This is a genomic window from Dermacoccus sp. BD5, assembly GCF_044878485.1.
GTDB lineage: Bacteria > Actinomycetota > Actinomycetes > Actinomycetales > Dermatophilaceae > Dermacoccus > Dermacoccus nishinomiyaensis.
On record NZ_JANJER010000008.1, the window covers coordinates 57672 to 115342 of the forward strand.

Genomic DNA, 57671 nt, shown 5'->3' on the forward strand with positions numbered 1-57671 from the left:
CCTCTACGCCAAGGGCGGCGCGGATGCCGACCTGCGTACTCGCGACCTCGACTGGACCATCGTCCGCCCCGGAATGCTCACCGATGACGCGCCCACGGGCCAGGTGACGATCAACCCCGACCAGCAGCGTCAGCCCATCACGCGCGGCGACGTCGCCCACACGCTCGCGCAGGTGCTGACGAGCGGACATGCCATCCGAGAGACGTTCGTCGTCGTCAACGGCGCGACGCCCGTCGACGAGGCGGTCGCGTCGCTCTGACCCACCGCTGACGACGATGGGCCGGTGTTTCACGTGAAACACCGGCCCATCGTCGTCAGCCCAGCATGGACTAGGTTGGAGCCATGGCTCAGCGCACCACCTACCTCCTCATCGACGGCGAGAACATCGATGCCACGCTCGGCACCTCGATCCTCGGCCGCCGCCCCCACCCTGACGAGCGCCCGCGCTGGGACAGGCTACTCAAGTTCGCCCAGCGCCAGTGGCACCAGGACGCCAAGGGGCTGTTCTTCCTCGCGGCCAACGGCCCCGAGCTGCCGATGGCGTTCATCCAGGCCCTGACGGCGCTCGGCTACCAGCCAATCCCTCTCTCCGGCGCGGAGGGCGAGAAGGTGGTCGACATGGCCATCCAGAAGACGCTGGACGCGCTCGTGACGCTGCAGGCCGACGTCATGCTCGTCAGCCACGACGGCGACTTCCTTCCGCAGCTCGAACCGCTGCTCGGCGGCTCCCGCAAGGTCGGGCTGATCGGCTTCAAGGAGTTCCGCAACGCCGGCTTCTCGCCCCTGGAGGCACAGGGCCTCGAGTTCTTCGACCTCGAGCACGACGTCAAGGCGTTCAACGCGACGCTGCCGCGCCTGCGCGTCATCCCGATCGACGAGTTCGACCCGCTGGCCTTCCTCTGAGTACTGTCCGCGCCGTCGCGGGCACCGGACGGCGAAGAGCCCCTCACGAATCCGTGAGGGGCTCTTCGTTCTCGGTGGAGGTAAGGGGACTCGAACCCCTAACCCCCTGCTTGCAAAGCAGGTGCGCTACCAATTGCGCCATACCCCCGAGGGTTTTTCAGCCAGGTTGTTCGGCGGCCGCCTGCGTGGCGGGCTCCTGCGTGGCCTTCGCCCACAGCTCCTTGCCCAGCTTCTGCTTCTGGTATTCGCTGTTCGCATACAGAGCGGCAGCGGCCGCAGCAGATGCGAGAAGTGCCTTGAACATGCGACTCCCTGGCGAAATCAAGGGGCAGTGGTGGTGGGCCTAACTGGACTTGAACCAGTGACCTCTGTCTTATCAGGACAGCGCTCTAACCGACTGAGCTATAGGCCCCTGCACCGCGTGCGTGCCGTTCACCTGCGTGATCAGCACGAGACGTAAGATTACCCACCACAGGCGTGGCCCGCAAATCGCGGGCGGCGCCTTATCCCACCGCATCGCCACGGGCCAGCTGCGACCCGCACCCACCAGCCTGGACAGACGACGACGGGCCCGCCCCACCGTCGTGGAGGGCAGGCCCGTCGCGCGCTTGCTCAGGCTGCGATCACTCGTCGCTCAACGTCAGCTGCACGCCGCCGACGAGGGAGGCGCAGATGTTGTAGAGGAACGCGCTCAGGGTCGCGATCGCCGTCATGAGGATGATGTTGAGCACGCCGATGACGATGCTGAACGAGATCGAGCGGCCGAACCCGAGGTAGTCGAGGATGTCGAACTTCGAGCCCTGACGATCCAGCGTCCGCAGCAGGTCGTTGATCGCGCTGAAGGTGCCCATGCCCGCGAGCACCGTCCACAACGTCGCCACGAGGACGACGGACGCGATGGCGACGGCCACCGACAACAGGAAGGCGATCTTGAGCACCGACCACGTGTCGACGCGCGACAGCGTCAGGCGCACTCGGCGCGGCGTGGAGCGACGTGGGGCGCCGCCGCGGCCCGACGACGCCGGCGCGCGGCCGGCCTGCGTGCTCACGCGCTGCTGCTGGGGTCGTGTGGCTGGCGCCGCTGCACTACTGCCCTTGACCGCTCGGGGGGCGCCCCCGGCAGATTTCGGCAGCTTCGCGCGCGCGTCTCGCGAGTCACTCACTCACTGTCTCCCGACTCGTTGTTCTCCGTGGAGGCCGACTCGTCGTCCGGAGCGTGCGTTGCGTCCTGAGTTGACTCCGCGGCCTCGTTCGTCTCCGAAACTACCGCGTCATCGTCGATTTCCTCAGAATCCTTCTCGGCGTTGCGCGCAACGGCGACGATCGAGTCGCCCTTGCCGGGCGTCGCGAACTGCACGCCCTGCGTGTTGCGGCCCGTCTCACGCACCTCGGCGACGGCCGAGCGGACGATCTTGCCCTTCTCCATGACGACCATCACTTCGTCACGGTTCTCGACGACGAGCGCGCCGACGAGGTCACCGCCTCGCTCTGAGATCGTCGCGACCTTGACGCCGAGCGTCGCGCGCCCCTTCGTCGGGTACTCCTCCACGGGCGTGCGCTTGGCGAGCCCGTTCTCGAAGACGACGAAAACGCACAGCTTCTCGTCGGCCCCGCGCTCGACCTCGTTCGCGCCCTTCGGCACGACGTTCATCGACAGCAGTTCGTCGCCTTCGCGGAACTTCATGCCGGTGACACCCGACGTCGATCGGCCCATCGGACGCAGTGAGTCGTCCGTCGCAGCGAAACGCACGGCCTGGCCCTTGCGGCTGACGAGCAGGACGTCGTCGTCGTGCGTCGCGAGGCCGGCACCGACGAGCTCGTCGCCGTCACGCAAATTGACGGCGATGAGGCCGCCCGAACGCGGCGAGTCATACTCCGACAGGCGCGTCTTCTTGACGAGGCCGTTGCGGGTCGCGAGCAGAAGGTACTCCGAGTCGGCATAGGTGCGCAGCGCCATGACCTGAGCGATCTGCTCGCCCGGCTGGAACGCGAGCAGGTTCGCGACGTGCTGGCCCTTGCTGTCGCGCGAGCCCTCCGGCAGCTCGTAGCCCTTCGTCCGGTAGACGCGGCCGGCGTTCGTGAAGAACAACAGCCAGTCGTGCGTCGAGGTCGTGAAGAAGTGCCCGACGACGTCGTCACCGCGCAGCGTCGCGCCGCGCACACCCTTGCCACCGCGACGCTGGCTGCGGTACTCGCTCACCTTCGTGCGCTTGACGTAGCCGCCGCGCGTGATGGTGACGACCACGTCCTCTTCGGGGATGAGGTCTTCCATGTTCATGTCACCGTCGAACGGCACGATCTGGCTGCGACGGTCGTCGCCGTACTTCTCGACGATCTCGGCGAGCTCGTCGCTGACGATCTGACGCTGACGCTCCGGCTTGGCCAGGATGTCCTTGTAGTCGTCGATCTTCGCCTGCAGCTCGTCGTGCTGCTCGATGATGCGCTGACGCTCGAGCGCCGCGAGGCGACGCAGCTGCATCTCGAGGATGGCGTTGGCCTGGATCTCGTCGATGTCGAGCAGCTCGATGAGGCCCGTGCGGGCATCGTCGACCGTCGGGCTGCGACGGATGAGGGCGATGACCTCGTCGAGCATGTCGAGGGCCTTCAACAGACCGCGCAGGATGTGGATGCGCTTCTCGGCCTCGTCGAGACGGAACTGCGTGCGACGCACGATGACGTCGATCTGGTGCTCGACCCAGTACCGGATGAACGCACTGATCGGCAGTGTGCGCGGCACACCGTCGACGAGGGCGAGCATGTTCGCGCCGAAGTTCTGCTGCAGCTGCGTGTGCTTGTAGAGGTTGTTGAGCACGACCTTGGCGATCGCGTCACGCTTGAGCACGATGACGAGGCGCTGACCGGTGCGCCCCGACGTCTCGTCGCGGATGTCGGCGATGCCGGCCATCTTGCCGTCCTTGACGAGCATCGCGATCTTCTCGGCGAGCGCGTCCGGGTTGACCTGGTACGGCAGCTCCGTGACGACGAGGCACTGACGGCCCTGGATCTCCTCGACGTTGACGACGGCGCGCATCGTGATGCTGCCGCGGCCGGTGCGGTAGGCGTCCTCGACGCCGCGCTTGCCCATAATGAGCGCGCCGGTCGGGAAGTCCGGGCCGGGGATGCGACGCAGGCACTCTTCGAGCAGTGCCTCACGCGAGGCCTCGGGGTTCGCGAGCAGCCACTGCGCGGCGTCGGCGACCTCGCGCAGGTTGTGCGGCGGGATCTGCGTCGCCATGCCGACAGCGATGCCGGCGCTGCCGTTGACGAGCAGGTTCGGGAAACGGCTCGGCAGGACGCTGGGCTGCAGCGTCTTGCCGTCGTAGTTGGGCTCGAAGTCGACGGTGTTCTCGTGGATGTCGCGCACGAGCTCCATCGCGAGGGGCGCCATGCGGCACTCGGTGTATCGCGGGGCGGCTGCGCCGTCGTTGCCGGGCGAACCGAAGTTGCCCTGGCCGTCGACGAGCGGGTAGCGCATCGACCACGGCTGCACGAGACGCACGAGAGCGTCGTAGATCGCCGAGTCACCGTGCGGGTGGTACTGACCCATGACGTCACCGACCACGCGGCTGCACTTGTTGTACCCGCGGTCGGGGCGGTAACCGCCGTCGTACATGGCGTAGACGATGCGACGGTGCACGGGCTTGAGGCCGTCACGCACGTCTGGCAGAGCGCGCGAGACGATGACGCTCATCGCGTACTCGATGTAGCTGCGCTGCATCTCGGCGTTGAGGTCGATCGGGTCGACGCGGTGCGCAACAGGAGCGGCGACGGCGGCCTGCGCCTCCGGCGTGTTCGGCACCTTCATCGTCGGCGGCTCGGGGCGCGTGGGGTCGATGCCGGCCGCGGCTGCTGCGGCGTCGCTGGCGGGAGCGTCGGCGTCGCCCTGGGGGACCTCGGGGAGATCGTCCGGCAGGTCGGACGCGTCGTCGCCCGGCAGGTTCGTGTCGTCAGACATGTGTCATTCCTTCGATGAAGGGTTGTCGAGTTGTCGCGATGTTTCACGTGAAACGGAGCGGCTCGTCGCTCACGTTTCACGTGAAACGCAGATCAGATGTCGAGGAACCTGACGTCCTTCGCGTTGCGTTGGATGAAGCTGCGTCGCGATTCGACGTCCTCACCCATGAGCACGGCGAAGATCTCGTCGGCGGCCGCGGCATCCTCGAGCGTGACCTGGAGCAACGTGCGCGACTCCGGGTCCATCGTGGTCTCCCACAGTTCCTGGTAGTTCATCTCGCCGAGACCCTTGTAGCGCTGGACGCCGTTCTCCTTCGGCAGGCGCCAGCCCTTCGACTGGCCTGCGTCGATCATCGCGTCGCGCTCGCGGTCGGTGAAGGCGAACTCGTGCTCGTGGTTGCTCCACTTGATGCGGTAAAGCGGCGGCTGGGCGAGGTAGACGTATCCGGCCTCGATGAGCGGGCGCATGAAGCGGAACAGCAGAGTGAGCAGCAACGTGCGGATGTGCATGCCGTCGACGTCGGCGTCGGCCATGAGGACGATCTTGTGGTAGCGCGCCTTCTCGATCGTGAAGTCCTCGCCAATGCCCGTGCCGAAGCCCGAGATCAGGCCCTGCACCTCATTGTTCGCGAGCACCTTGTCGAGGCGTGCCTTCTCGACGTTGAGGATCTTGCCGCGGATCGGCAGGATCGCCTGGTTGAACGGGTTGCGCCCCTGCACCGCCGAGCCGCCGGCCGAGTCACCCTCGACGATGAACACCTCGGAGATCGACGGATCCTTGCTCTGGCAGTCGCGCAGCTTGCCCGGCAGTCCACCCGATTCGAGCAGGCCCTTGCGTCGCGCGGTCTCGCGCGCCTTGCGGGCCGCCATCCGCGCCGACGCGGCGGCGATGGCCTTGCTGACGATCGCCTTGCCCTCGCGCGGGTGCATCTGCAGCCAGTGGTCGAACTCGTCGCGCACCGCGGTCTGGACGAAGCCCTTGACCTCGGAGTTGCCGAGCTTCGTCTTCGTCTGGCCCTCGAACTGTGGTTCGGCAAGCTTGACGCTGATGACGGCCGTCAGCCCCTCGCGGATGTCGTCACCGGTGAGGTTGTCGTCCTTCTCCTTGAGCAGCTTCTCGCGGCGCGCGAAGTCGTTGACGAGCTTCGTCATCGCCGCGCGGAAACCCTCTTCGTGCGTGCCGCCCTCGTGCGTGTTGATCGTGTTGGCGTACGTGTGGACGGACTCGCTGTATGCCGTCGTCCACTGCATCGCGACCTCGACCGAGAGGTAGCGCTCGGCGTCCTCGTGCTCGAAGGCGATGATGTCCTCGTTGACGACCTCGGCGCGCTTGGAGGAGTTGAGGTGCTTGACGTAGTCGAGCAGACCGTCCGCGTAGCAGTACGTGACGCTCTTGCCCTTCTTCGCCTGCGCGGCGGCCTCGTCAGCCTGTGCGGCGTCGGCACCCTCGGCTGCAGCGTCGGCCGCAGCTTCCTCTGCAGCACCCTCGTCGACGGCGTCGGGACGCTCATCGGTGAGGGAGATCGTCAGGCCCTTGTTGAGGAAGGCCATCTGCTGGAAGCGCGCACGGATCGTCTCGAAGTCGTAGACGGTCGTCTCGAAGATCTCCGGGCTCGCCCAGAACGTGATCGTCGTGCCGGTCTCGTCGCTCTCCTCTTCCTCACGCAGCTCGCCGAGCGGCACGCCGCCCGCGAACTCCATTCGGTAGACGTGGCCCTTCTGCCGCACCTCGGCCTCGAGGCGCGTCGACAGGGCGTTGACGACCGAGCTGCCGACGCCGTGCAGACCACCGGAGACCTTGTAGCCGCCGCCACCGAACTTGCCTCCGGCGTGCAGCTGGGTGAGGACGAGCTCGACGGTCGACATGTCGTACGCCTCGTTGCGGCCCGTCGGGATGCCGCGGCCGTTGTCGGAGACGCGGATGCCGTTGTCGGGCAGGATCGTCACGTCGACGCGCGTCGCGTGACCGGCGAGGGCCTCGTCGACCGAGTTGTCGACGATCTCCCACACGAGGTGATGCAGGCCGCGCTCACCCGTGGAGCCGATGTACATGCCGGGCCGCTTGCGGACGGCCTCGAGGCCCTCGAGGACCTGGATGGCGTCGGCGTCGTACTCCGTGTCGATCTGGGACCGGACGTGCTGCTCGACCTGCTCTGACGCGCCGTCGGCTGCGTCTACGAGCGAGGGATCCTGCCTCGTCGGGTCGATCGAGTCGTCGCTGGGCTTGTCGGCCACTGTGCTCCTTCACCGTGCGTGGCACCGTTGCAGAGCGCCGGCTCTCGGAGCGGGAAACCCGAGGCGTGACTCCCGCAACGACGTGCGTGCGGGCTCGTGACGCGATACAACGTGCGAATCATGTCCATCTTACTGGTAGCACGGCTCAGAACATAGCCACGAAACGCTCCAGAGGGCCTCGTGCACGCGGGAACGAGGCCTCGACGTGCCGGGGATCGTCGACCGGGGCCTCGAGGGCACTCATCGGCCTCTGGCTCGGCCGGCCTCCCTCGGGCTCCTCTCTCAGCGTCGACGGGGTGACGCGGACATGCTGCGGGGTTTCGCTGGAGGCGCTCTGCACACGAAACCGGGAAGGTTCCACGTGAAACAGGCGCGGCCGTCAGCCGTAGGTGTCGCGTGGTCCGCGTCCTGCGACACGACGCGGGCCGCGCACCCAGCTCGGGGCGCTCGGGCCGACAACCCGCAGTTCGTTGACGACGCCCTCACCCACACCGTCAGCGATGGAGGCCAGCAGGGATGTGGTGAGCAGCTGCAGCTGCGTGGCCCAGGCCGTCGATTCCGCGCGCACGATGAGCACGCCGTCCTCGAACGTGAGAGGCCGAGCGTGCTCAGCCACGCCCGCACCGACGAGATCGGCCCACCGCGACATGACGGCGCCGGCTGCCACGTCGACGTTCCACCCCCGCTCGAGCAGGAGGCGTTTCATCGTCGAGTCGATGAGTTGGGGGTCGCGTCCATCGCGATTCGACGACGGCGTGAAGCTCTGCGTCGAGCGGGAACGCCGGGGCGCAGGACGCGAGCCCGGACGAAAACCCCGCTCGGCGGCATTGCGCTGAGCCCGAGCGAGCGCCAACCGCGCGGCGACGGTGCGCTCGTCCTCAGCGTTCGACTCGACCGGCGCCTCGGCACTATCGGTGCCAGTGCCAGTGCCCGGGGCCTGATCGTCCGGTGCCCCCGCATCGATGCCGCTGGTCTCACTCATCAGCCGCGTCACCGTCATCACGGTCGTCCGCATCACGGGCGGGCCCATCCGGGGCGTCCTCGGCCTCGGGCACACCGGGGTGAGCCGCGGTCTGGACGCCGCCAGGCGCCTCCTCGAGGGAGCCATCGCCTCGAGGCGCGACGTGGCCCTTCGTCACGTGGAAGACCTGGCCGGAAAGCCGCGCGGGAACGTCCTCCTCAACGGCGGCGGTGATGAGCACCTGCTCGGCGTCGCTCACCATGTCGGCCAGCCGTTCGCGGCGCCCCGCGTCGAGTTCGGCGAAGACGTCGTCGAGGACGAGGACGGGGTCGGTGCCGAGGTCATGACGCAGCAGGTGGAAGGCCGCGAGGCGCAGGGCGAGCGCAAACGACCACGACTCACCGTGACTCGCGTAGCCCTTGGCGGGCAGGTCTCCGAGCGTCAGGGTGACGTCGTCCCGGTGCGGCCCCACGAGGGTGACACCACGTTCGATCTCGCGGGTCCGCTGGAGCTCGAACGCCTCATGAAAGGCTTTCTCGAGCTCGTCGCGCTCCGGAACCTCGCCCGAGGCGATGCGCGCCGCGGTCGACTCCGGCAGTGACGACACATACGCGAGGCGCGCATCAGAACGCCCGGCACTCACCTCGTCGTACGCCTGGGCCACGTAGGGGGCCAGATCTTTCAGCAACCGTAGACGGGCGTAGACGAGGGCAGAACCGACTGACGCGAGGTGCGTGTTCCACTCGACCAGCGTGTCGAGCGCTGTTTCACGTGAAACCTCTTCATCCGCCGAGAGGCGAGCGCCTCGAGCGGCCTTCTTGAGCGCCGATTGGGCGGAGCGCAACAGGGCGTTGCGCTGCTTGAGAATCTTGTCGTAGTCCGAACGAGCACCGGCCCAGCGCGGTTGACGCGCGACGAGGAGGTCGTCGAGAAATCGGCGACGTTCCCCGGGGTCGCCCTTGACGAGCGCGAGATCCTCCGGCGCGAAGAGCACGGTTCGCAGCGACCCGAGGATGTCACGGGGACGCCCCGCGGCCGCGCGTCCGATGCGTGCCCGGTTGGCCCTACCCGGAATGATCTCGAGCTCGAGCACTGTTTCACGTGAATCACGGACGACGGCCGCGCGCACGAAGGCCCGCTCGGCTCCGAAGCGGACGAGGGGAGCGTCCGTCGAGACACGATGCGACCCCAGGGTCGCGAGGTAACCGGCGGCTTCGACCAGGTTGGTCTTGCCCTGGCCGTTGAGGCCCACGAATGTGGTCACTCCGTCAGCGAGCTCGACTTCCGCCTCCGTGTAGGAGCGGAAGTCACGCAGCGACAGATGGCGGAGTCTCACAGCGCTTTCGGTCGGTGGCTCGGATGCCCTGGGGTCGAATCGTCAGATCAGCGAACGCCGATCAGTGCTCGTTGGGGGCAGCGCCTGGGCGCGCGGCGCCCGCGTCCTTCTTCGGCTCGGCGGCGCCGGAGACCTCGGCCTGGCCTTCCTTCGCGGCGCGCCACGGCTCGCGACCGAACTGCATGACCTCGTGCCCGCCGAACTGACCGCGCAGTGCGGCGACCGCCTGCATCTGCGGGCTGTTCTCCTGGCGCGAGGCGAAACGGCCGAACAGCGCGGCGGCGAGCACCGGCATCGGGACGGCGTTCGCGATGGCCTCCTCGAGCGTCCAGCGACCCTCACCGGAGTCGGTCGAGTACTCGGAGACGCCCTCGAGGTGCGGCGTCTCCTCGAGCGCCTTCACCATGAGGTCGAGCAGCCAGGAACGCACGACGGTGCCGCGCGTCCAGGCCTTGAAGCAGCCGTGGACGTCGGTGACGATGTCCTTCGCCTCGAGCAGCTCCCAGCCCTCGGCGTAGGCGTGCATGAGGCCGTACTCGATGCCGTTGTGGACCATCTTGGCGTAGTGACCGGCGCCGACCTCACCGGCGTGGACGAAACCCTCCTCGCGGGGGCCCTCCGGGCGCAGTGCGTCGAAGACCGGCATCATGCGCTCGACGTCGGCGTCGTCACCGCCGCACATGAGGCCGTAGCCGTTCTCCTTGCCCCAGATGCCGCCGGAGACACCGCAGTCCATGAAGTGCACGCCCGTCTTGGCGAACTGCTCGGCGTGGCCCTGGTCGTCGGACCACTTGCTGTTGCCACCGTCGATGACGAGGTCGCCCTCGGCGAGCAGGCCCTGCAGCTCGGACATGACGGAGTCGGTGATCTTGCCGGCCGGCACCATGACCCAGATGTTGCGCGGTGCGTCGAGCTTCTCGACGAGTTCGGCGAGGTCCGCGACGTCGCTGATCTCGCGATTCGTGTCGTAGCCGATGACCTCGATGCCCGCAGCCTTCATGCGATCGCGCATGTTGCCGCCCATCTTGCCGAGACCGATCAAACCAAGCTGCATGGGTCTTCTCCTTCGTGACGTTGCATGTCCGACACGCACGTCTGGAACGCGCGCATCACGAAAACTCAGGGTTCACGCTACGCCCGTCCGGGCAGGGGCGCGAACGCTGTCCGAACGGCCGTCAGTTCGCGAAACGCACCGGCATGATGAGGTAGCGATAGCTATCGTCGGCGTCACCGTCGATCTCGTCCTGACCGGACAGGACAGCCGGACGCGTCGGCTGGGTGAAGCCGAGGCGGACGTACTTCGTGCCGACGACGCCGAGCCCGTCGAGCAGGAACTGGGGGCTGAACGCGATCTCGAGCTCGGGGCCGTCGATCTTCGCTTCGAACGTCTCCGAGGCCTGCGCGTCCTCGCCCGTGCCGGCCTCGATGCGCACCGAATCCTCGGCGAACCGCAGACGGACGGGCATGTTCCGCTCAGCGACGAGGGAGACGCGCTTGCACGCCTCGGCGAGCTGCGCCGTCTCGACGATCGCCGTCGTGTCGACGCTCGTCGGGAACAGGCTCGTCACCTTGGGGTAGTCGCCGTCGAGCAGACGCGTCGTCATGCGACGCTGGCCGGCCTCGAAACCGGCGAGACCAGAGCCCGTCGACGCGCCGCTCAGGGAGAGCGAGACGTTGCCGGCGGCACCGAGGGACTTGGCAAGCGAGTCTAGGGTGCGCGCGGGCACGAGCGCCGCGTACTCGGCGCCATCGTCTCCGGCGTTCCACATGACCTCGCGCATCGCGAGGCGGTAGCGGTCCGTCGCGAGCAGCGTCAGCTTGTTGCCGGAGACCTCGACGCGCACGCCGGTGAGGATGGGCAGGGTGTCGCCGCGGTCGGCCGCGACGCTGACCTGCGCGACGGCTTGCGTGAAGACGTCCCCGGCGATGACGCCCGTCGGATCGGGGTTGGCGGGCAACGTCGGGTACTCGCCCGTCGGCATGCTCTGGAGGCTGAACTTCGCGCTGCCGCACGTGACCTGCACCTTCGAGCCCTCGCTGATCAGTTCGATCGGCTTGTGCGGAAGGCTCTTCGTGATGTCGGCGAGCAGGCGGCCGAGGACGAGGACGGTGCCCGCCTCCTCGACGTCGGCGTCGACCGTCACCTTCGCGGAGACCTCGTAGTCGAACGCGGACAGCGTCAGACCCTCGGGGCTCGCCTCGAGCAGGACACCCGCGAGCACGGGGACGGGCGGGCGCTGCGACAGACCGCGCACTGCCCAGGCCACCGCTTCGGCCAACACATCGCGTTCAACCCGGAGCTTCACGTCCACCGTCCCTCATCGTTCGTCGTCGCAGGCGAGCTGTGACCCTCGTGCGATGTCTCGTCACGTGCGGGGTGGCTTCTGCTGCGAACGAACTCCGCGTCGATGCCACAGGCACAGCTGTGCGCTCGTGAGCCTAGCTCAGGTCGTCGGCCTCGCCCAAGAGACGACGAGGGGTGCTGACGGGGGACGTCGCCGGCTCGTCGACAGTGGGGTGCGGTGTGGATACGTGGGGCGCTTTCTCGCCATGGTGAAGATGTTGGTCGTCGTCATAGGGGGTGTGGATGGTGGGGAAAACCCCTGTTCGTCCTCGTCAGCACTGGGATCTCGGGTGTGGGTGACGTGGGGATCGGTGCTGTGGATGGTGACAGCCGGTTGTGGAGAGAAAATCTTCATCCACAGCCGGCTGTCGTTGCAGGGTGGGTTTTCCCCTGATCGGACGGGTTTTCCACTGCTTCATCCCCAGAAACTGTGGATAACCCCGTGGATGAGGGATGGATCACTCGATGACGGCTGGGTGGTCGCCGCGAACCAGGAGGGAATCACATTGGTGTCGTCCACATTTCCACAGTGTTGTCCACAGGTGTGGATGAGCGCCATTCCGGGGCTCGGGGACCTTCGGATGTTCGCGGGCCGTCAGCGGCCCACACCTTACCCACATGGTTGTCCCCAGATTCTGTGGACAACCATGTGGGTGGCCACCTGCGAGCTGCCGAGCGGCAGTTTGGCAGCCGTCGGGCGTTGGCTCGCCGTTCACTCACGCACTCATGGACGCGCCGCCACGTGGGCGGCCCAGAGCAACGCGCCCGATGCGACGCAGCAGAAGGCGGCGAGCGCCATCGTCACGAGGTCCGTGGCCACCAACGGTCCGATCACCCCGGCGAGAGCAGCGGCGAAGACGAGGTTGACGAAGGTGCCGGCGGAAGCCGCCGTGCCACGCGCCTGGGGAAACTCGTCGAGCTGCGCGAGCTGGAGCACCGGCAGAGCGACCGCAACCCCGAAGGCCGTCAGGGAAGGCGCGACGAGCGCCCACGGGACGTCGCTGCCCCACGGCTGCAGTGCGATGACGACGCCGACCGTGGCTGAGGCGAGGGCGAACAGCAGGCCGTACGACGCCTGCCGGGCGGCGCTGAGGTGCCCGTCGGCCCGCGCGCTCAGCCAGGAGCCCGCGATCATGCACACCACCATCGGCACGAAGAACATCCAGTACTCGTTCTCGCCGAGCCCGAGCAGCCTGCCGAGGAAGAGAGGCGCGTTCGAGATGAACAAGAACTGTCCTGCGAACGCGAGCGACGCGGCCAGCGCGATGCGTAGGAACCGACCGCTGCGCCGTGCCGCCAGGAGAGCGCTCACGATGGGCCCGAGTGCGAGGGACGAGCGTTGTTCCACGGGAAGTGTCGGGCAGGAACCTGCTCACGCAGATGGTCATGACCACACCGAACGCGGTGAGGAACCAGAAGATCGAGCGCCAGTCGCCCACCGTCAGCAAGGCACCGCCCAGGATCGGCGCGAAGGCCGGCGCGAGTCCGAAGATCATCGACACCTGGCTCATCAGGCGTTGTGCCTCGGGGCCGGAGAAGAGGTCGCGGATCACCGCACGCGCGATGATCTGACCTGCCCCGGCCGCGAACCCCTGGAACGCGCGGAACACGAGCAGCAGTGGCAGAGACGGCGCCAGGGCGCAGCCGACGGAGGCGAGGACATAGACACCGATCCCCACCGTCATGACGGGTTTGCGACCCACCGCGTCCGACACCGGCCCGTGGAACAGGCTCATGACGGCGAACGACAACAGGTAGACGCTGACCACCTGCTGCATCGCGGCCGGTTCCACGTGAAACTCGGCGCCCATTCGGGCGAACGCGGGCAGGGGCGCGTCGACGTTGAAGGGGCCGAACATCGACAGCCCGGCCAGCACGAGCGTGAGGACGGCGCCGGCACGACGCGTCCCTGATGTGGCTGCGTCAAGGGGAGCAGCATGCGGGGCGCGGTGCGTCGTCATCCGCGCATTGTCTCAGCGTCAGGCGCTCGCAGGGACGTCGATCATGGCGACGTGCCGTGGAGTCAGTGACTGCGACGGCGGATCTGCGTCGTCAGCTCCGTGATCTGGTCGTACACGGGGCGACGCTCACCGATGAGCTGGCGGATCTTCTTCTCCGCGTGCATGACGGTCGTGTGGTCGCGCCCACCGAAGTGCTGTCCGAGCTGTGGGAATGAGTGCTCCGTCAGCTCCCGCGACAGGTACATGGCGATCTGACGCGCCATCGTCAGGTTGCGTGAGCGCGACGGGCCCTTGATGTCGTCGACCGTCACCCCGAAGTAGACGGCCGTCTCGGCGATGATGTGGCCGACGGTGATCTGCCCCGTCTCGCTCGGCACGACGTCCTTGAGGACGAACGCGGCCTTCGCCCGGTCGACCGGTTCCTTCTGCAGCGACGCATAAGCGGCGACACGGATGAGCGCGCCCTCGAGCTCACGGATGTTCGTCGAGATCTTCGAGGCGATGAGCTCGAGCACGTCATCACCGATGTCCATGCGCTCGGCGTTGGCCTTCTTGCGCAGGATCGCGATGCGCGTCTCCAGCTCGGGCGGGTGGACGTCCGTCGTCAGCCCCGACTTGAAGCGGCTGCGCATGCGGTCGGCGAACGTCGTCAGCTTCTCCGGCGGCTGATCCGAGGTCAGCACGATCTGCTTGCCGGTGGAGTGCAGCGCGTTGAAGGTGTGGAAGAACTCCTCCTGCGTCTGCTCCTTGCCCTGCAGGAACTGGATGTCGTCGATGAGCAGGACGTCGACGTCGTCGCGGTAGCGGCGCTGGAACGTCGCGGCGCGGTCGTCACGGATCGAGTTGACGAAGTCGTTCGTGAACTCCTCGGAGCTGACGTATCGCACCCGCAGCTTCGGGTGGTAGTCGTGCACGTAGTGACCGATCGCGTGCAGCAGGTGGGTCTTGCCGAGCCCCGAGTCGCCGTGGATGAACAGGGGGTTGTAGGCCTGGCCCGGCTCCTCGGCGATGGCGATGGCGGCGGCGTGCGCGAACCGGTTGCTCTCACCGATGACGAACGTGTCGAACGTGTACTTGGGGTTGAGGCGCGGGGCCTCGGTGTCGCTCGGAGCGGCAGCGGCATCGCGCTGATAGCCCGTCGAGCGGGGCGGCAGGACGACGCCCGGGTCGGCCTTCGTCGGCCGTGGTGCGCCCTGGCCGGGCATGGTGAACCCGAGCGTTCCATCATCGGATTCGGTTGCTGCAGAGGTGTTCTCGTCGGACGCGTCACCGTCGTCGTCGAGGTCTCGCACCGCTGCCTGGAGACTCTCATCGACGCTGATGGCGACGCGCACCTGTTGGCCGAGCTGATCCGACAGTGCCTTCGCCACGGGTTCGCGCAGCGGCCCCTCGAGCATCCGCTTCGTCTGATCGAAGGGCACGGACAGCAGCACGTTGTCACCGAGCAGCCCGACGAAGCGCGTCAGGTTGAGGTAGGCGCGATCACGCGAGCCGATGCCGTGCTTGTCCATGTCCTCCAACGCGGCGTGCCAGGTGCGCTCGTAGTCGACGGGTTCGTCGGTGGTCACGTGGCTCCTCCTGGCGCTGCGGGTTCGCAGCCGGTCGGTCGTCGGTGCTCGAGGCCGTGATGGCGACGAGGCGGGCTGGGCGTCTCCCATAGTAGGCCCCATATCCACAGAGTTATCCACAGCCTGTGCACGGTGTTGTGTCGTGGGGCTCATCGGGCGGTGCGCGCCAGACGAGGGGAATGTCGTCTTCTCGTCAGGCTAACGGCGTGTCGACTGGATTTGTGCAGCGGCGTGTGAATCACAGATGTGTTATTCGCGTGCGCGCGCTGTTGGGTATGGAGTGGAGGTTCGGACGTTTTGACCCTGTTGGCCCCGCATGCGTAAGCTAGATGACGATTGTCTGCGCCCCGATGACGGTGATCCACCGCCTCGATGCGTGCCGTTCCAAGGTATTTTCGCCGATGGGCAGGCCCTGTGGGCCGCCATTGCCGGTGCTGCAGGAGTGGGATGCCGAAGGTTCGAAGAGCCTGGAGCCCGTCACGTGCGGGTGGCGCGACAACCCTGACCATCAGCACGACGGCGGCGCGCGAGCGTTCGCCCTTCCCCAATGGAGTTCGACGTGAGCAAGCGCACCTTCCAGCCCAACAACCGTCGCCGCGCCAAGACGCACGGCTTCCGTCTGCGCATGCGCACCCGCGCCGGCCGCGCCATCCTGGCGAACCGCCGCGCCAAGGGTCGCAAGCAGCTTTCCGCCTGAGTTCGGCCCACGACCGGCCGTGCTCCCTGCTCAGCATCGCATTCGTGACGCAGGGCAGTACCGCGCCGTCCTGCGGGATGGACGTGCGGGGCGCGCGGGTGGCTCGCTGCTCGCCGTTCATGTGATCGACGCCGACGCGTTCGGCCTTTCACCCGAGGATCGGGTGGGGCCGCGCGTCGGTTTCGTCGTTTCAAAGGCCGTGGGCAACGCCGTCGTGCGTTCGCGGGCCAAACGCGTGCTGCGGCACGTCGCCCGGGACGCGCTGAGTGAGATCGACCCCGGGCTCGACATCGTCGTGCGCGCGAACCCGGCGATCGCCGGTGCCTCGAGCCACGACGTCGCGAGGGAGTTCGATCGGATGCTCGCCAAGGCGACGCGACGTCAGCGACCACAGGATGTTTCACGTGAAACGGATTCACGTGAACCATCGGACCGGGCGCATCAGGACGCCTCCAGGGTTCGACGATGAGTGCCGGGGTGCCTCGAGCGCCGGCCGGCGATGATGTGCCCGGCGACCACGCCGCGTCAGCCACACCGGTGCCGGACGAACAGCACGGCTGGCGCCGCGTCGTCGTATGGCCGCTGCTCGTGGTCGTCCGTTTCTACCGTCGGTGGATCTCCCCGGCGTTGCCTGCCACGTGCCGGTTCTACCCGTCGTGCTCGACGTACGGCCTCACGGCCCTGCAGCGATTCGGCCCGATCAAGGGCACCTGGCTCACGCTCAAGCGGCTCGGCCGTTGCCATCCGTGGAACCCCGGCGGGGTCGACCACGTTCCTCAGAAGAAGACCTCCTGACGCCTGCTCGTCCGCGAGCGGCGTCGACTCACGCCCACATCATTGCGAAGGATGATTGATGGACACCCTGCTCTATCCACTCGAGTGGTTCGTCGCCGCCATCATGGTCGGCTGGCACAAGCTTTTCTCGCTCGTCGGCCTGCCCGAGGCGTCCGGCTGGACGTGGGCGTTGTCCATCGCCGGCCTCGTCATTGTGCTGCGCATCCTGCTGATCCCACTGTTCGTCAAGCAGATCCACGCGTCGCGTCGCATGCAGCTCGTGCAGCCAGAGATGCAGAAGATCCAGGCCAAGTACAAGGGCAAGAAGGATCCTGAGTCCCGCGCCAAGCAGCAGGAAGAGATGATGGAGCTGTACCGGACCACCGGTACCAACCCTCTCGGCTCGTGCCTGCCGATCCTGCTCCAGGCGCCGTTCTTCTTCGCGCTGTTCCGGGTGCTCAACAACCTGAGCAAGATCGCTGACGGGCGTCACGATGAGATCGGCTTCCTCACGAAGTCACTCGCCGGCCAGGCAGAGAGCTCGAAGCTGTTCGGTGCGAAGCTGTCCGACACCTTCATGGGCACGGACGGCTGGGGATCGGCCAAGTGGGTCGCCATCCTGCTCATCGTCCTCATGTCGGCGACATCGTTCATCACCCAGCACCAGCTGATGCGGCGCAACATGCCGAAGGCCGCACTCGAGGGGCCGATGGCGAAGCAGCAGCAGATCATCATCTACCTGATGCCGATCTTCTTCGCGATCTCCGGTGTGAACTTCCCGATCGGTGTCCTCATCTACTGGTTCGTCACGAATGTGTGGACGATGGGCCAGCAGTGGTTCGTCATCCACCGCATGCCGACGCCCGGATCGGCCGCCGAGAAGAAGCTCGAGGAGCGCAACCGCGCCAAGGGGCGCGAGCACAAGACCGTCACGATGGACGATCTGCGCAAGGCCAACGAAGGCAAACCGAAGGGCCGCTTCGCCCAGGCCATGGAGAAGGCGCAAGAACAGGCCCGCGAACAGCAGGGCCTCAAGACGGGTGCACGCCCCGCCGGCGCATCGAAGGTCTCCATGTCGAAGAAGAAGGCGGCTGCGAGTGACGACGTCGTCGAGTCGAGCGTCGTCGAGACACCCGCGGCCACGAACCCGGTGCGCGAGAACGGCCGGGCCACCAAGGCGCCGCAGACCGGGCCGCGCAACCAGCCGAAGAAGAACACGCCGCGCTCGAAGCGCAAGAAGTGAGAGGGACGTCATCATGACCGAACAGGCACCGGGACGCTCTGGCGTCACCAACCTCGAGCGCGAAGGTGAGATCGCGGCGGACTTCCTCGAGAAGCTGCTCGACATCGCCGACCTCGACGGCGACATCGACGTCGAGGTCGAGGGAGGCCGCGCGGCAGTCTCCATCGTCGACTCCGAGGAAGGCCAGGTGCCGCGCTCCCTCGTCGGCTCCGGCGGTAAGACGCTCGACGCCCTGCAGGAACTCATGCGTCTCGCCGTCCAGGCTGAGACGGGCGAGCGCAGCCGCGCGATGCTCGACATCGCCGGCCATCGTGCCGAGCGACGAAGCGCTCTCGAGTCGAAGGCTGCTGACGCCGTCGCGGAAGCGAAGAAGACTGGCGTCAAGGTCGAGATGGAGCCGATGACCGCGTTCGAACGGAAGGTCGTGCACGATGTGGTGCTCGCCGCGGGGCTTACGTCGGAATCCGAGGGCGCCGAGCCGAACCGCTACGTCGTGGTGCTGCCCGAATGATCGTGTTTCACGTGAAACTCGAGCGTGAGACGGCAGCATGACGCAGCCCGCTCACGAGCACGACGCGAAGACGCCTGCGGCCCCGCAGGCGTCTTCGCCGCCTCCGGCACCCGACACGGCAGCAGCCTTCCTGGCTGACCGGCTGCCGCTCATGACGCGCTACGTCGACGCCCTGTGCGACACCGGCGTCAGCCACGGGCTCATGGGCCCGCGTGAGGTGCCGCGCATGTGGGAACGGCACGTCCTCAACTGCGCCGTCGTCCACCCCGGAATCGCCCGGGGGGCGCACGTTGCCGACATCGGTGCCGGCGCCGGGCTGCCCGGCCTCGTCCTCGCCATTGCCCGCCCCGACCTCACGATGACGCTCGTCGAACCTCTGCTTCGACGGACGACGTGGCTGGCCGACGTCGTCGAAGAACTCGACTTGCCGAACGTCGAGGTGGTGCGCGCCCGTGCGGACGAGTTGTGGGGGCAGCGCACGTTCGACGTCGTGACGTCACGTGCCGTCGCGCGCATCGGGGAACTGGCGCGCTGGTCGTTGCCGCTCGTGAGCCGGGGCGGCGAGATGTTCGTCCTCAAGGGCTCGAGTGCCGCCGAAGAGCGTGACGAGGACGAGGCCGTACTGCGCCGGTTGCGTGTTCGCACGGCTGAGGTGGAGACGTGGGGCGAGGGCACCGTCGAGCCACCGACGGTGACCGTCCGGCTCACCGTCGACGGCGTCGCGCCGCAACTCACGCGCAAGCAGGCCGGCACGATCGACAAGACCAAGCAGAAGCCGTCCCGCCGTCCAGATCGGCGCGCCTGAGGTTCTCTCCGGTGCCGGTGCGCCACCCCACGTGATTCCCTGTCCCCAGGTGTGACGGCAACGTCAGGCCTGGGGACAGCCGCGTTCGCCCCCTGCGCCACAGGTGACACAATGGGGTCTTGCCGTCAACGCGAATCCGAGGAGAACCGGTGACATCCACTGCCCCAGTCGGCTGGCCCACCCACAGGCCTGGCGTCGCGCACACGGGCCCGAGCCCAGAGCCCGTCGGATGGCAGGGTATCTCCACCGCAGCGGCCGAGAGCCTCGGCGGTGATGCGGTCGTCACGGTGGTGAATCCGGTCGTCACGGAGCAGGCTGAGGGCCCGATCGGTGCTGACGTTTCACGTGAAACACCTCAGCCGATGATGGATCCGCAGGTCTCGGAGGTCACCGGCCAGCGCACGACCGATGTCGCTGAGCCGTCGGCCGCCGACCAGGACGCCGCACCCATGAGGGAATCGGAACCCTCACCTCGCGAGATGCAGGATGGCGAGGATGCCGCCCCAGCCGGCGATGCCGTCTCTGACGTGCGAGCTGCGCTCGGTTACGACATCCTGCTCGGCGGGGCGATTGTTCCCCGTGAAACATCGACCCCGACGGCTCCCGCGCCGCGTGACGCGGATGGAACCGAGTCGGCCGATGGCGTCGAGGCCGCTACCCCAACCGACGCCCGGGCCGATGACGACCGTGCTGACTCTGGTGCCGCTGACACGAAGGCCGAGGTCGCCGTCTCCGATGGCGAAGGTGTGGGGGATGCCGCCACGACGGTGACGTTGACCGGTCCCGTCGTCGACGAGGCATCGGCAGGTCAGGGCACGGCCGAGGTGCCCGAGGGCACTGCGGCACAAGACGATGTGTCTCACCGCAATTCTGCACAGAGCGCGGGGTACGTGCCGCGTCATCATGCCGAATCCGAGGCCACAGACTCTCCGCAGTCGCAGAGCGTCGAGGCTGATCCCGCCCTGGCTGCGCGCTCGCCCCTGCCGTCGCGGCGCGCTCGCCGCCACGCCCGCCCCCGCGTCCCCAGCTTCGAACGCGCGACGGACACCGACTGGCAAGGCATGACAGATCACGACGACCCACAGCACCCCATGGACGACGAAGGACGACGCGATGTGCTCCACGCCGATCCCGAGGCACCGTCAGCCGAGCCCAGGCCGGCTCGCGTGAGCTTCACGAGCGTCGAACAATTGCCGCGCCCGACGCACCCGCGGGTGCTCACGGTCGCGAATCAGAAGGGCGGCGTCGGGAAGACGACGACGACCGTGAACGTCGCGGCGGCGCTCGCTCAGGCGGGGCTCAAGGTTCTTGTCATCGACATCGACCCGCAGGGCAACGCTTCCACTGCTCTCGGCATCGAGCACCACTCCGACGTGCCGAGCGTCTACGACGTCATCGTCGAAGGAACGCCGGTCGACGAGGTCATGGCCCAGTGCCCCGACATCCCCGGCCTGTGGTGTGCGCCGGCGACGATCGACCTCGCCGGCGCGGAGATCGAGCTCGTCTCCCTGGTCGCTCGCGAATCCCGTCTGCACCGTGCGATCAACGCGCAGTTGGCTGACTCGACCCCGGACGAGCGCTTCGACTATGTCTTCATCGACTGCCCGCCGAGCCTCGGGTTGCTCACCGTCAACGCGTTCGTCGCGGCTGACGAGGTGTTCATCCCCATCCAGTGCGAGTACTACGCGCTCGAGGGGCTGAGCCAGCTGCTCAAGAACATCGAGATGATCAAGATGCACCTCAACCCCGGGCTGCACGTCTCGACCATCCTTCTCACCATGTACGACGGGCGCACCAACCTCTCCGCGCAGGTCGCGGACGAGGTGCGCGCGCACTTCCCCGAGCAGGTGCTCGGCGCGCTCGTGCCGCGCTCGGTGCGCATCTCGGAGGCGCCGAGCCATGGCGAGACCGTCATGACGTACGACCCGACGAGCACCGGTGCGACGAGCTACCGCGATGCTGCTCGGGAGATCGCCCTGCGCGGTGCGAGCGTGCCCGAGCCGTCGGGGCGCATCGGACGATGACCGACGCCGTGACGCCCGACGGCGATTGCCGTCATGCTGCAACGTCGTACGCAGCCTTCTCATACTCATCCCGCCTGACCCACCGTGTAGGAAGTGGACCTCGATGAACGACAAGCGACGTGGACTCGGCCGTGGCCTGGGTGCGCTCATCCCCAACACCACCGAACCGACGCGGGTGACGCGCCCGACGGACGTCTTCTTCACCGACTCCAAGGCCTCGCGCACGCAGGACGGCGACGAACCCAGCGCCCCGGAGGCCCGTGCGAGCCGTTTCAGCGAGGCCCTCACGCCGCGCCCGTCGCACCAGGCGCCGCGGGGTACCGAACCCCGGACCGAATCGCGCGCCTCGACGCACCGCCGCCACGACGACCTCGCCGCGGCCGCGGCCGCCGTCACGCAGCCCGCGGGGCAGGCGCCGAGCGTTTCACGTGAAACAGAGGTGGCGAAGCTCGAAGCGCAGCAAGCACAGCGTGATGACGCGGTCGGCATTGATGACGAGAGGGACGTGACGTCGAACCTCGCGCCCGTGCCTGGTGCGTCGTTCGCCGAGATCCCGCAGTCGCTGATCCGCCCGAACCCGAAGCAGCCGCGCTCGATGTTCGACGAGGAGCACATGGCCGAACTCGTCCACTCGATCGGCGAGATCGGGGTTCTGCAGCCCATCGTCGTGCGGCCCGTGCCGGAGGGCGACCCGGATCACGCGCAGACGCCGTACGAACTCATCATGGGTGAGCGGCGTTGGCGGGCCTCGCAGGAGGCCGGTCTCGCGACCGTGCCGGCCATCGTCCGTTCGACGACGGACGAGGATCTGCTGCGTGACGCCCTGCTCGAGAACCTGCACCGCAGCCAGCTCAACCCCCTCGAAGAAGCGGCGGCCTACGCACAGTTGCTCGAGGACTTCGGCTGCACGCACGACGAGCTTGCCACGAAGATCGGCCGCAGCCGCCCGCAGATCTCCAACACGATCCGCCTGCTCAAGCTGCCGCCGGTGGTGCAGCGTCGCGTCGCCGCGGGTGTCCTGAGTGCCGGCCACGCCCGTGCCCTGCTCGGCATGAGTGACCCCGCCGCGATGGAGCGGCTCGCCCAGCGCATCGTGGCCGAGGGCCTCTCCGTGCGCGCGACGGAGGAGATCATCGCGCTCGGCGACGACACGAAGCCGCGCAAGAGCGCTGTTCCACGTGAAACCAACCCGGATCTCGATCACTGGGCCAGCAATCTCGCCGACAAGCTCGACACCCGCGTCGGCATCACGATGGGCAAGAACAAGGGCAAGCTCACCGTCGAGTTCGCCTCCGTCGACGACCTCAACCGCATCATGGACGCTCTCGGGATCGAACGTGGCTGAGCGTCTCGACCCGGATGAGGCTCCTGAGGTCAATCATTCCGACGGCAGCTCGGCCACGGCGCAGACGCAGGACGGGCATCTGACACGTTCCGACATCACCGAAGCTCCGCTGATCGACGGCACGGATCCGCTGAGCGACAACGCCATCGACCGCCGTCGGGGCCGCACAGCGACGCCGCAGCTCGTCATCTTCTGCCTCTTCGCGCTGATCTTCGCCTACTTGGTCATCGGCGACGTCATGCACGGCGACTGGGGTATGGCGGTGCTGGGCCTCGTCGTCCTCGGTATCTGCGGGGCGGCCATCAAGCGAGAGTTCGACAAGAACCGCTGAACCGCTGACGGCGCCCCCCTTGCTTCCAAGTGCACCCGGGTGCATCTGGGCGCAAGGGCAGGGCAGCACGGGGGTAGAGACGAAAAGCCCCGGCCCACCATGTCTGGTGGGCCGGGGCTTCGTCGTCGGACGCTGCGTGCCCGACAGGGTCGTGATGCGGCTCGGTTCAGCCGAGGAACGGCTCGAGCTCGCGCAGCAGCTTCGGCTTCGGCATGGCGCCGACGATCGTCTTGACGACCTCACCGTTCTGGTAGACGTTCATCGTCGGGATGCCGGTGATGCCGTACTTCGCGGAGATCGCCGGGTTCTCGTCCGTGTTGAGCTTGTAGACGTCGATCTTGTCGGCGTTCGCCGCTGCGATCTCCTCGAGGATCGGCGCGACGGCGCGGCAGGGGCCGCACCACTCGGCCCAGAAGTCGACGAGGACGGGCTTGCTGTTCTTCAGGACGTCGGCGTCGAACGTGGCGTCCGTGGTGGGCTTGGTGGCTCCCATGATGTTCTCCTCTGTGCCGGCACCGGCGAAGCGGCAGCCGTGGTCGATGGTTCTTGGTCGGTCGAAGATGATCAGCGCGCCGCGTCGGCGCCCTGCGGCTCCGCGGTGAGGGACGCGTCGGGAGCGGGCTCGCCGGCCGCGTCGAGGTGGGCGAGGAAGCGCTCGGCGTCGAGGGCTGCGGAGCAGCCCGAACCGGCGGCCGTGATGGCCTGACGGTAGGTGTGGTCGACGAGGTCGCCGCACGCGAAGACGCCGTCGACGTTCGTGTGCGTCGAACGCTCCTGCGCGACGACGTAACCCTCGTCGTCGAGCTCGATCTGCCCGGTGACGAGCTCGTTGCGCGGCAGGTGGCCGATCGCGATGAACAGGCCGGTCGCGGCGAGCTCGCGCTCGTCACCGGTGACGGTGTCGCGCAGCGTCACGCCGGTCAGCTTGTCCTCGCCGTGGATGGCGACGACCTCGCTGTTCCAGGCGAATTCGATCTTGGGGTCGTTCTCGGCGCGCTCGGCCATGATCTTGGAGGCGCGAAGCTCGTCGCGCCGGTGCACCATCGTCACCTTCGCGGCGAAGCGCGTGAGGAACGTGGCCTCCTCGACGGCCGAGTCGCCGCCGCCGACGACGATGATCTCCTGGTTGCGGAAGAACGCGCCGTCGCACGTCGCGCACCACGAGACGCCGTGGCCGGAGAGGCGCTTCTCGTCGGGAAGGCCCAGTTCGCGGTATGCCGAGCCCATCGCGAGTATGACGGCCTTCGCGCGGTGGGTGACGCCCTCGCCGTCGACGACCGTCTTGACGGCACCGGTGAGATCGACGGATGTGACGTCGTCACGCACGAGCTCGGCGCCGAAGCGCTCGGCCTGCGCACGCATGTTCTCCATGAGGTCGGGGCCCATGATGCCGTCCGAGAAACCGGGGAAGTTCTCCACCTCGGTGGTGTTCATCAGGGCGCCACCAGCGGTGACGGAGCCCTCGAACACGAGCGGTTCGAGATTGGCTCGCGCCGCGTAGACGGCGGCGGTGTACCCGGCGGGGCCGGAGCCGATGATGATGAGGTTGCGCACGGCCTGGTCGCTCACGAAAGCTTCCTTCGTTGTCTTGTCACGGGCTGCCCGGGGAAGGTCTCGGCGCTGTCGCGCGCCCGCTGTCACCCTGCACAACGCACTCTAGTCGTGGGACATTCCGAGCGCATGCCGAGGCGTACCGCGGCGTCGAGCCACCGGGCTGGCGAGCAAGTCGATGCGAAACCGTCGACCCCGGCCCTCACGTCGTGACGGACGTCGGCCCCGCCTCGAGGTCGGTGGCCGTGCTGCAGGTGCGCGAGACGACCCAGGCCGTCGACGTGCGGCCCTTCACGGCGACGACGATGACGGCGGGGGTGCCGTCGTAGGTGGCGAAGTCGGCGTAGACGGCGTCGGGCTTCTCGATGACGCCCTTCGCGACGGCCTGCAGGCAGGCCTGCACGCCCTCGCCGGTGGCCAGGGGGCCCAGGGATTGCGCGTTGGCCTGCGCGGGTTCGATCGCAGGCGACTTCGACGTCCGCAGCGCCGCAGCCTGCGTTGCGAGATCCGTCGACGTGTACTTCGTCTGCGTCTGCGTGACACGCACGCGTGAGGCGTAGTTCTCCTCGGCAGGTTCCATCGACGCCCCTGCCGTGGGCTGGGCACTCGGATGGGACTCGTCACGGTTCGTCACGAGGGTCACCGCACCGATGGCGACGGCCGCCGCGGCGCCGAGCGCCAGCGCCGCGCGCCCGAGGGTGCGTCGGCGACGATGGCCGTCCAGGGAGGTGACGGTGGCCCCTGACGGTCTCTGCGACGCCGCCGGAGGATTCATCTGTCCTTCGGAAGCCGGGGCCGCAGGGCGCTGCTGCGTTCCAGGACGCTGCGGCAGCGGCACCGCCGGGGGCATCCTGGGGTGCTCATCGCGCTGGAGATCTTCGGGCGGACGTCGCACGTCCGACAGCCTCTCGTCCGAGGGCACCCCCGCCTCACGGGACGCGCTCGTCAGCGCGTCGCGCACGCGCGTGGCGACGTCGTCGGGCATGCGGGGAGCGTCGCGGGAGGCCTCCGTCCGCAGCAGGGCAGCGATCTGTTGCTGCACCTCGGCCGACGCGACCGGTTGGTCGTCGGCGTGCGCGGACGCCTCCCACTCGTCGCGGAAGTTGCGGGTCATGTCAGGCCTCCTCTCATGAGCGTGGACGGGCGCTTCATTGTGTCTGACGCGCAGGCGGGCACGGTGGTTCCGTGACGTGAGCCACGTCTTCGGGATGACGCCTCGGCGTCATCGATCCGCGAGCATGCCCGCGAGGGCAGTGCGCCCCCGCGCACACCGCGACTTCACGGTGCCCTCGGCGATGCCGAGGTGCGTCGCGGCCTCGGTGACGCTGAGACCCTCCATGTCGACGAGGACGAGGCACAGGCGCTGCCCCTCGGGCAGCTGCGCAAGGGCCTGACGGACGTCGAGGCGGACGTCGGTCTGCGCATGCGCGTCCCGCGTGTCGGCGATGTCGTACTCGGGCCACTCCTGCGTCGGCTTCAGTCGGCGCAGCCGGTCGAGTGCGGAGTTGACGACGACGCGGTGCAGCCATGTCGAGAACTTCGCATCACCGCGGAACGACTCGAGGCGTCTGAACGCGGCGAGGAAACCCTCCTGCACGGCGTCCGCGGCGAGCTCCGGGTCGCGGGTCGTGCGCAGGGCGACCGCCCACATCCTGTCCTTGTAGCGCTCGAACAGCACGCCGAACGCGTCCGGGTCGCCCTCACGATGAGCCTGGACGAGTTCTTCGTCGGTGCTGTCCCGAAGCACTGATCCGTTCACTTCGAGACCGTGACCTCGGCGATCGACGACTCGTAGTACGACTGGCCGGCGGGCTTCGTCTGAGTCGGGATGAAGACAGTGACATAGCGGCCCGACGCGTTCGTCGAGATCGTCTGCTCACTCGTCGCGCTCGAAATCGAGCCGACCTTCGTGCCCGTCTTGCCGGGGGTGTCGCTGACGTAGACGTCGGCGGTCAGCGGCGTGCGCTTGCCGGGCGTCACCTTGATGGTCTTGACGGCTGTCTGCGAACCCAGGTCGATGCTGACGCCACCCATGTCGGGGTCACCGCCCCAGGAGGCGCGACGGTAGCGCAGGCTCATCCACACCGTGTCGGGGTTGCCGTCGATGGCGTTGGCCGCGGCCAGCGAGCCGGATTGGCGCGCTCCTTGCGCGTTCACGAGCGTGGCTGCGGCGGCTTGGACGGGGGTGCCTGCCGGGGCAGCGCTCGAGGCAGAGGACGGCGCACTCGAACCCTTCGGCGACGAGGCGGTCGTGCTGGGCTTCGCGGCGGCGTCCGGCTTGTCAGAGCTGCCGGCGATGCCCTGGAGCCCGAAGATGGCGAGCACGAGCGCACCGAGCACGATGAGGCCGACGAGGACGAGGGCGAGCTTGCTGCTCGCCGGGTCAGGGTCGTCGGTGCCGCCGTTGAACCCCGGTACCGGGGGCTCGAGCTCCTCGAACGACGGGTCGTAGGAGGTGCGGGCGTACGCGGCGTCCTCGTCGTCGAGGTTGAACTGCGTGGTCTCGTCCGCGTCGAATGCGACGGGGCGGCCCACCATCGTCGCGTCGGCGGGGTCGGGTTCGTTGACACGACGCGGGGCGGGCTTGCGCGGAAGAGCCACCGCGGGCTTCGCGCCGGGGTCGGTGGCGTCGTCGCCGCGCACGTCGTCGGTGGAGGACGAACCGTTCTTGGTGCCGCTCTTCTTGACGGTGCTCACGCCGCTGCTCGTCGCACCGGCCTTGCCGGAGGCGCTCTTGTCCGAGCCACCCTTGCTCGAACCTGCCGCTGCGAGGGCCGCAGCACCGACGGCTCCGACGGCCGAGCGCTTGCCTGCACCGTCGCCGGAACCCGCGCGCTCGTCGGCCCGGCGGACGACGAACGTCGACTCGGGCTCGTCAGCGGTGTCGTCATCGGTTTCGACGCTGCGTCGCCCACGACCCGGAGCCGTGATGATCTGCGCCGACCACGGCGCGAGCTGACGCGCGACCTCGCCCGGCGTGCGCGGGCCGTCACCGGTGTTGAGGACCTGGCGGCACATCGCGTCGAGATCACTCGGCACGCCGTCGACGATCTCGGCGGGTGTCGCGATCTGCCCGTCGGCGCGACGCTGCGCGAGTTCGATGCCCTTGAGGCCCTCGATGTCCTGCGGGTCGCCCGGCCACGTGCCCGTCAAGGCCGTGTAGAGCAGATCCACGAGCGCACGCGTGTCGATGGCGGTCGCCTCGGAGCTGGAGACGTCGTCACGCCCGGCGAGAGAGCCACCGACGGCGACCTGGGTGACGGCGATGGAACCGTCGGCGAGGCGTAGGACGTGACGCGGCGTCAGGATGAGGTGGTGCAGGCCGCGCTGACGCGCGGCCTCGAGGGCGCTCGCCGTCTCACCGACGATGCGACGCGCCTCCTCGGGATGCATCGGTTCGAAGCGTGCGAGGTCGGCGAGGCTGTAGGCGCCCGTGTGCGGCTCCTCGACGATGTACGCGAACTCGTCGTCGCGCCCCGCGTCGAGCACGCGCACGAGGCGCGGGTCCTCGACGCCCGCGGCGCGGCGGGCACTGTCGAGCGCCGCGTCGGCGTGCGCCGAACGCGACCCGACGACGGTGATGGCGACGTCACGCCCGAGTTTCTCGTCACGCGCGATCCAGCGTGCGAGACCGGGGGCGTCCGAGATCTCGGACGTCAGCTCGTACCGGTTGCCCAGCACCGTGCCCTTCGTGATGCCCTGCACTCGCACTCCTCGTCGCGTCGGTGAACCACGGCCCGCGCGTCGCTGAGACGCCGGGCTCGGTTCATCCTAAGCAGCCCGCCGGGCAACCACGCGCTACGGCGCACCTTCGGCGCGGCGAGGTCTGGGGGCATCGCCGCGAACGGCCGTGACGATGACGCGTCACGACCGCGAGGGGACGTCAGCCTCGACGCAGACGACGGGTGATCGGGCCGAGCAGGCTGTTGATCTCCTGCACGCGCAGGCGGCTCGCGACGAGGAAGTACACGGCGAGGAACAGCGGGCCGATGATGAGCAGTTCGACGAGGCTCTCGACACGCGTGACGGGCGCGACCTGGTGGATGAGGAAACTGACGAGCAACGTGACGCCGGTGGCGATGATCGCGGCGATCGCCAGACGGACGTAGGTGCGCACCGTCTCCGACAGGTCGACGGCGCCGAAGCGGCGCCTCAGCAGGACGAAACCCACCGCGGCCTGGACGACGTTGGAGATCGTCTGCGCGAGACCGACGCCGACGCCGACCCAGTGGGCGCCGGGGTGACCGAGGATGGTCGTGTCCTGCAGGAAGAACCAGGGCACGGTCAGTCCGACGGCGATCCCCGTGCAGATGATCTGCATCCAGAACGGGGTCTTCGCGTCGTTGTAGGCGTAGAAGACGCGCTGGATGACGAGGCACAGCGAGTAGGGCACGAGGCCGACGAGCATGGCGATGGCCATCGAGCCGATGGCCCACCGGGTGTCCGGATCCGCGCCGAACATGGCCGACACGAGCGGGAAGACGAGCGCGAAACAGCCGAACGTCAGCATGACCGACGCAAGGCCCGACAGACGGATACCTGTCGTCATGTCGTCCTTCACCTTGTCCGTCTCGTTGCGGCCGGCGGCGATGGACATCCGCGTGAACAGCGCGGTGACCAGGCTGACGGTGATGAGGGAGTGCGGGAGGGTGAACAGCAGGAACGCCTGATCCTGCGCTCCCTTTCCGGGTTCACCGTCAGGCTGGGAGTTGAGCAGCCGGGACGTGACGATGAGGCCCAGCTGCTGGACGATGACGGCCGCGAACGCCCAGCCGGCCATCGTCGAAGCGCTGCGCAGACCCACGCCCCGGAACTTGAAGTTCGGGGTGAACGAGTACCCTGCACGCTTGAGCACGGGGACGAGCACCAGGGCCTGAGCGACGATCGCGAGCGTCGCGGGCAACGCGAGGACGAGGATCATCTCCGTGGTCCACCCCGAGTACGGCGGAACCCCGTTCTGACCGTGCGGGTACGCCGCGATGAACCAGACGAGCCCCAGGATGATGACGACGTTCGCCAGCGCGGGGCTCCACATGAACGCCCCGAAGCGTCCGCGCGCGTTGAGCACCTGACCGAGGATCGTGTAGACGCCGTAGAAGAAGATCTGCGGAAGGCAGATGAGCGTGAACGCCGTGGCGACGTGGAGCTTGTCGCCCGTGACGTTCTTGTGGTCGTAGATCTGGTAGACCCACGGGGCGAGGGCCATGCCGATGACGGTGACGCCGAGCAGGATCGTCAGCGTGAGCGTGACGATGCGGTCCGTGTAGGCCTTGCCGCCGTCGGAGTGCTCGAGCGCGCGCGTGATCTGCGGGACGAGAACGGCGTTGATGACACCGCCGGCCAGGAGCAGGTAGATGATGTTGGGCAGGCTGTTGGCCGTCGCCCACGTGTTGGCGATGCCCGTCGTCGAGCCGAGGGCCCAGACCGTCAGCACGGAACGGAGCAGGCCCAGCATGCGTGAGACGAGCGTGCCGGCCGCCATGATGGCGCTGTTGCGCAGAACCCCGCCTGTTCCCGAGGACTTCGCTGCTGCGGTCTGGGGGCCGTCGGCGGGCGTCTCGACGGCGTCGGTCGCCGGGCCTGCGGCCCCCGTCGTCGGGATGGCGGCCGTCCGCGCGCCTCGTGTTTCACGTGAAACACGAGAGGCGCCCGAGCCTCGCTGGGCGCCGGGTCTGCCGGAGACGGCCAAGGCGTCGTCAGCCTCGAGGTTCCAGGCGTCCTCGGCCTCGCGGCGCTCGCGGTAGGCGTCGACCTCGCCGAGGTCGATGACCTGCGTGTGGTCGCTGCTCGCGTGGCTGCGCGTGGACTCGAGGTTGCGCAACCACTGCGCCTCCTGGTCGGCCTCGAACCACGACTCGTAGGCCGAACCGATGCTCGTACCCGCGACGTTCGGCATCGCGATGGTGTGCCGTACCGCCGTCTCGTACATCGCGCCGAGCGATCCGGACGCCGCGCCGTTCGGGCGCGACGGATCAGGTTCGGCGTTCGACATCGGCTACTCCTCCAGCTGGATGTCCCGCGCGAGCTCATCGCGTCGGCGGGTTCCCGCCTTCCTGCCGCGCACGAGGCCGTAGCAGAAGACGAGCAACGCCACGATACCGAGCACCCAGAAGATCCACGTACCCGTCGGGCGCGCGTTGATGCGCAACGGGGACGTGTCAGACGTGTCCGGGCCGAGCGCGACGCCGTTCGCGGCCGTCAGGCTCGCATCGACGTCGACGAGGCTCGCAGCCTGCGCGGCGAGGGGGACGCGCACCGTCGTCTGGCCCTTCGCCTTGATCGTCACGGGCTCCGGTTGCGAGCGGAACTGCACCGCGTACGTGCGTGGCGTGAGCGTCAGACTGACGTCCTTGACGTCGCGTGCCAGGTCGTTCTTCACCGTCACGCTGATCGTGCCCGAGTCGGAGAAGAAGTTGATGCGCGCCGGGACGACGCTGACGTGCTCGGGGATCGTCGACACGGCGGCGGAGGCATGCTGGACGAGCTCGTCGACGTCCGGCGAGGTGCCGCGCCAGCGGGTGCTCGTCAGCTGATCGAGATTGCGGCTCCACGCCGGCACGATGTCGTCACCGTCGACGACCGCGCCCGCCACCTGCGTCAGCGACGCGAGGGTGCGCGATGCGCGTTGCAGGTCGCGTGCATCGAAGGCCTGCGTGCTGGGCCGGGGCCAGACGCCGTCCGAGGCAGGTGCCTCGGTCGACAGCTTGGCCACGGTGCCCGCCGAGCGTCTGCTCGAGACGTCGAGGGCGCTCGTCGTCATCCACGGCGCCGTGTCGATGGCCGACAGCACCTGCGCCAGACGCGACGGCGACGTCGTGCCGAGGCGATCGCCCATGACCATGAGGCTGCGGTCGGCCGACGGAAACTGCTGGTAGAGAGCGAGACCCGCGGCCTGTTCGCGCAACCCGGCCTCGACGTCGCTGTCGGCGCCGTCCGAGCTCAGCGGCGCGCTGAGGGCGCTCGTGTACCCGATCATCGGGATGCCAGACGTGCTGCGCCGCGCCGCCGATGAGGCCGAGATGAAGTCGGAGCCGTCGAGCGTGACGTTGGGCGTGATGATGAGGGGCTTGCCGCCGAGCACCGACGACCACACCTGCGACAACCGGTTCGTCGCCGACACGCTGAGCGGCGCAGCCGGCGCGGCGACCACCGTCGTCGACAGTTCCTTCAACGCCGGCGACAGTGGACGGGCGAGTGCGCGCCGCAGCACGGCGTCGCTGCCCGGGGGCCGATCGTCCGCCGTCAAAGACGACAGATCGGGGTCGCCGTACGGCGTGAACACGACCTGCTGATCGCTCGGACGGTCCTTCAACGTCGCGACGAGGCCGGCCGCGAGTGCCTCGACGGTCGTCGCCGGAGCAGGATCCTGCGAGGACGAGCTGCTCGAAGAGGAACTGCTTGACGACGAGGACGCGTCCCTCGACGAGGTCGACGAGGTCGATGCCCCGCTCGGTGCGGTGTTGCTGGGCGAGGCACTACCGGCGCTCGCCGTCGACGACGCGGAGGACGAGGACGGCGTGCTGCCGGCGGAACCCGTGTCACCGGGCGAGGCCGACGCGGAGCTCGACGAACTGGGCGTCGACGTCGTCGCCCGGTCCGCGGCAGCCTCCGTCGGGAGCGAACCGTCCTGTGCCGCAGCGGGATCGAGCACCGCCGGGTCGATCATCCACGTGACGGGGGCACCCGGGTTCGAGGCGAGGAGACGCTGGATGTCCGAGCCCGGCCCGATGGCCTTGTTCCACGCGTCGAAGCGCTCGCGACCGCTCGCGGTGAACAGCTTCGGGTCGGCCGGAAGCGTGATGGGAATGACGACGGACGTCGACATCGGCGTGAACTTCATCGAATCGGCCTGCGTCGTCACGAAGCTGCGGATCGTCGCGGTGGAGCCGCCTCCGGTGACATCGACCTGCAGCGGCATCGTCGCCATCGAGAAGCTGACGTCGAGCTGGTTCGCCGGGATCGTCACGGTGACGTTGGTGCTCGCGCCCGGTGCAAGCGTCTCGACGTTCGTCGTCGCCGTGACGGGGTTGGTCATCGCGACCTCGCCGGCGCTCCAGCGTGACTGCACCTCCAACGTGTCGAGCGCACGCTTGGCGACGCTGATGCGGGTGGTTGCGTTCGTCAGCGGCGTCGAGCCCGTGTTGCGCACCTGCACGCTGAGCGAGAGCGAGTCACCGCTCTTCAGGGTGGGGGGTGTCGAGCCCGTCAGCGACACAGCGATCGGACCGCTCTGCGCCGAACTCTTCGTCGCGGCGCGCGAGGTGCTCGCGGCATGGGCCGACATGCCGGCCACGGACGATGCGTTCGCCACCGTCGACGCTGCGGCAGTGCTCGTCAAGCATGGCGGGCCGCTTGCCAGGCAGGTGGCGAGCAGGCCCGAGAACGCAGCGAGGTGGGCTCGTCTCGTCATCGACTCAATGACCGGTCAGGCGGGCCCACGCCGTCGCGGCGATGCGGCGTTCGTTGGGGAACGTCAGGTGTTCGTGGGCGCGGTCGAGGCGGAACCACTGCGCGTCGATGGCTTCGTGGTCCGGGTCCTTCTCGATGCTGATCTCGCCTCCGACGGCTTCGAGCAGGTAGTGGTGCACCATCTTGTGGATGCGGTAGCCGGGCACGGAGAACCAGTAGTCGATGACGCCGAGCGTCACGAGGGCGCGGCCCTTGATGCCGGTCTCCTCCTCCACCTCGCGTTCCGCGGTCTGGACGAGCGTCTCACCGGCTTCGATGTGGCCCTTCGGCAGGCACCACTCGACGCGTCCGGCGCGATTGTGGCGCGCGATGAGAGCGAGGTAGGCCTGGTGGTCGCGAACGTCGACGACGACGCCGCCCGCAGAGATCTCCTCGAGCGTCGCAAGGCGCGCAGCCCGGTGCACGCGGTGCGAGGAGACGGTCATTCTCATACCTTAACGAGAGGGTTCGGCGTTTGCGCCCGCGCTCGCCCGCAGGCCCCGGCATGATGCGGAAAACTCGCCGGCGCCCGGTCTTGACGTCCGTCGCGGCCGTTCGTGGGCGGCCTGGGGGTGCCCCGTCAGTGTTGCTCGCGCTCCGGCAACAGACGAGCGATGACGGCGCCGACGAGCGTCGCGACCATGAGCGGGATCAGGGCGCCGGTGCCGGCGCCGAGGGCGCACAACAGCAGCGCGGCGAGGGGCTTGCGCAGGCCAGCGCCGCGAGCGTCACCCATGCGCCGTCGTGGATGAAGGCGGCGATCTCCGGCATCTGCTCGTGTCCGGAGAATCGGGCCTGCGGGAGGAAGGCCGCGAGGAGGGCGACGGCCATCGTGGCGAGCATGGCCTGCACCCATGACGGTGCCGGCACCGCATCGAGCCATCTGCCCAGCAGCGGCTGTCCGGCGTTGAAGAGCGCGGCGATCGCAGCGCCCGCGGCTGCGGGAACGAAGGCCCACAGCATCTGTTCCTGACCGCCGCCGACGGTCGGCAGACCGAGGGCGACGTGCTCACCGCTGGTGGCCTGATGGATGACGACGCAGCCGAGGAAGCCGGCGACGGCCGCGACACCGAGGGCGCACAGGTGAAGCGTGCGCCGCCAGCGCACGGCGACGGGATCCTCGGAGTCGGTGATGAGGGAGTCGAGGGTGTCGAGGTGGTCATCCTTGCGCCGCAGCGGCACGATGATGACACCGCTGAGCCAGATGGTGGCGGCAGATCGTACGGGGCTCTGGGCCCGTGCCAGATGAGGTGCTGCGCACCGTTCATCAGGGTCAGCGCGAGGCCGGCCACCGCCCCGAGACCGCACCGTAGGCGGCAGCGACCGCGCGGATGCGCCGAGCGGGTAGGAACGGCGGCACGTCTGCTGAGGTGCTCATGGGGGGACCGTCGATTCGATGCTGGCGTGGATGCGACCGACGTCGTGCGAGGACGAGGCGATGTTTCACGTGGAACATGGCGACGGGGGGCGACGATCGCCCGCGTTGTTCATCGCAGCGACTCCATTTGAGGAAGCCCGTTGCGAAGAGGCGCTGGCCGCGAGGCGACGGCTACCACTCAGGCGTGGCGGCAGCCATCACGCGGCAGCGCAACGGGGGTGCGGCCGGAGGTGGGCGACTCGATACCCTTGACCAGTGACGCACACCTCCACCTCCACCCAGCAGGACGCCCGGACGGGCACGACCGCGGCGCCTCCGGCGTCGGGGGCGAGGATGCTCGGGACAGCGATCGCGCATCTCGAACCGGTCATGCCGCTGCTGCGGCAGCTCGGTGAGCTGTTCGCCGGGGCCGGGCACGAGATCGCTCTCGTCGGTGGGCCGGTGCGCGACGCCTTCCTCTCCCGCACCTCGCCGGATCTGGACTTCACGACGTCCGCCCGCCCCGATGACACCGAGCGCATCGTCGCCGGATGGGCCGACGCGACGTGGGATCTGGGCCGCGCGTTCGGCACGATCGGGGTGCGCAAGGGTGGCGTCCAGGTCGAGATCACGACCTACCGCGCTGACGCCTACGACCGTGAGACGCGCAAGCCGGTGGTCGAGTTCGGTGACTCGCTCGACGACGATCTCGTCCGCCGCGACTTCACCGTCAACGCGATGGCGCTGCGCCTGCCCGACCTGACGTTCGTCGACCCGTACGGCGGTCTCGCCGACCTGGCTGCAGGTGTGCTGCGCACCCCGACCGACCCGGAGGTCTCGTTCGGCGACGACCCACTGCGCATGATGCGCGCGGCACGTTTCTCGTCGCAGCTCGGGTTCGACGTCGCGCCCGAAGCGTTCAGGGCGATGCGCGAAATGGCCGCGTCGATCGAGATGATCTCGGCCGAGCGCGTGCGGGACGAACTGGTCAAGCTCCTCATGTCACCGACGCCGCGCCGAGGGCTCGAACTGCTCGTCGAGTCGGGCATCGCCGAACACGTGCTGCCCGAACTTCCGGCGCTCGCGCTCGAGATCGACGAGCACCACCGTCACAAGGACGTGTACGAGCACTCACTCATCGTGCTCGAGCAGGCGATGGCGCTCGAGGGACCGCGCGAGGTGCCGGGGGTCGAGGCGCCGACCGAGGTCGAGGGGCCGGATCTCGTGCTGCGCCTCGCGGCTCTGCTGCACGACATCGGCAAGCCCGACACGCGACGTTTCGAGCCGGGTGGCGGCGTGAGCTTCCACCATCACGAACTCGTCGGCGCGAAGATGACGCGCAAGCGGTTGCGCGCGCTGCGTTTCGACAAGGAGACGATCAAGCACGTCTCCCGTCTCGTCGAGCTGCACCTGCGTTTCCACGGCTACGGCAACGGTGAGTGGACCGACTCGGCCGTGCGCCGCTACGTCACGGACGCAGGGCCGTTGCTGCCGCGCCTGCACCTGCTGACGCGAGCGGATTCGACGACGCGCAACAAGCGCAAAGCAGCCCGGCTGCAAGCGACCTACGACGACCTCGAGGCGCGCATCGAGCGCCTCCAGGCCGAAGAGGAGCTGGCCGCCGTGCGGCCCGAGCTCGACGGCAACGAGATCCAGGCCGTCCTCGGCATCAAGCCCGGGCCGGTACTCGGGCGTGCCTACAAGCACCTGCTCGCGGTGCGCCTCGATGAGGGCGTCATCGGCAAGGACGCCGCGAGCGAGCGGCTGCGTGAATGGTGGGCGCAGCAGCCCGAGTCGCAGGGCTGACGGGGGCATTGCGCTGTTCGTGTTGTCATTGCGTCATTCGTGTTCTCGCGGGTGCGCGTCGCGGGCCGATGGCGGGTGCCGTGGACTGCGGCGGGCGTGTTGCCGCCGTCACGGCTGGCGTGCCTGACAAGCTGGTGCCATGACGGCAGTGGACGTGGCGTGGCAGGGCCTCGACGACGAGACGCGTCTTGACGTGGCGTCGATCGACTTCGCCGAGGAAGGCGGGTTCGTCGCGACCGGCCGGCAGTCGACGGAGACGTGGCGCGTGCAGTGGGATCTCGTCGTGGATTCACTCTGGCGCACGAAGTTCGTGACGCTCGACGCCGAGGGCTACGCGCCTGTTTCACCGGAAACAGACGACGTTTCACGTGAAACAGCAGACGAGGGCGGCTGGCGGGAGCCGGTGTGGCAACGCCACCTCAACCTCTGGCGCCGTGACGACGGAGCTCGCTCGCTGTGGCGCTGGGAGGGTGACGGGTCGGGCGACGCGCCCGGTTGGCTGGCCCCGCTCGGCATGGAGGACGGCATGGAACTGCTCCTCAGCGACGCCGTCGACGTTGACCTCGGCGGCTGCCCGGTGACGAACACGATGCCGATCCGTCGTCTCGGGGTCGACGCTGCCGGCGTCGGAGAACGGTCGATCACGACGGCGTGGGTGCGCCTTCCGGATCTCGCCGTCATGCCGTCGCCGCAGGTGTACTCGTCGGGTCCGCAGGCGCTGACGGAGGCGATGACGGTGCTCGACCCGCGTGTGTTCTCGGTCGTGCACTACCGCTCGGCGACGCGCGACGTCAGCGTCGACCTCACCGTCGACGATCATGGTCTCGTGCTCACCTACCCCGATCTCGCCGCGCGCGTCGACGTCCCATGACGAGAACCATGGTCGAACCCCCGGCTCGCGATCCGGTGCATTCTGAGCCGCCGGCCGAGGCCAGCTCCAGCGACCGTCGCACCCGGATGCGCTCCGGGGCCGCGCTTGTGGCCGGGGCGCTGCTCGCCATCGCAGCCGTCACCGCGTTCATCCTGCACAAGCTGGCCGCGCAAGATCCGGACACGTGGCTCATCGATCTGCGCGTCTATCTCCTGGGGGCTCGGCACGCGTTCTCGCCCGACCTCTACGACCAGCAGTACCCCGTCGCGTCGTTGCCGTTCACGTACCCGCCCTTCGGCGCGATGGTGATGGCGCCGCTCGGGCACCTGCCGTTCCCCGTGGCAGCCACGCTCGTGACGGCGACGTCGTGCGCCGCGCTCATGCTCGTCACGCGGCGCGCGCTGTCCGCCGCGTCCCGCCTCGGGCGTCGTGGCCGAGGGATGCGGTGGTGGTTCATCCCGGTCGGCGTGCTGGCGATCGCATTCGAGCCGGTGTGGGCGACGTTCTCGTTCGGGCAGGTCAACCTCATCGTGCTGGCGTTGTGTCTGCTCGATCTGACGGGCCGTCATCGTGCGCGCGGTGTCATGGTCGGTCTGGCTGCGGGGTTGAAGCTGACGCCGCTGTTCTTCGTCGTCTATCTGGTGTTCACGCGGCAGTTCCGGGCTGCGGCGACGGTGTGCGCGACGTTCGCCGCCACCGTCGCGGTGGGGTTCTTGTTCAATCCGCATGGCGCGGCGGTCTTCTGGACGGATGCGGTGCGCGATCCGTCGCGCGTGGGTTCGGCCTTCTTCGCCGGTAATCAGGCCCTCACCGGGGTGCTGCCGCGGTGGGCCGGTGAGCCTCTGCCGCACGCCGTCGTCCTCGTGGCGCAGGCGCTGGCGGGTCTGGCGGCGCTCGTCGCGGCTTCCTACCTCCACCGTCGCGGTCGTGAACTCGAGTCGGTGATCGCCGCGTCGTTCGGGATGCTCGCGATGTCGCCGATCTCGTGGAGCCATCACTGGGTCTGGGCGTGGCCGGCCGCTCTGGTGCTCGTGGCGGCGCTCGCCCGTCAGCTCCGGGGTGCGCGCGGGGGAAATGGCGAGCATGCGGCCGATGACGTAGACCATGGCGACGCGCGGGGCATCGGTGCCGCCGAGCGGGCGCCCGGCTGGGCCGTCGCCACGGGTGCGCTCCTCATGGTGTGGCTGTTCGTCTTCGTCTCGCGCTCGACGTGGTGGCCACCTCACTACGAGGACGCCGAGTTGTCGTGGAGCCTCGTCCAGAAGGTCTTGGGCAACACGTACGTCGTTGCCGGAGCGCTGTGGATCGTGTGGGCGCTCCTCGACGCCCGTGGGTGCCGGCGAGAGCGTGACGCCGCACCTTTCGCCCCACGAGGTGGCGAGTAACTCACAGGTAGGCGCGCAGTTGCCTGCCGACGCGTGAGTTACCCGCCATCCTGACAGCGCCCTGGCCCACCGGGCACCCACGCCCCACCGCCGACACAGGCACCCCGCCGACCCGCGATGTATCGAACCGAGACATCAGGTGGGGCACAATGGACGCTGATAGTCACGTCCGCGCCGTCGGCGCCCCGGAGAAGGATCATCCACATGCGCAAGTCCCTGACGATGGCGAGTGTCGCCGTGCTCGCCACCTCGCTCGCCGCGTGCAGTTCCACGGGTGGGCGCAAGGCGGTCGAGGAGGCGTCGAACAACGCCGGTCACGCGAACACTCCGACGATGACGGTCGCTCTCGTCACGCACTCGGGCCCGGGTGACACGTTCTGGGACATCGTGCGCAAGGGCGCCGAGGATGCGGCGGCGAAGGACAACGTCAAGCTCGAGTACACCTCCGACCCGGACGGTTCGAAGCAGTCGAACCTCGTGCAGCAGGCCGTCGACAAGAAGGTCGACGGCATCGCCCTGACGCTCGCGAAGCCGGATGCCATGAAGGGCTCCGTGGAGGCGGCGAAGAAGGCGGGCATCCCCGTCGTCGCGCTCAACGGCGGCCTGGACGACTGGAAGAAGATGGGCGTCGAGAGCTACTTCGGCCAGGACGAGAAGATCGCCGGCGAGGCGGCAGGCGACAAGCTCAAGAGCGGCGGCGCCAAGAAGGTGCTGTGCGTCATCCACGAGCAGGGCAACGTCGGCCACATGGATCGCTGTGCGGGCGTCAAGAGCAAGTTCGACGCGACGGAGAACATCTACGTCAACGGCACGGACATGCCGAGCGTGCAGAGTGCGATCACGAGCAAGCTGCAGCAGGACAAGACGATCGATGCCGTCCTCGGCCTCGGCGGCCCGTACGCGATGGCGGCGACGAAGTCGGTCAAGGACGCGAGCTCGGACGCCAAGGTCTACACGTTCGACACGAGCAACGAGGTGCTCGGCGCGATCAAGGCGGGCACGATCCAGTGGGCGGTCGACCAGCAGCCGTACCTGCAGGGATACCTCGCGGTCGACTCGCTGTGGCTGCGCAAGAACAACGGCAACATCGTCGGCGGTGGCGAACCCGTGCTCACCGGGCCCGCGTTCATCGACAAGTCGAACGTCGCCGACGTCGAGAAGTACGCCAAGTCCGGCCGCCGCTGAGCCCTGCCCGGCCCCGGCTCTTCGTTCCCAGCACATCGCGCGTGCACCTCTGGTTCGGCGGTGGCACAGCTGGCACTCACCTGAGTGTGATGCGCTGAGCGTTGGGCCTGGGGAGGGTCCGTCGATGGTGCCTCGAACCGCGAGGTGCCCTACGGGAAGGGCGGGGAGATGATCGAGCCGGACAGCATGACGTTCGCGGTCATGATCTGGATTCTGGGCTTGCTCATCACGCTGTTCGTGGCGCTGCGGGGCCATGCGTTCGGCACGAAGTCGCTCAAGCACATTGCGATGCGGCTTGGTGGCATGCTGACGAGCACGTTCGTCCTCGTGCTCGCCGCCGTCGTGACGCTCAACGCGAAGTACGGGTGGTACTCGTCCTGGCAGGACGTGCAGGCCGCCGTCACCGGGACGCCGCCCACGATCGAGCAGCATACGCACGGCCAGGCCCGCACGCAGGAGCAGAAGAGCGAGGCGGCGCAGCAGGCGCAGGAGAGCGACGCCGCCGCCGACTCGAAGTACGCCGCCCAGCGCGCTCGCTACGAGGCCGGCCTTCACCTCAAGCCGTCCGCGACGGGGCAGTGGATCAACATCAACGTGCCCGGTATTCGTATGCAGGGCAACGACATCGGCCGTGTCATGGTGTGGTTGCCGCCGTCGTATACGAGCGACACGAAGCGGACGTACCCCGTCATCGAGGCCTTCCACGGCATCCCGGGCGGCACCCTCGACTACCAGCGCGTGTTCCACCTCGACGCCTCGCTGCGTGACGCGGTGAGCCGCGGCGCGATGCGCGACGCCATCATCATCGTGCCGCAGGAGATGCCGGGTGGCATCGACACCGAGTGCGTCGACGGCGGCGGCCTCAACATGGAGACGTGGTTGACGTCGATGGTGCCCGACTACATCACGAAGAACTTCCGCGCCCAGGCCAGCCGTGAGGCGTGGACGACGATCGGCGTCTCGGCCGGAGGCTGGTGCTCGTCGATGGCGACGATCCTGCACCCCGACCGGTACGCGGGAGGCGCGAGCCTCGGTGGGTACTACTCGCCGCAGTTCGACACGTGGAACCCGTTCAAGGGCAAGGTTCCCGGGCGCTACGACCTCATTGCGCAGGTCAAGAAGAACCCGCACCCGCAGTCGCTGTGGGTGCTCGTCTCGGGCGCGGACAAGCTGTCCGGCGCCTCCAGCGAGGCGTTCATCAAGGCGGCGACGGCGTACGACGTCACCCAGGTCGATCTGCCTCACGCAGGCCACCGCGTCGGCGTGTGGCAGAGCACGTTCCCCGACGTCTTCACGTGGATGGGCAAGACGTTCCCCATGTTCGCAGCCTCGGCGGGTTCGACGTCACAGCAGTCGGCGTCGCCGTCGCCGTCCAGTTCGCCGTCAGCGCCCTCGTCGCAGATGCAACCGTCGGCAAGTCCACTGACGGGCCGTCACCGTGCGCTCACCCATCCCGTCACGGGTTCGACGAACGGCCTCGTCGGCTTGACGCCGCGAACGCGCGGGTAACAGCGCGCCTCTGCCACGATGCTGGCATGGGCACACAACACATCGCATCCGACCTCGTCGCGAACGTCCACTCCATCGCGGTGAGCGTCGGCCAGCGCGTCGAGGCCGGTGATGAACTCGTCCTGCTCGAGTCGATGAAGATGGAGATCCCCGTCGTCCCCGAGGAGCCGGGCACCGTCGTCGAGATCCGGGTCCAGCCCGGTGACGTCGTGCAGGAGGGCGACGTCCTCGTCGTCCTTCAGTGAGCAAGCGCCGCGCGGCGCGGTCGGGAAATGTATCGGTTCGATACACCTGTCCTCTACCATGAAGGACGGTGAAGGTACCCCTTCGCCTGCCCGCACACTCGAAAGGGAGCCTCGCGTGTCGACTCCTGCCACGTCGAGCGAGCCGAGTTCGTCACCGGCGACGCCCGCGCCCGCCAGCTCAGCGGACGACCGCGTCCGCAACCGCAACGTCCTCGCGCGCTACCTGTCACGCCCCGAGATCGGTGCCCTGTTCGGGGTTCTCGCGATCGCCGTGTTCTTCCTCCTCGTCGCCGAGCCGTTCCGTCACATGGCGAACACCGGCACGATCCTCTATCAGTCCGCGACGATCGGCATCATGGCCGTGCCCGTCGCGCTGCTCATGGTGGCGGGCGAGTTCGACCTGTCGGCCGGTGTCGCGGTGACGACGGCGGGGCTGTCGGCGTCGCTGCTCGCCTGGTACTTCAACTTCCACGTGTGGGCCGCAGTCGGGTTGAGCCTGCTCATCGCGCTCGCCATCGGTGCGCTCAACGGGTTCATGCTCAACCGCAGCGGATTGCCGAGCTTCCTCATCACGCTCGCGACGTTCTTCGTCCTGCAGGGCGTCAACCTCGGCGTGACGCGCTCCGTCACGGGTGGCGTCGCAAGCAACGACATCTCCGACATGGCCGGTTTCGACTCCGCGCACGCATTCTTCGCGGCCTCGATGAAGATCGGGCCGGTCAACCTCAAGATCCCGGTGCTGTTCTGGATCATCCTGACGATCATCGCCGCCTTCGTGCTGCTGCGCACCAAGGTCGGCAACTGGATCTTCGCCATCGGCGACGACGAGAAAGCGGCCCGCGCCGTCGGTGTGCCCGTGTGGAAGGTGCGCGTCGGGCTCTACATGTTCGTCGGGTTCTGCGCCTGGCTGTCGGGCATGCACCTGCTGTTCGCGTTCAACCAGGTGCAGTCCGGTGAGGGCATCGGCAACGAGTTCATCTACATCATCGCGGCCGTCGTCGGTGGCTGCCTGCTGACGGGCGGCTACGGCTCCGCGGTCGGTGCGAGCTTCGGTGCGCTCATGTTCGGCATGACGCAGCTCGGCATCAACTACGCCGGCTGGAACCCCGACTGGTTCAAGGCGTTCCTCGGCGTCATGCTGCTCGCCGCCGTGCTCCTCAACACCTACGTCAAGCGAAAGGCGGACGCCCGATGATCCGCATCAAGACCGGTGACGGCGGCCGCCGCCGCCCGGGCGCGACGGGAACGCCGGGCGCGGGCGAAACTGCTGGCGCGACGCAGTCGGTGACGCCGGATGACGCTGCCCCCCGGCGCGAGGCGGCCGAAGAGACCCGAACGGCGTCGGCCGAGCGCACCGCGTCCCCCGCGGTGGATGTTTCACGTGAAACGACCTCCTCGGGCACGGACAGTGCGGGCGAGACGAGGGGCGCCACGGGCGTGAACTCCCACGATGACACCGCCATCGTCCAGCTCGTCGACGTCGGCAAGGCCTACGGCAACGTCGACGCCCTGCGTGGCGTCGACCTCACCGTCCGACCCGGCGAGGTGACGTGCGTGCTCGGTGACAACGGTGCCGGCAAGTCGACGCTCATCAAGATCATGTCTGGCCTGCACGACTACACGAGCGGCGAGATGGTCGTCGACGGCGAGGTGCGCCACTTCTCGTCACCGCGCCAGTCGCTCTCGTCCGGTATCGCGACGGTGTACCAGGATCTCGCGCTCGCGCCGCTGCAGTCGGTGTGGCGCAACTTCTTCCTCGGCAACGAGTTGACGAAGGGCCCGTTCGGAGCGCTCGACATCAAGCGCATGAAGGCCGTCTGCGACGAGGAACTGACGAAGATGGGCATCGCGGTGCCCGACCTCGACCGTCCCGTCGGTGGCCTCTCGGGCGGGCAGAAGCAGTGTCTCGCCATCGCCCGAGCCATCTACTTCGGCGCCAAGGTCATCATCCTCGACGAGCCGACGGCCGCGCTCGGCGTCAAGCAATCCGGCGTCGTTCTGAAATACATCATGGCGGCGCGTGACGCCGGCCTCGGCGTCGTGCTCATCACGCACAACCCGCACCACGCCTACCTGGTCGGCGACCACTTCGTCGTCCTGAAGCTCGGCCGCGTGACGCTCGATGCGTCGAAGCGCGAGATCGGCCTCGACGAGCTGACGGCGCAGATGGCCGGCGTGAGCGAACTCGAGGCGCTCGAGCACGAACTGCGCCACGACGACGCGCCGAAGGTGGCCGTGTCACCGATCGACGTCGACTGATTCCTTCGGAGCCGAGACCGCGCGCTGCGGGATCGCAGCTCTCACGAGACGAGTTGAGGGCCGAAACTCTGCATTGCAGGGTTTCGGCCCTCAGCCGTGGAAGGTGCGCGTGGGCCGGCGACGCGGCCTCTAGGCGAGCGCGGCGGACGTCAGCCCAACAGGTGCGTGTGCGTGATGGCGAACGAGCGCTCGTCGTAGCCGTACGCCGACGCGACGGCCCCGAGCACACCGGACAGCGGGTCGTGCTCGTGGCGGATGACGACGAACTCGTCGACGCGCGTCAGTGTCAGGCGCGGCCACACGCCAAGGCTCGTGCCCCCATCGATCGGGACGATGACCTGCGTCGAACCATTGCTCACCCGCATCTCCGACGGCGGCAGCGGCATGGTGCCCTGGGTCCCCGTGGCGATGAGCACGCGGTTCATCGGCTGCGTCATGTCGATCGTCAGCGTGTTGCCGCGTGGGGTGACGCTCGAGCCGTCCTGCAGCGCGAGCAGGTCGAGACCACGCCGACGCACGAGCCATTCGACCGTCAGGTAGCCGACGCCCGAGGCAAGCCGGTCGAGCGCGGCGACGCGGTGCAGCTTCACCGTGCGCCCCCCGACGACGCTGACGCCCAGCGGCGGCGGAGACGGGCGTCGACGTGCCGGCACGACCTCGACCCGCCCGCTCGGAGCGGGCGCTTCGCCGCCTTGCCCCACCGCGACGCCCTGCTCGCCCGTGGACGGGGCCATGTCCGTCACCGACGGGCTCGTCTGCCGCGCGAGAACGCGCAGCCAGGCACCATCGGGGTTGCCGAGCTGCGAACCCGGCACACCGCGCTCGGACGGCGCGTCCTCCGGTGCGTCCGCAGGCAGCGGCGCCGGCGTCGGGGGCTGCACCCGGTCTGGCTGATCCTGCGCGTAGCCCTCGGCGCCTCCCGGAAGTGAGAAAGCGCCCCCCGACGATGGAGTGGGCGACGAATCCCCCTGCCCGGAGCCGTAACCGGGCGGTGGCTGCAGCGTCACAGCCGGCTCCCGGCCTGCTGCATCGCGGCGTCGAGGCCGGCGTCGTAGCCGCGGCCGGTGAACTCGACACGCCACCCGGCATCCCCTCGCACGACCTCCGCGACGACGAGCGCCGACACAGGCCCCGCCGCTGACGCGAGGTTGCCCGAGCGCGTGATCTCGCGACCCGTGGCGTCGTCACGCACGCTGACGTCGAGGCTGCTCACCTCGTCGAGGGTGCGCTTCGGGGCGTTGGCGCGCGGCTGAACGAACGCGAGGACGACGATGCGCTCGACGTCCGCGGGCGCTGCCGCGAGGTCGACCTCGACAACGCCGTCGGAGATACCGAGGCGCGTCGTCTCGTCGGGGGTGGCCGGCTGGTTGGAGTGCACGACGTGCTCGCGGCTCTCGACCCGGTCGCGCACGAGCGGCATCGCGGCGATGCCGATGCGGTCGCCCAGCGCGGTCTGCGCGCCGGTGTTCCAGCGCACGTCGAGCGAGACGATGCGGACGCCGTCGAGTGAGGCGCCGGTGCCGGGCGCGCGGGATTCGTCAGCCATGGCCGAACTTCTCCTCCAAGAACGCGCCCTGGATCTCCAGGGCGTCGCGGGCGTTGTCGATCGAACGGCGCGCCGCGGACGAGGCGACGTGCTCGATCGTCGTGAGCTGCTGGATCAGCATGTCCTGCGCCCCGGCGACGCCGCGCGCCGCGAGGTAGGCGTTGATCGTGTCTGGCACGTGGGCGCTAGCGGTGCGCTCCAGCGTCACGAGGGTCTGCACGTCGAGCAGGCGCGCCGACGGGTCGGCGACGACGTCCTCGAGGTGGTCGCCGATGAGACGGCACAGCACCATCGCTCGCCCGGGTACCTGCGCGCCTAGGGAACGCAGCCACCGCACGTACGGGTGCAGCGCCGCCTCGACGGCTTCGACGGTGCCCGGAGTCGGCCCGCTGGGCTGCTGCTGGCGCGCGTCGTCGCGCGAGAACCACCCCACGTCAGATCCTTCCTGCGAAGCGGTGCGTCACGAGGCTCAGGCGGGCCCGCCGGGCAGCTGGCCGCGCATGTTCTCGTTGCTCTCGAGCTGCTGCTTGCGGGCGCGCTCCATGTACGGCTCTGCACGCTTGATCTGCGTCTGCAGGGACGTGATGGTCGCGGCCATCGAGTCCGTCGCGGCGCTGCGGTAGGAGTCGATCGCGTCCATCGTCGCGAAGACGTTGGTGAACGCGTTCTCGAGCTTCTGCACCTCGACGAGCGACTCGGTCGACTTCGCGTTGATCTCGGCGCCCTGCTGACGCAGCTGCTGCGACGTCGACTCGATCATGTTCGACGTGGTCGAGCGCAGGGCGTTGATCTGGTCGAGCACGAGCTTCTGACGCGCCAGCGCCTCGGAGACGATGACGGCTGTGTAGAGCGCGGCGACCGTCGTCGACTTGGCACGGTCGACGGCCGTGATGAGCTGGTCGTTGTTCTGCAGGACGAGCCCGAGCGACATGTAGCCCTGCGTGGCGACGGCGATCTCCGTCGCGAGGTCCTGACGGCGCTGGCGGACGGTGAAGAGCACCTGCGATTTCATCGCGTCGGCCTTCTCCGTCTCACCGCGGGCGCCGAGCTCGGCGACGCGCTGCTCGATGGCGGCGTCGAGCTGCGTCATCTTCTCGTCGAGGTCGCGCAGGCGGATGAGCGACTCCCACAGGCGCGTCTGCTCGAGCTGGATGCCGGCGTTGTCCTTGCGCAGGTCGTCCTGGCCCGATTCGAGCGCGGCGATGATGGCGTTGAGGTGGGTCTGGCTCGACTGGTACTTCATGAAGTAGCGGTCGACCTTGTCGCCGCCCGGCATCCACTTGAGCAGCTTCTTCGCACCCTTGAGGTCGGCGCGGTGCGGGTCGAGGTCGGTGACCGTCTGACGCAGTTCGGCGAGGGTGTTGCCGACCTTGTTCTGGGCGCTGTCCTTCCCGGCGAGAGAGGGGCGCTGCAGGATCGAGTTGCTGACCTGCGCAGCCTTCATGGACTCCTCGCGGCCCATGTTGGTGATCTCCTTGAGCCGCGCGCGGAACGCCGGGTCGTTGGGGTCGATCTCCTCGAACCTCGCGACGGTCTGCGTCGCCTCCGTGGCGGCGAGCTGCTTGTGCTGCTCGTCGATCGGCACCATCGCCGCAGCCTTCTCGGGCTCGACCACGTCGACCGGTTTCGGCGGGGCGAGCATGGGCTGGGGTTCAGGGTTCGTCATCGTGCTCCTCCTTGGTCACGCGGCCAAGACATCTGGGTTGCGTCGAGCCTAGTCCACGCCGGTGACAACGCGCTGAGGCCCGGGGAACGTTCCCCGTCCGGCTCTGCGGCGCCAAGTTTCACGTGAAACACGGTGGTGCTCCGTCGTGCCGCGGACGTTCCCCGTCGCTGCGCGGCTAGGCTGAGCGATGACCCCGCAGCCCGTGCCGATGTCGCCGGGCGCGTCCCCTTCGGAAACGGATCCTCATGCTCCTCAAGACGTTCGGATGGTCCGCCGCCATCACGATCGCCGGCCTGGTCGGCGGCTTCCTGATCGGTGGGCCCTCCGGCCTCGCCATCGTCGCCATCCTCATCGTGCTCGAGGTCTCCCTGAGCTTCGACAATGCCGTCGTCAACGCGACCATCCTCAAACGGATGAACGCCTTCTGGCAGAAGATCTTCCTGACGGTCGGCATCCTCATCGCCGTCTTCGGCATGCGCCTGATCTTCCCCCTGCTCATCGTGTGCCTGACGGGTCACGTCGGGCCGATTGAGGCCATCGACCTGGCCATCAAGGGCGGCGACCAGGAGACCCCCGGCACATACGCGCACATGCTCCACGATGCGCACCCGAGCATCGCCGCGTTCGGCGGCATGTTCCTGCTCATGCTGTTCCTCGACTTCGTCTTCGAGGAGCGCGACCTGCAGTGGCTGCGCCCCATCGAGCGTCCCCTCGCCAAGATCGGCAAGCTCGATCAGCTCTCCGTCGTCGTCGCGCTGCTCGTGCTCGCCGTCGTGTCGCAGACGCTCGCGAAGGAGCCCGGCACCGTCCTGTTCTCCGGCATCCTCGGCCTCATGACGTACCTGCTCGTCGGCGGTCTCGGTGACCTGTTCGAGAGCCAGGGCGAGGATGACGACGACGCTGCGGCAGGCGATGACGACGCTGAGCGCAGCGTCGCCACGAAGGCCGGCGACACTGCGGCGCAGGCACCCGCGTCGAAGGGTGTCGGCACCACGGCGGGCAAGGCGGCGTTCTTCCTGTTCATGTACCTCGAGGTGCTCGACGCGTCGTTCTCGTTCGACGGTGTCATCGGCGCGTTCGCCATCAGCCAGGACATCTTCATCATCGCGCTCGGCCTCGGCGTCGGGGCGATGTGGATCCGGTCGCTGACGGTGTACCTCGTGCGTCAGGGCACGCTCGACGATTACGCCTACCTCGAGCACGGCGCGATGTGGGCCATCGGAGCGCTGGCCGCGATCCTGCTCATCAGCATCAAGCACGAGGTGCCGGAGGTCGTCACCGGGCTCATCGGTGTCGGCTTCATCGGCGCTGCCTACCTCAGCTCTCTGGTGCGCAACAAGCGCATCGAGGCGGCCGGCGGTCAGGTTGAGCACCTGGGCGGCTGAGCCCTCACGAACAGCGCGCGGCCACTCGTCCTGATGGGGACGGGTGGCCGTCAGCGTCCCGCGCGCACGAACGTCGCCGCATCGTGGCCGTAGGCAGCGGCCACGGGCCCGAGGTCGCCGGAGCTGGGGTCGTGCTCGTCGAGCAGGACGACGAACTCGTCGACCCCGACGAGGCTGAGGCGGGGCCAGACGCCGTAACTCGTGCCTGCGGGCAGGCGGCACTCGACGCGCGTCGAACCGTTCGCCACGATGATGCTCGACTCGGGCAGCTCGACGCCGCGCGCGGTGCCCGTGCAGATGAGCACGCGATCGAGGCCGGGGAGCAGATCGATGACGAACTCGTCGCCGCGCGGGTCGACGGTGGAGCCGTCGACGAGTGCGAGAAGATCGCGGCCCTCGCCGGTGTGCGACCACGAGATCGTCAGGGCACCGTAACCGGAGGCGAGACGGTCGAGGGTGATCGCGCCGTCGAGCTGCGTCGTGGTCCCGCCTGTCATCTCGAGGCCGCGAGGTGCGTCGTGGCACACGCGCGCGGGCGGGAACGACGCCGGCGTGCGGGAGGCGCTGGCAGGCCCGGGCGGGGTGCCGGCCGACGTGGAACGGTGGCCCGCCGCCGGCGGGCTGACGGCAGGGGCGCCCGTCGTGGCCGGTGTTGCCGCAGTGCTCACCGGCGTCGCGGACGGCGCCTCGAGAGGGTTGGGTCGCGCGGTGTGGACCCACAGCCAAGGACGCGGGCCACTCGTCGTCGGCGAGGACGCGCTCGGCGAGGCGGCGGGCTGCGCCTGCCCCGCCGCGGACGCCGGGCCCGGGGTCGATGGGCCCGGGGTCGATGGGGGCGCGGAGGTCCCGGGCGGCGCGAGCGTCGGGCCGTCCGGCGTGCCCGGGCCGCCCGCCGAGGGCGGACGCAGGAAGCCGTCACTCATGCCGGCAGGCCGAACTGCGCGAGGCCCGCGTCGAGTCCTCCGTCGAAGCCCTGGCCGTTGACCTTGACCTTCCACTCACTGCCGCGGCGGTACACCTCGACGGCGATGAGCGCGGTGACGTTGCCGGCGCTCTTGGCGAGGTCGACGGAGCGGGTGATGGGTGTGCCCTTCTCCGCGTCGGTGACGACGGCGCGCAGCGAGCGCAGCTGCGACAGGGAGCGGCGCGCGGCGCCGGGGCGCGGGTGGATGAAGACGATGACGGCGACGCGCCCGACGTCGGCGGGGACGGCGTCGAGGTCGATCTCGACGACGCCGTTCGAGGCGCCGAGGCGGGTCGACTGCTCGGGTGAGGTGGGTTGGTTGCCGAACACGACGTGGCTGCGTCCGGGCAGTTTCTCGTCGACGAGGGGGAGCGCGGCGACGCCGAGACGTTCGTCGAGGACGTTCTCGCGTCCGGCGTCCCATTCGAGGCTGATGCGCAGCAGGCGCAGGCCGGGGACCTCGCGCAGTGAGACGTTGGCGCCGGGGACGAGATCAGACATGGAACGAACCGTACTTGTCCTCGAGGAAGCTGCCCTGGATGAGGAACGCGTCGCGCGCCGCTTCGATGGAGCGCGCGGCGGCCTTGGACGCGGCGACCTCGAGCGTCGCGAGCTGTTCGACGAGGAGTTCGTCGGCGTCGGGCATGGTGCGGGCTGCGAGGTAGGCGTTGATCGTGTCGGGCAGGTGGGTCGTCGCCATGCGTTCGAGGGTGATGCGGGAGCCGACGTCGAGCAGGTGAGCCGACGGGTCCGCGACGACGTCGTCGAGGTGCTGGGCGATGGTGCGCGCGAGGACGTAGGCGCGGTTGGGGATCCGGCCGGATTCGCGGCGCAGGAACTGCAGCAGCGTGACGTTGCCGGCGGCGATCGCCTCCACCGAGCCGGGCTCGGGGGCGGATGGGGCCGCTGGGGCTGCTGAAGACGCTGCGCGCTCGCCCAGCCGATCGAACAAGCCCATCGTCACTGCCTCCCTGGCTTCGTCGGTGCGTTCGAGTGTTCGCACAGAGCGTACTGCTGCAACCTTCGCAGCGTCTCGTGCGTTGGTAGTGTCACGAGCAAGGGCCGAGACCTGCGTCACGCTGGTCACGGCCACCGGAGCATCAGGTGATCAAGGAGCAGTCATGGCTGTCAGCCTCGCCAAGGGCGGAAACGTCTCACTCACCAAGGAGGCCGGGCCCGCCGGTCTCACCGACGTCGTCGTGGGTCTCGGATGGGACGCGCGGACGACGACGGGCACGGAATTCGACCTCGACGGTTCGGCGATCGTCGTCGACGCGTCGGGCAAGGTCATCGACGACGGTTTCTTCGTCTTCTACGGCAACCTCGCGAGCCCGGACGGCACCGTCCAGCACACCGGTGACAACCTCACCGGTGAGGGCGAGGGTGACGACGAGCAGATCAAGATCGGCCTGTCGGGCCTGCCGCCGCAGGCTGACCGGGTCGTCGTCGCGGTGTCGATCTACGATGCGGAGACGCGCCAGCAGACCTTCGGGCAGGTGCGCAACGCGTTCATGCGTGTGATGAACGCGGCTGGCGGCTCGGAGCTCGCGCGCTACGACCTGACGGAGGACGCCTCGACCGAGACGGCGATGATCTTCGGCGAGGTCTACCGCAACAACGACGAGTGGAAGTTCCGCGCCGTCGGCCAGGGCTACTCGAACGGCCTTGGGGGCATCGCGCGCGACTTCGGCGTCAACGTCGGCTGACGCGTCGCGTCCGGCTCGATCTCGACGCACGATCCGTACGACTCACATCGAACGAGGAGAAATCTCATGGGTGTTTCGCTCTCCAAGGGTGGCAATGTCTCCCTGACGAAGATGGCCCCGTCCCTGCAGGCCATCACGGTCGGCCTCGGCTGGGACGTGCGCACCACGACCGGCGCCGACTTCGACCTCGACGCCTCGGCGCTGCTGCTCGGTGCTGACGGCCGCGTCATCGACGACCAGCACTTCGTCTTCTTCAACAACCTCCGCAGCCCTGACGGCGCCGTCGAGCACACCGGTGACAACCTCACCGGTGAGGGTGAGGGCGACGACGAGTCGATCAACGTCGACCTGTCGACGCTCTCGCAGAACGTCGAGCGCGTCGTCGTCGCGGTGTCGATCTACGAGGCGCCGCAGCGCGGGCAGAGCTTCGGGCAGGTGGCGAACGCGTTCATCCGCGTCGTCAACCGTGCTGACGGCGCCGAGCTCGCGCGCTATGACCTGACGGAAGATGCCTCGACCGAGACGGCGATGATCTTCGGCGAGGTCTACCGCAACAACGGCGAGTGGAAGTTCCGCGCCGTCGGCCAGGGCTACGCCGACGGTCTCGCGGGCATCGCGCGCGACTTCGGCGTCAACGTCGGCTGAGCAGTTCCTGCGACGTGTGAGGGGTGAGGGCCTTCGGGCCCTCACCCCTCACACGTGTGTGGTCACAGCCCGAGCATCTGCACGGCCGGCTTGACGAGCTTCTTGACGGTGCGGCCGTTGGCGAACTGGCCGATGGCGCGCATGTCCCACGTGCCCTGCGGAGTGCGGCTCAGCGCTGCGATGACGACACCCGTCGCGCGATCCGACTCGCTGAGCGAGAACCGCACGAGTTCGGCACCCGACTGCGCATCGACGAGGCGGGCGTAGGCGTTGCGCACATCTGTGAACTTCTGCCCCGAGTAGCTGTTGATCGTGAACGCCAGGTGCATGACGGTGGGCGGAATCGCCGTCAGGTCGAGCGTGATGACCTCGTCGTCACCGTCACCCTTGCCGGTGAGGTTGTCACCGAGATGCACGATCGCGCCGCCGAACTCCTTCTTGTGCATGAACCAGACGATCTCCAGCTCACGCCCGTTCGCGTCGAAGGCGATGACGGACGCATCGAGGTCGATGTTGCGTCCGCGCTTCGCCGGATCCCACCCGAGACCCATGAACACGCGACTCATCGGCGGCGCGCCCGTCTTCGTCAGGCTGACGCGATCACCCTTGCGCAGGCTCACATGGCCCTTGTCGAGGTTGACGACCGACGGCGCGGCCTGAGTGGCCGGCGCGGCCAGGGGCATCTGAGGCGGCGCCATCTGGGGAGGCGCCATCTGGGGAGGCGGTGCCATCTGCGGCGAGGGCAGCTGCTGGGGAGCCTGCTGGTGGTGTGGAGGCTGCAGGGGTTCGTACTGCGGGGCCTGCGGCTGGTGGGGTGGCTGCAGCGGCGCCTGCTGTGGAAGCGGGGCCCGAAGCGGAGCTTGGGGCTGGTGGGGCGGCTGCAGGGGGGCCTGCTGCGGTGCCGACGGCTGCTGTGGAGGCTGTAGCGGCGCGGGCGTCGGGGACACCGGCGCCGCGTACGGCCGGCTCGTGTCGCTGCCTGGCTGCTCGCCCGGCGAGGGCTCGGCAGGCCGGAGTGCCGCCGGTGCCGGGGCAGGAGCCGACGCAGGGGCGGCAGCCGGCGCCGTTGACGACGAGGGCTGTTCGGGGGCGTCGTCGACGCTGATGCCGAAGTCGGTGGCGAGGCCGGCGAGGCCGGAATCCCAGCCCTGGCCGACGGCGCGGAACTTCCAGGCGCCGGCGCGTCGGTACAGTTCGCCGGCGACGAGGGCGGTCTCGCTCGTCGCGCCCATGTCGCCGAACTGGGCGACGACCTGGCCGCTCGTCGCATCGTCGACGCGCACGGTGAGGCCGGGCACCTGCGAGAACGGGCCGCCGTCAGCGCTGAGGACGACGACGATGCGTTCGACGACGTCCTCGACGCCCGTGAGATGGGCTTCGACAGACGCGGATCCGGGCGAGGAGGGGCCGAGACGCACGGCGCCCGACGCGTGCTGCGGGGCGTTGTAGAACACGAAGTCCGAGTCGTCACGGACCTTGCCGGTGGCGGTGACGAGCAGGGTGGACAGGTCGACGGTCGGCGCCTGGGGTGCCGCCGTCCAGGTGACGACGATGTTGACGGCATCGCTGGGGACGGCGACGTTGGCGCCCTTGGTGAGCTGGGTCATGTCTCGATCCTCACATGCCGTGGCGTCCCGTTGGCGGATGACGGGCGTCGACGGGGCAGACTTGGGCGCAGGCACACCGACATCAGGGAGGGCATGCGGTGCAGCACTATTCCCATCTCGACGAATCGACCCGCGAGGCCATCTTCGCGAGCCCGCCTCGTTCTTTCTCGGCGCGTGATGACGCGCAGCACGTCGGTTCGGGTCTCGGGGCGAGCCTCTACATGCCCGGTACGCGCCCGCAGCTCGCCGATGACGTCGTCACGCATTACGCGCGTGGTCTCGTCAGCACCGTGTGGTGCCTCGAGGATTCGATCTCCGAGAGCGAGGTGCCGGCAGCGCAGGCCAACATCGTCACGCACCTCGCGGCGCTCGCGGCGCGGTTTCCGACGCCTGACGACGTCGCCGCGGCGCTGCCGCTGATCTTCGTCCGGGTGCGCACGCCGCAGCAGTTGCGCGACCTCGCCACCCTCGTGAACGAGGGGCCAGGCGGCGAATCAACCTGGAGTTCAGCGGTGTTGGCGGGTTTCGTCATGCCGAAGTTCACAGGCGCGAACGCGCCGGCCTACTTCGACGCTCTCGCGGAGGCGAGCGCGCTCGCGGGGTATCGCCTGCTCGCGATGCCCGTCGTCGAGACGCCCGGCCTGCTTCATCGGGAGACGCGCGGCGGCCTGCTGTCGGCTGTCTCGACGCTGCTCGCACCCCATCGCGACGTCGTCGCCTGCGTGCGCATCGGTGGTACCGACCTGGGCGCCGCGCTCGGGCTGCGTCGCCCGCGCGAGCTGACGATCTACAACATCGGGCCCGTCGCGGACGTGGTGTACGACATCGTCAACGTGTTCGGCCGCACCGACGGCACCGGCTTTCCGATCTCCGGGCCCGTCTGGGAGTACTTCGCCAACTCGCGCCGCCTGTTCAAACCGCAGCTGCGCGAGACCCCGTTCCGTGCGCTCGAGCACGACGACATCCGTGAGGAGTTGCTCGAGGAGAACCTCGACGGCCTCGTACGCGAACTCGCACTGGATCGGGCGAACGGGCTCACGGGCAAGACGATCATCCACCCCCAGCACGTCGGCATCGTGCACGCGCTGAGCGTCGTCTCCAGCGAGGAGCACGCCGACGCCGTCGACATCCTCGCCAAGCATGCGAGCGGTGGTGGGGTGCAGGCCTCCAGCGCCGGCAACAAGATGAACGAAGCCGGCCCGCATCGGGGGTGGGCGGAGCGCACGATGACGCGCGCCGAACTGTTCGGTGTCGCGCGGCCCGGTCTGGGCATGGTCGACTTCCTCCTCGCGCACGTCGAGGCCCTCTCGGGTCGTGGCGCGGGCAACCCAGCCGGTGAGCAGGCATGACGAAGGAGCAAACCATGACGACGACGTGGCCGGGCGAGTGGGTCGCCGAACGCCTCGGTGCCGACCTGCGCACGACGCAGGCGCTGCCGGGGCTCGATCTGCACGACCTCGTCGGGCTCGCGGTGCGACGCAACCCTCGTCGCGCACACTTGCTCGTCTCGAACGTCCTCGGCAAGCACGTGCCCGTCGACCCGCAGATCGTGCGCGGCAGTGGCCGGGCGCTCGGCGAGCTGGTGCGTCGGGTTCTCGACGCAGGAGCGGCGGTTGGTAGCAGTGACGCGGGAAGCGACGACTCGGGTGCGCAGGGCCATGACGTCGTCGATGGTGCTCTCGCACGCGTAGGACAGGCGCTGCACGAGGCTCTCCGGGCTCCTGACGACGCGCGGGTGGTCGATGAATTCACTTGCGCCGTCGACTCGTTCGTCGATCTGCAGCACTCACCTGCATGCGTCGTCATGGGGTTCGCCGAGACGGCGACGGCGCTCGGCCAGTGCGTCGCGGATGTGCTGCGGGCGCCGGCGATCCACTCGACGCGACGCCCCGTCGCCGGGTTCACGCCCGTCGGCGCCTTCGAGGAGGAGCACTCGCACGCCACCAGCCACCTCGTCCTGCCTTCGGACGACGGCTTCTTCGCGCGGCGTTCTGCTGGGCGCGTCGTGCCGCTCGTCCTCGTCGACGACGAACTGTCGACGGGCCGCACGGTGCTCAACACCATCGCCGCGCTGCACGAGAGCCTGCCGCGCGAGCGCTACGTCATCGCGACGCTCGTCGACATGCGCAACGCGAAGGATCGCGCGGCGATGGCCACCCGCGCCGCTGAGCTCGGCGTGCAGATCGACGTCGTCTCGCTCGCGGCCGGTCACCTCGACCTGCCGAGCGACGTGCTCGAGCGCGGGCAGCGGCTCGTCGAGCAGGTGGAGTCGCGCGCGAGCGTCCTGAGAGATGCCGGCCCGGAGCAGGGGCCCGAATCGAAGGCTGCGTGGGCATCGGGGCGCGCCAATGTCTCGACGGCCGCACCGAATGCTGCCCGGGGAACCATCACCGAGGTCGACGTGCCGTGGCCGCCCCGCACCCCGTTGACGGGGCGTCATGGGGTGACGCCTGCGCAGCTCGCCCCCCTGACCGCGACGCTTCCGGAGGCGGCGACCGTCGTCGCACAGGCTCTGCCCTACGGCGACGGTGAGGTGCTCGTCCTCGGCACCGAAGAGCTGATGGACGCGCCGCTGCGTCTGGCATGCGCGCTGCGCGAACGCGGTGTCGCCACGCGGTTCTCGACGACCACCCGCTCGCCCGTACTCGCCGTGGACGACCCCGGTTATGCCATCCGCAACGCGCTGACGTTCCCGGCCTTCGATGACCCGGCCGACGGTGACGGCCCGCGTTTCACGTACAACGTTTCACGTGAAACACCGTGGCGGACGATCGTCCTGTGCGTCGACCCGCCGAGCCTGACGCCGCAGCTGCACGCCCCGGATGGCGTCATCGAGGCGCTCGCGGCCAGTACGGACTGCGTCGTCGTCGCGCGGCTGCCCGAGCCGGCGACGGCCCCGGCGCGCGAACTCGTCGGCCCGACGTTTGGTTCGTACGCGCCCGAGGAGGTGACGTGGCTGCTCGAAGATCTGTCCGGCGTCACGCTCGAGGCGCCGACCGAGGAGCGCGAGGAAGCCATCCAGTCCGGCGGCGCGCATTATGCCGAGAGCCTGCCCGTCGAGTACCAACCGGACGCGGCCTACGGAAAGCTGTTCCGTGATGCGCTGGAGATGTCGAAGGCCCGGGTGGCTGCTGCGGTCGCCGCCGTCGCCGAGCTCGCGCTCGCAGAGCGCGGCGATGACCTCGTCCTCGTCTCCCTCGCCCGGGCCGGCACTCCCGTGGGGGTGCTCATGAAGCGTTGGGCTCGTCAGGCGCGCGGGCTCGACGTGCCGCACTATGCCGTCTCGATCGTGCGCGGGCGCGGCATCGACACGGTGGCGCTCGATCACATCGTGGCGCGGCACGACGCGTCTTCGGTGCTGTTCGTCGACGGCTGGACGGGCAAGGGCGCGATCAGCCGCGAACTCGTCGCGGCGCTCGAAGAGTACGAGCAAGCCACGGGGGTGCAGTTGGATCCGACGCTCGCCGTGCTCGCCGACACCGGGTCGTGCACGACGATGTGGGGCACGCGTGATGACTTCCTCATCCCCTCCGCCTGCCTCAACTCGACCGTCTCCGGTCTCGTGTCACGCACCGTGCTCAACGACGCTCTGATCGGGCCCGGCCAGTTCCATGGGGCCAAGTTCTACGCCGAACTCGCGCCGCACGACGTGTCGGGACTCTTCGTCGACGCCGTCACGGGAGCATTCCCGCCGGCCGCGGACGCCGACGACATCCGCGCCGAGGCGCAGGCGCGATGCGCGGCGGAGCCACCTCGGTGGACGGGGTGGGCCACCGTCGAGAAGCTCGCCGAGGAGTTCGGCATCGGCAGCGTCAACCTCGTCAAACCGGGCGTCGGCGAGACGACCCGCGTGTTGCTGCGCCGGGTGCCCTGGAAGATCCTGGTCGCGCCCGGCGTTGGCGGGGATCTGCGCCACATCGAGGCGCTCGCCGCGGCGCGTGGCGTGCCGGTCGAGGAGTATCCCGGCCTCGACTACAGCTGCGTCGGCCTCATCCACCCGCGCTTCACCCGCGGGGCGACCGGCGATGACGGCACCTCGGCCACACGCGACCCGAAGGAGCGAGCATGACGACGCATCCCGTTTCGATGCCGATGACGGACGAGCTGCGCGCCCTCGTCGCGGCCTACGCGGACGCCGCGCCGCCCCGGCCCTCAGGCGGGGACGCCATCGTCGCGTGCGACCTCGACCGGACGCTCGTCTACTCCGCGAAGGCGCTCGCACTCGCCGGCGCTGACGCCGACGCACCCGTCCTGCTCGTGGCGGAGGTGTACGACAAGCTGCCGTTGTCGTATCTGACGGTCGACGCCGTCGCGCTCGTGCAGGAGATGCATCGCGTGGCGACGTTCGTGCCGTCGACGACGCGGACGCGTGCGCAGTACGAGCGCATCCGGCTGCCGATCGACCCGCAGTACGCCGTCACGACGAACGGTGGGTTCCTGCTCGTCGACGGCGTCAGCGACGAGGACTACCACCGTGCCGTCCTCGACGAGCTCGACGGCTCGTGCGCGCCTCTCGCCGAGATCCGCGAGCACCTCGAGGCGAT

At 68.7% G+C, this 57671-nt stretch carries 53 protein-coding genes, 2 tRNA genes and 1 pseudogene (2 of these 56 cut by a window edge); 25 read left to right on the forward strand and 31 right to left on the reverse strand.

Features of this window, described 5'->3' with window-relative positions:
* Together NQ706_RS07750 and NQ706_RS07755 are read left to right on the forward strand one after the other, a co-directional pair.
* Positions 1-259 carry the 3' end of an SDR family oxidoreductase gene (locus tag NQ706_RS07750; RefSeq protein ID WP_038566287.1) on the forward strand. It extends 389 nt beyond the left edge of the window, so the window shows 259 of its 648 coding nt (coding positions 390-648); its start codon lies off the left edge, out of view; its stop codon occupies positions 257-259.
* An 83-nt stretch (positions 260-342) separates the two neighbouring features.
* Complete coding sequence (locus tag NQ706_RS07755) at positions 343-903, forward strand: NYN domain-containing protein (protein ID WP_006944737.1); 561 nt, start codon at positions 343-345, stop codon at positions 901-903.
* A 75-nt stretch (positions 904-978) separates the two neighbouring features.
* Here the strand turns inward: NQ706_RS07755 and NQ706_RS07760 are convergent.
* The 13 genes and pseudogenes from NQ706_RS07760 to dnaA form a co-directional block, all read right to left on the reverse strand.
* A tRNA-Ala gene (locus tag NQ706_RS07760) sits at positions 979-1051 on the reverse strand.
* A gap of 9 nt (positions 1052-1060) precedes the next feature.
* On the reverse strand, positions 1061-1207 hold the full coding sequence (locus NQ706_RS07765) for a hypothetical protein (RefSeq protein ID WP_167539816.1): 147 nt from the start codon (positions 1205-1207) through the stop codon (positions 1061-1063).
* Between the two features lie 31 nt (positions 1208-1238).
* A tRNA-Ile gene (locus NQ706_RS07770) sits at positions 1239-1315 on the reverse strand.
* Positions 1316-1526: 211 nt separating this feature from the next.
* The gene (locus NQ706_RS07775) at positions 1527-1952 is read right to left on the reverse strand and encodes a DUF3566 domain-containing protein (RefSeq protein ID WP_231729406.1); all 426 of its coding nucleotides are present in this window, start codon (positions 1950-1952) and stop codon (positions 1527-1529) included.
* A 110-nt stretch (positions 1953-2062) separates the two neighbouring features.
* A complete protein-coding gene (gene gyrA / locus NQ706_RS07780; protein WP_038566281.1) occupies positions 2063-4858 on the reverse strand; it encodes a DNA gyrase subunit A in 2796 nt (931 codons plus the stop codon).
* A 92-nt stretch (positions 4859-4950) separates the two neighbouring features.
* Positions 4951-7092, reverse strand: coding sequence for a DNA topoisomerase (ATP-hydrolyzing) subunit B (gene gyrB / locus NQ706_RS07785; RefSeq protein WP_038566278.1), 2142 nt, complete (start codon positions 7090-7092; stop codon positions 4951-4953).
* 379 nt (positions 7093-7471) lie between these two features.
* Positions 7472-8074 carry a DUF721 domain-containing protein gene (locus NQ706_RS07790; protein WP_038569958.1) on the reverse strand — a complete coding sequence of 201 codons (603 nt, stop codon included), beginning with the start codon at positions 8072-8074 and terminating at the stop codon, positions 7472-7474.
* Entirely contained in the window at positions 8067-9389 is a 1323-nt protein-coding gene (gene recF, locus NQ706_RS07795; protein WP_038566272.1) for a DNA replication/repair protein RecF, read from the reverse strand. Before recF ends, NQ706_RS07790 begins: the two co-directional genes overlap by 8 nt.
* A 61-nt stretch (positions 9390-9450) precedes the next feature.
* Positions 9451-10443 (reverse strand): phosphogluconate dehydrogenase (NAD(+)-dependent, decarboxylating), encoded by a 993-nt coding sequence (gnd, locus tag NQ706_RS07800; RefSeq protein WP_038566270.1) that lies wholly within the window; start codon positions 10441-10443, stop codon positions 9451-9453.
* Positions 10444-10564: 121 nt separating this feature from the next.
* The gene (gene dnaN, locus NQ706_RS07805) at positions 10565-11695 is read right to left on the reverse strand and encodes a DNA polymerase III subunit beta (protein WP_038569956.1); all 1131 of its coding nucleotides are present in this window, start codon (positions 11693-11695) and stop codon (positions 10565-10567) included.
* A gap of 762 nt (positions 11696-12457) precedes the next feature.
* Positions 12458-13045 carry a hypothetical protein gene (locus NQ706_RS07810; protein WP_235181975.1) on the reverse strand — a complete coding sequence of 196 codons (588 nt, stop codon included), beginning with the start codon at positions 13043-13045 and terminating at the stop codon, positions 12458-12460.
* Positions 13046-13109: 64 nt separating this feature from the next.
* A pseudogene (locus NQ706_RS07815) lies at positions 13110-13694 on the reverse strand (MFS transporter); the annotation flags it as partial.
* A 62-nt stretch (positions 13695-13756) separates the two neighbouring features.
* Positions 13757-15205, reverse strand: a complete 1449-nt coding sequence (gene dnaA, locus NQ706_RS07820; protein WP_216227627.1) for a chromosomal replication initiator protein DnaA — start codon at positions 15203-15205, stop codon at positions 13757-13759.
* Between the two features lie 616 nt (positions 15206-15821).
* On the opposite strand from dnaA, the gene rpmH reads away from it, so the two are divergent.
* Genes rpmH through rsmG form a run of 6 tightly spaced genes read left to right on the forward strand, consistent with a single transcriptional unit; the run spans position 15822 to position 19292 of the window.
* On the forward strand, positions 15822-15959 hold the full coding sequence (gene rpmH / locus NQ706_RS07825; protein WP_006944663.1) for a 50S ribosomal protein L34: 138 nt from the start codon (positions 15822-15824) through the stop codon (positions 15957-15959).
* Between the two features lie 19 nt (positions 15960-15978).
* Positions 15979-16428 carry a ribonuclease P protein component gene (gene rnpA / locus NQ706_RS07830; protein WP_051805420.1) on the forward strand — a complete coding sequence of 150 codons (450 nt, stop codon included), beginning with the start codon at positions 15979-15981 and terminating at the stop codon, positions 16426-16428.
* Positions 16425-16754 carry a membrane protein insertion efficiency factor YidD gene (gene yidD / locus NQ706_RS07835; RefSeq protein ID WP_081873519.1) on the forward strand — a complete coding sequence of 110 codons (330 nt, stop codon included), beginning with the start codon at positions 16425-16427 and terminating at the stop codon, positions 16752-16754. Before rnpA ends, yidD begins: the two co-directional genes overlap by 4 nt.
* Positions 16755-16812: 58 nt before the next feature.
* Positions 16813-17976, forward strand: coding sequence for a membrane protein insertase YidC (gene yidC, locus NQ706_RS07840; RefSeq protein ID WP_038566267.1), 1164 nt, complete (start codon positions 16813-16815; stop codon positions 17974-17976).
* A gap of 13 nt (positions 17977-17989) precedes the next feature.
* Positions 17990-18487 carry a R3H domain-containing nucleic acid-binding protein gene (locus NQ706_RS07845; RefSeq protein WP_038566264.1) on the forward strand — a complete coding sequence of 166 codons (498 nt, stop codon included), beginning with the start codon at positions 17990-17992 and terminating at the stop codon, positions 18485-18487.
* A gap of 37 nt (positions 18488-18524) precedes the next feature.
* On the forward strand, positions 18525-19292 hold the full coding sequence (rsmG, locus tag NQ706_RS07850; RefSeq protein ID WP_038566261.1) for a 16S rRNA (guanine(527)-N(7))-methyltransferase RsmG: 768 nt from the start codon (positions 18525-18527) through the stop codon (positions 19290-19292).
* Between the two features lie 467 nt (positions 19293-19759).
* On the opposite strand, the gene NQ706_RS07855 is transcribed toward rsmG, so the two are convergent.
* On the reverse strand, positions 19760-20365 hold the full coding sequence (locus tag NQ706_RS07855) for a hypothetical protein (RefSeq protein ID WP_404360722.1): 606 nt from the start codon (positions 20363-20365) through the stop codon (positions 19760-19762).
* Here NQ706_RS07855 and NQ706_RS07860 point away from each other — a divergent pair.
* The 3 genes from NQ706_RS07860 (at position 20255) to NQ706_RS07870 (ending at position 22992) form a co-directional block, all read left to right on the forward strand.
* Positions 20255-21316 carry a ParA family protein gene (locus NQ706_RS07860; protein WP_404360724.1) on the forward strand — a complete coding sequence of 354 codons (1062 nt, stop codon included), beginning with the start codon at positions 20255-20257 and terminating at the stop codon, positions 21314-21316. The two genes, NQ706_RS07855 and NQ706_RS07860, sit on opposite strands and share 111 nt — an antisense overlap.
* Positions 21317-21419: 103 nt before the next feature.
* The gene (locus tag NQ706_RS07865; protein WP_038566258.1) at positions 21420-22661 is read left to right on the forward strand and encodes a ParB/RepB/Spo0J family partition protein; all 1242 of its coding nucleotides are present in this window, start codon (positions 21420-21422) and stop codon (positions 22659-22661) included.
* The gene (locus NQ706_RS07870; protein WP_038566255.1) at positions 22654-22992 is read left to right on the forward strand and encodes a hypothetical protein; all 339 of its coding nucleotides are present in this window, start codon (positions 22654-22656) and stop codon (positions 22990-22992) included. Before NQ706_RS07865 ends, NQ706_RS07870 begins: the two co-directional genes overlap by 8 nt.
* Before the next feature lie 166 nt (positions 22993-23158).
* Here the strand turns inward: NQ706_RS07870 and trxA are convergent, their stop codons facing one another.
* The 9 genes from trxA to NQ706_RS07915 all read right to left on the reverse strand — a co-directional run bounded on the left by trxA (position 23159) and on the right by NQ706_RS07915 (position 34173).
* Positions 23159-23485, reverse strand: a complete 327-nt coding sequence (gene trxA / locus NQ706_RS07875) for a thioredoxin (RefSeq protein ID WP_006944697.1) — start codon at positions 23483-23485, stop codon at positions 23159-23161.
* Positions 23486-23556: 71 nt separating this feature from the next.
* Positions 23557-24561, reverse strand: a complete 1005-nt coding sequence (gene trxB, locus NQ706_RS07880) for a thioredoxin-disulfide reductase (RefSeq protein WP_038566252.1) — start codon at positions 24559-24561, stop codon at positions 23557-23559.
* Positions 24562-24745: 184 nt separating this feature from the next.
* Positions 24746-25657 (reverse strand): hypothetical protein, encoded by a 912-nt coding sequence (locus NQ706_RS07885; RefSeq protein ID WP_038566250.1) that lies wholly within the window; start codon positions 25655-25657, stop codon positions 24746-24748.
* 108 nt (positions 25658-25765) lie between these two features.
* Positions 25766-26302: an RNA polymerase sigma factor SigM gene (sigM, locus tag NQ706_RS07890; RefSeq protein WP_235181973.1), complete on the reverse strand. Its 537-nt coding sequence runs from the start codon at positions 26300-26302 to the stop codon at positions 25766-25768.
* Complete coding sequence (locus tag NQ706_RS07895) at positions 26299-28248, reverse strand: protein kinase family protein (protein ID WP_038566244.1); 1950 nt, start codon at positions 28246-28248, stop codon at positions 26299-26301. Before NQ706_RS07895 ends, sigM begins: the two co-directional genes overlap by 4 nt.
* 178 nt (positions 28249-28426) lie before the next feature.
* Positions 28427-30535: a murein biosynthesis integral membrane protein MurJ gene (gene murJ / locus NQ706_RS07900; RefSeq protein WP_051805419.1), complete on the reverse strand. Its 2109-nt coding sequence runs from the start codon at positions 30533-30535 to the stop codon at positions 28427-28429.
* Positions 30536-30538: 3 nt separating this feature from the next.
* Positions 30539-32953 (reverse strand): DUF6049 family protein, encoded by a 2415-nt coding sequence (locus tag NQ706_RS07905; protein ID WP_150112680.1) that lies wholly within the window; start codon positions 32951-32953, stop codon positions 30539-30541.
* A gap of 4 nt (positions 32954-32957) precedes the next feature.
* Positions 32958-33437, reverse strand: a complete 480-nt coding sequence (locus NQ706_RS07910; RefSeq protein WP_006944822.1) for an NUDIX hydrolase — start codon at positions 33435-33437, stop codon at positions 32958-32960.
* A 205-nt stretch (positions 33438-33642) separates the two neighbouring features.
* Entirely contained in the window at positions 33643-34173 is a 531-nt protein-coding gene (locus tag NQ706_RS07915) for a hypothetical protein (protein WP_038566238.1), read from the reverse strand.
* Positions 34174-34702: 529 nt separating this feature from the next.
* Between NQ706_RS07915 and NQ706_RS07920 the strand changes: the two genes are divergently transcribed.
* The 8 genes from NQ706_RS07920 to NQ706_RS07955 all read left to right on the forward strand — a co-directional run bounded on the left by NQ706_RS07920 (position 34703) and on the right by NQ706_RS07955 (position 43608).
* A complete protein-coding gene (locus NQ706_RS07920) occupies positions 34703-36154 on the forward strand; it encodes a CCA tRNA nucleotidyltransferase (protein WP_038566235.1) in 1452 nt (483 codons plus the stop codon).
* Between the two features lie 139 nt (positions 36155-36293).
* Positions 36294-37025, forward strand: a complete 732-nt coding sequence (locus NQ706_RS07925) for a putative glycolipid-binding domain-containing protein (RefSeq protein ID WP_081873517.1) — start codon at positions 36294-36296, stop codon at positions 37023-37025.
* 35 nt (positions 37026-37060) lie between these two features.
* Entirely contained in the window at positions 37061-38410 is a 1350-nt protein-coding gene (locus NQ706_RS07930; protein ID WP_404360704.1) for a glycosyltransferase 87 family protein, read from the forward strand.
* 204 nt (positions 38411-38614) lie between these two features.
* Positions 38615-39595: a sugar ABC transporter substrate-binding protein gene (locus tag NQ706_RS07935; protein WP_200874223.1), complete on the forward strand. Its 981-nt coding sequence runs from the start codon at positions 38615-38617 to the stop codon at positions 39593-39595.
* Between the two features lie 201 nt (positions 39596-39796).
* Positions 39797-41104, forward strand: a complete 1308-nt coding sequence (locus NQ706_RS07940) for an esterase family protein (protein WP_150112679.1) — start codon at positions 39797-39799, stop codon at positions 41102-41104.
* Between the two features lie 26 nt (positions 41105-41130).
* Positions 41131-41349 (forward strand): biotin/lipoyl-binding carrier protein, encoded by a 219-nt coding sequence (locus tag NQ706_RS07945; protein ID WP_006944789.1) that lies wholly within the window; start codon positions 41131-41133, stop codon positions 41347-41349.
* 115 nt (positions 41350-41464) lie between these two features.
* Positions 41465-42544 (forward strand): ABC transporter permease, encoded by a 1080-nt coding sequence (locus NQ706_RS07950; protein WP_038566229.1) that lies wholly within the window; start codon positions 41465-41467, stop codon positions 42542-42544.
* The gene (locus NQ706_RS07955; RefSeq protein WP_081873515.1) at positions 42541-43608 is read left to right on the forward strand and encodes an ATP-binding cassette domain-containing protein; all 1068 of its coding nucleotides are present in this window, start codon (positions 42541-42543) and stop codon (positions 43606-43608) included. The genes NQ706_RS07950 and NQ706_RS07955 overlap by 4 nt, the downstream gene beginning before the upstream one ends.
* Positions 43609-43757: 149 nt before the next feature.
* On the opposite strand, the gene NQ706_RS07960 is transcribed toward NQ706_RS07955, so the two are convergent.
* The 4 genes from NQ706_RS07960 to NQ706_RS07975 form a co-directional block, all read right to left on the reverse strand.
* Complete coding sequence (locus NQ706_RS07960; RefSeq protein WP_038566226.1) at positions 43758-44489, reverse strand: hypothetical protein; 732 nt, start codon at positions 44487-44489, stop codon at positions 43758-43760.
* A gap of 122 nt (positions 44490-44611) precedes the next feature.
* Positions 44612-45154, reverse strand: a complete 543-nt coding sequence (locus tag NQ706_RS07965; RefSeq protein WP_038566223.1) for a TerD family protein — start codon at positions 45152-45154, stop codon at positions 44612-44614.
* Positions 45147-45587, reverse strand: a complete 441-nt coding sequence (locus NQ706_RS07970; protein WP_006944815.1) for a hypothetical protein — start codon at positions 45585-45587, stop codon at positions 45147-45149. The genes NQ706_RS07965 and NQ706_RS07970 overlap by 8 nt, the downstream gene beginning before the upstream one ends.
* 36 nt (positions 45588-45623) lie before the next feature.
* Complete coding sequence (locus tag NQ706_RS07975; RefSeq protein WP_038566220.1) at positions 45624-46820, reverse strand: toxic anion resistance protein; 1197 nt, start codon at positions 46818-46820, stop codon at positions 45624-45626.
* 245 nt (positions 46821-47065) lie between these two features.
* Between NQ706_RS07975 and NQ706_RS07980 the strand changes: the two genes are divergently transcribed.
* Positions 47066-48205, forward strand: a complete 1140-nt coding sequence (locus NQ706_RS07980; protein WP_038566216.1) for a DUF475 domain-containing protein — start codon at positions 47066-47068, stop codon at positions 48203-48205.
* 50 nt (positions 48206-48255) lie between these two features.
* Here NQ706_RS07980 and NQ706_RS07985 read toward each other — a convergent pair whose 3' ends face one another.
* Genes NQ706_RS07985 through NQ706_RS07995 form a run of 3 tightly spaced genes read right to left on the reverse strand, consistent with a single transcriptional unit; the run spans position 48256 to position 50046 of the window.
* The gene (locus NQ706_RS07985) at positions 48256-49128 is read right to left on the reverse strand and encodes a hypothetical protein (protein ID WP_150112678.1); all 873 of its coding nucleotides are present in this window, start codon (positions 49126-49128) and stop codon (positions 48256-48258) included.
* Positions 49125-49670, reverse strand: a complete 546-nt coding sequence (locus tag NQ706_RS07990; protein WP_006944616.1) for a TerD family protein — start codon at positions 49668-49670, stop codon at positions 49125-49127. Before NQ706_RS07990 ends, NQ706_RS07985 begins: the two co-directional genes overlap by 4 nt.
* Entirely contained in the window at positions 49663-50046 is a 384-nt protein-coding gene (locus NQ706_RS07995) for a hypothetical protein (RefSeq protein ID WP_038566210.1), read from the reverse strand. Before NQ706_RS07995 ends, NQ706_RS07990 begins: the two co-directional genes overlap by 8 nt.
* A gap of 244 nt (positions 50047-50290) precedes the next feature.
* On the opposite strand from NQ706_RS07995, the gene NQ706_RS08000 reads away from it, so the two are divergent.
* Together NQ706_RS08000 and NQ706_RS08005 are read left to right on the forward strand one after the other, a co-directional pair.
* Entirely contained in the window at positions 50291-50875 is a 585-nt protein-coding gene (locus tag NQ706_RS08000) for a TerD family protein (RefSeq protein ID WP_038566207.1), read from the forward strand.
* Between the two features lie 66 nt (positions 50876-50941).
* A complete protein-coding gene (locus tag NQ706_RS08005; RefSeq protein ID WP_038566204.1) occupies positions 50942-51520 on the forward strand; it encodes a TerD family protein in 579 nt (192 codons plus the stop codon).
* Between the two features lie 62 nt (positions 51521-51582).
* Here NQ706_RS08005 and NQ706_RS08010 read toward each other — a convergent pair whose 3' ends face one another.
* A complete protein-coding gene (locus NQ706_RS08010; RefSeq protein WP_038566201.1) occupies positions 51583-53127 on the reverse strand; it encodes a TerD family protein in 1545 nt (514 codons plus the stop codon).
* A gap of 98 nt (positions 53128-53225) precedes the next feature.
* On the opposite strand from NQ706_RS08010, the gene NQ706_RS08015 reads away from it, so the two are divergent.
* The 3 genes in view from NQ706_RS08015 to NQ706_RS08025 are tightly spaced (at most 14 nt apart) and all read left to right on the forward strand, a layout consistent with a single transcriptional unit that may run on beyond the window.
* Positions 53226-54476 (forward strand): HpcH/HpaI aldolase/citrate lyase family protein, encoded by a 1251-nt coding sequence (locus NQ706_RS08015; RefSeq protein WP_038566198.1) that lies wholly within the window; start codon positions 53226-53228, stop codon positions 54474-54476.
* 14 nt (positions 54477-54490) lie between these two features.
* Positions 54491-57196 carry a phosphoribosyltransferase gene (locus NQ706_RS08020; RefSeq protein WP_038566195.1) on the forward strand — a complete coding sequence of 902 codons (2706 nt, stop codon included), beginning with the start codon at positions 54491-54493 and terminating at the stop codon, positions 57194-57196.
* Positions 57193-57671: the 5' portion of an HAD family hydrolase gene (locus NQ706_RS08025; RefSeq protein ID WP_197418856.1), read on the forward strand. Its footprint extends 415 nt past the window's final position; the window shows 479 of its 894 coding nt (coding positions 1-479); it begins with the start codon at positions 57193-57195; its stop codon lies beyond the right edge, outside the window. The genes NQ706_RS08020 and NQ706_RS08025 overlap by 4 nt, the downstream gene beginning before the upstream one ends.

What these genes read in the sequence shown, in the direction of transcription:
- NQ706_RS07845 (WP_038566264.1), top strand. Translation starts at nt 17,990, where the DNA reads ATGACCGAACAGGCACCGGGACGCTCTGGCGTCACCAACCTCGAGCGC.
- NQ706_RS08005 (WP_038566204.1), top strand. Translation starts at nt 50,942, where the DNA reads ATGGGTGTTTCGCTCTCCAAGGGTGGCAATGTCTCCCTGACGAAGATG.
- NQ706_RS07980 (WP_038566216.1), top strand. Translation starts at nt 47,066, where the DNA reads ATGCTCCTCAAGACGTTCGGATGGTCCGCCGCCATCACGATCGCCGGC.
- NQ706_RS07945 (WP_006944789.1), top strand. Translation starts at nt 41,131, where the DNA reads ATGGGCACACAACACATCGCATCCGACCTCGTCGCGAACGTCCACTCC.
- NQ706_RS08010 (WP_038566201.1), bottom strand. Translation starts at nt 53,127, where the DNA reads ATGACCCAGCTCACCAAGGGCGCCAACGTCGCCGTCCCCAGCGATGCC.
- NQ706_RS08020 (WP_038566195.1), top strand. Translation starts at nt 54,491, where the DNA reads ATGACGACGACGTGGCCGGGCGAGTGGGTCGCCGAACGCCTCGGTGCC.
- yidC (WP_038566267.1), top strand. Translation starts at nt 16,813, where the DNA reads ATGGACACCCTGCTCTATCCACTCGAGTGGTTCGTCGCCGCCATCATG.
- NQ706_RS07910 (WP_006944822.1), bottom strand. Translation starts at nt 33,437, where the DNA reads ATGACCGTCTCCTCGCACCGCGTGCACCGGGCTGCGCGCCTTGCGACG.
- NQ706_RS07940 (WP_150112679.1), top strand. Translation starts at nt 39,797, where the DNA reads ATGATCTGGATTCTGGGCTTGCTCATCACGCTGTTCGTGGCGCTGCGG.
- NQ706_RS07985 (WP_150112678.1), bottom strand. Translation starts at nt 49,128, where the DNA reads ATGAGTGACGGCTTCCTGCGTCCGCCCTCGGCGGGCGGCCCGGGCACG.
- NQ706_RS07755 (WP_006944737.1), top strand. Translation starts at nt 343, where the DNA reads ATGGCTCAGCGCACCACCTACCTCCTCATCGACGGCGAGAACATCGAT.
- trxA (WP_006944697.1), bottom strand. Translation starts at nt 23,485, where the DNA reads ATGGGAGCCACCAAGCCCACCACGGACGCCACGTTCGACGCCGACGTC.
- NQ706_RS07955 (WP_081873515.1), top strand. Translation starts at nt 42,541, where the DNA reads ATGATCCGCATCAAGACCGGTGACGGCGGCCGCCGCCGCCCGGGCGCG.
- NQ706_RS07905 (WP_150112680.1), bottom strand. Translation starts at nt 32,953, where the DNA reads ATGACGAGACGAGCCCACCTCGCTGCGTTCTCGGGCCTGCTCGCCACC.
- murJ (WP_051805419.1), bottom strand. Translation starts at nt 30,535, where the DNA reads ATGTCGAACGCCGAACCTGATCCGTCGCGCCCGAACGGCGCGGCGTCC.
- NQ706_RS07990 (WP_006944616.1), bottom strand. Translation starts at nt 49,670, where the DNA reads ATGTCTGATCTCGTCCCCGGCGCCAACGTCTCACTGCGCGAGGTCCCC.
- NQ706_RS08000 (WP_038566207.1), top strand. Translation starts at nt 50,291, where the DNA reads ATGGCTGTCAGCCTCGCCAAGGGCGGAAACGTCTCACTCACCAAGGAG.
- yidD (WP_081873519.1), top strand. Translation starts at nt 16,425, where the DNA reads ATGAGTGCCGGGGTGCCTCGAGCGCCGGCCGGCGATGATGTGCCCGGC.
- gnd (WP_038566270.1), bottom strand. Translation starts at nt 10,443, where the DNA reads ATGCAGCTTGGTTTGATCGGTCTCGGCAAGATGGGCGGCAACATGCGC.
- NQ706_RS07975 (WP_038566220.1), bottom strand. Translation starts at nt 46,820, where the DNA reads ATGACGAACCCTGAACCCCAGCCCATGCTCGCCCCGCCGAAACCGGTC.
- NQ706_RS07790 (WP_038569958.1), bottom strand. Translation starts at nt 8,074, where the DNA reads ATGAGTGAGACCAGCGGCATCGATGCGGGGGCACCGGACGATCAGGCC.
- NQ706_RS07765 (WP_167539816.1), bottom strand. Translation starts at nt 1,207, where the DNA reads ATGTTCAAGGCACTTCTCGCATCTGCTGCGGCCGCTGCCGCTCTGTAT.
- NQ706_RS07865 (WP_038566258.1), top strand. Translation starts at nt 21,420, where the DNA reads ATGAACGACAAGCGACGTGGACTCGGCCGTGGCCTGGGTGCGCTCATC.
- NQ706_RS07965 (WP_038566223.1), bottom strand. Translation starts at nt 45,154, where the DNA reads ATGGCTGACGAATCCCGCGCGCCCGGCACCGGCGCCTCACTCGACGGC.
- gyrA (WP_038566281.1), bottom strand. Translation starts at nt 4,858, where the DNA reads ATGTCTGACGACACGAACCTGCCGGGCGACGACGCGTCCGACCTGCCG.
- NQ706_RS07925 (WP_081873517.1), top strand. Translation starts at nt 36,294, where the DNA reads ATGACGGCAGTGGACGTGGCGTGGCAGGGCCTCGACGACGAGACGCGT.
- NQ706_RS07935 (WP_200874223.1), top strand. Translation starts at nt 38,615, where the DNA reads ATGCGCAAGTCCCTGACGATGGCGAGTGTCGCCGTGCTCGCCACCTCG.
- NQ706_RS07920 (WP_038566235.1), top strand. Translation starts at nt 34,703, where the DNA reads ATGCTCGGGACAGCGATCGCGCATCTCGAACCGGTCATGCCGCTGCTG.
- rsmG (WP_038566261.1), top strand. Translation starts at nt 18,525, where the DNA reads ATGACGCAGCCCGCTCACGAGCACGACGCGAAGACGCCTGCGGCCCCG.
- dnaA (WP_216227627.1), bottom strand. Translation starts at nt 15,205, where the DNA reads ATGGACAAGCACGGCATCGGCTCGCGTGATCGCGCCTACCTCAACCTG.
- NQ706_RS07885 (WP_038566250.1), bottom strand. Translation starts at nt 25,657, where the DNA reads ATGACCCGCAACTTCCGCGACGAGTGGGAGGCGTCCGCGCACGCCGAC.